The 54,641-nt window shown below is 68.9% G+C and carries 62 protein-coding genes (1 of these 62 only partly in view); 41 read left to right on the top strand and 21 right to left on the bottom strand.

Features of this window, described 5'->3' with window-relative positions; translation table 11 throughout:
- The 3 genes from ACW174_RS00995 to ACW174_RS00985 all read left to right on the top strand — a co-directional run.
- A protein-coding gene (locus ACW174_RS00995; protein ID WP_492015839.1) for a 2-dehydro-3-deoxygalactonokinase crosses the window boundary here: on the top strand, positions 1-725 show its 3' portion. The gene continues 157 nt to the left of window position 1, outside the view; 725 of the gene's 882 nt are visible here — the last part of the coding sequence; the start codon falls outside the window, past its left edge; the stop codon is at positions 723-725.
- The gene (locus tag ACW174_RS00990) at positions 722-1,348 is read left to right on the top strand and encodes a 2-dehydro-3-deoxy-6-phosphogalactonate aldolase (protein ID WP_492015838.1); all 627 of its coding nucleotides are present in this window, start codon (positions 722-724) and stop codon (positions 1,346-1,348) included. Before ACW174_RS00995 ends, ACW174_RS00990 begins: the two co-directional genes overlap by 4 nt.
- Before the next feature lie 97 nt (positions 1,349-1,445).
- Complete coding sequence (locus tag ACW174_RS00985) at positions 1,446-3,149, top strand: alkaline phosphatase family protein (RefSeq protein WP_492015837.1); 1,704 nt, start codon at positions 1,446-1,448, stop codon at positions 3,147-3,149.
- Between the two features lie 127 nt (positions 3,150-3,276).
- On the opposite strand, the gene ACW174_RS00980 is transcribed toward ACW174_RS00985, so the two are convergent.
- The 8 genes from ACW174_RS00980 to ACW174_RS00945 are packed head-to-tail and all read right to left on the bottom strand — an operon-like array spanning position 3,277 to position 7,694.
- Positions 3,277-4,626, bottom strand: a complete 1,350-nt coding sequence (locus ACW174_RS00980; protein WP_492015836.1) for a tyrosine-type recombinase/integrase — start codon at positions 4,624-4,626, stop codon at positions 3,277-3,279.
- Positions 4,627-4,635: 9 nt separating this feature from the next.
- On the bottom strand, positions 4,636-4,806 hold the full coding sequence (locus tag ACW174_RS00975) for a hypothetical protein (protein ID WP_492015835.1): 171 nt from the start codon (positions 4,804-4,806) through the stop codon (positions 4,636-4,638).
- A 2-nt stretch (positions 4,807-4,808) separates the two neighbouring features.
- A complete protein-coding gene (locus ACW174_RS00970) occupies positions 4,809-5,108 on the bottom strand; it encodes a hypothetical protein (protein WP_492015834.1) in 300 nt (99 codons plus the stop codon).
- 25 nt (positions 5,109-5,133) lie between these two features.
- Positions 5,134-5,436: a hypothetical protein gene (locus ACW174_RS00965; protein ID WP_492015833.1), complete on the bottom strand. Its 303-nt coding sequence runs from the start codon at positions 5,434-5,436 to the stop codon at positions 5,134-5,136.
- On the bottom strand, positions 5,436-5,702 hold the full coding sequence (locus ACW174_RS00960) for a hypothetical protein (protein ID WP_492015832.1): 267 nt from the start codon (positions 5,700-5,702) through the stop codon (positions 5,436-5,438). The genes ACW174_RS00965 and ACW174_RS00960 overlap by 1 nt, the downstream gene beginning before the upstream one ends.
- Complete coding sequence (locus ACW174_RS00955) at positions 5,702-7,189, bottom strand: hypothetical protein (protein WP_492015831.1); 1,488 nt, start codon at positions 7,187-7,189, stop codon at positions 5,702-5,704. Before ACW174_RS00955 ends, ACW174_RS00960 begins: the two co-directional genes overlap by 1 nt.
- On the bottom strand, positions 7,186-7,461 hold the full coding sequence (locus ACW174_RS00950; RefSeq protein ID WP_492015830.1) for a hypothetical protein: 276 nt from the start codon (positions 7,459-7,461) through the stop codon (positions 7,186-7,188). Before ACW174_RS00950 ends, ACW174_RS00955 begins: the two co-directional genes overlap by 4 nt.
- Positions 7,458-7,694 (bottom strand): hypothetical protein, encoded by a 237-nt coding sequence (locus ACW174_RS00945; protein WP_492015829.1) that lies wholly within the window; start codon positions 7,692-7,694, stop codon positions 7,458-7,460. The genes ACW174_RS00950 and ACW174_RS00945 overlap by 4 nt, the downstream gene beginning before the upstream one ends.
- A 102-nt stretch (positions 7,695-7,796) precedes the next feature.
- On the opposite strand from ACW174_RS00945, the gene ACW174_RS00940 reads away from it, so the two are divergent.
- Positions 7,797-7,979 (top strand): hypothetical protein, encoded by a 183-nt coding sequence (locus ACW174_RS00940; protein WP_492015828.1) that lies wholly within the window; start codon positions 7,797-7,799, stop codon positions 7,977-7,979.
- On the opposite strand, the gene ACW174_RS00935 is transcribed toward ACW174_RS00940, so the two are convergent.
- Entirely contained in the window at positions 7,976-8,596 is a 621-nt protein-coding gene (locus ACW174_RS00935) for a LexA family transcriptional regulator (RefSeq protein WP_492015827.1), read from the bottom strand. The genes ACW174_RS00940 and ACW174_RS00935 overlap by 4 nt on opposite strands.
- 99 nt (positions 8,597-8,695) lie before the next feature.
- Between ACW174_RS00935 and ACW174_RS00930 the strand changes: the two genes are divergently transcribed.
- The 32 genes from ACW174_RS00930 (at position 8,696) to ACW174_RS00775 (ending at position 39,424) form a co-directional block, all read left to right on the top strand.
- Positions 8,696-8,944 (top strand): hypothetical protein, encoded by a 249-nt coding sequence (locus ACW174_RS00930; protein ID WP_492015826.1) that lies wholly within the window; start codon positions 8,696-8,698, stop codon positions 8,942-8,944.
- Complete coding sequence (locus ACW174_RS00925) at positions 8,941-9,315, top strand: hypothetical protein (protein WP_492015825.1); 375 nt, start codon at positions 8,941-8,943, stop codon at positions 9,313-9,315. The genes ACW174_RS00930 and ACW174_RS00925 overlap by 4 nt, the downstream gene beginning before the upstream one ends.
- Positions 9,316-9,319: 4 nt before the next feature.
- Positions 9,320-10,036, top strand: a complete 717-nt coding sequence (locus ACW174_RS00920) for a hypothetical protein (RefSeq protein ID WP_492015824.1) — start codon at positions 9,320-9,322, stop codon at positions 10,034-10,036.
- The gene (locus ACW174_RS00915) at positions 10,026-10,178 is read left to right on the top strand and encodes a hypothetical protein (protein WP_492015823.1); all 153 of its coding nucleotides are present in this window, start codon (positions 10,026-10,028) and stop codon (positions 10,176-10,178) included. Before ACW174_RS00920 ends, ACW174_RS00915 begins: the two co-directional genes overlap by 11 nt.
- Positions 10,175-10,426, top strand: a complete 252-nt coding sequence (locus ACW174_RS00910; RefSeq protein ID WP_492015822.1) for a hypothetical protein — start codon at positions 10,175-10,177, stop codon at positions 10,424-10,426. The genes ACW174_RS00915 and ACW174_RS00910 overlap by 4 nt, the downstream gene beginning before the upstream one ends.
- The gene (locus ACW174_RS00905; protein WP_492015821.1) at positions 10,423-11,568 is read left to right on the top strand and encodes a DUF7146 domain-containing protein; all 1,146 of its coding nucleotides are present in this window, start codon (positions 10,423-10,425) and stop codon (positions 11,566-11,568) included. Before ACW174_RS00910 ends, ACW174_RS00905 begins: the two co-directional genes overlap by 4 nt.
- A 29-nt stretch (positions 11,569-11,597) precedes the next feature.
- Positions 11,598-12,017, top strand: a complete 420-nt coding sequence (locus tag ACW174_RS00900) for an ASCH domain-containing protein (protein ID WP_492015820.1) — start codon at positions 11,598-11,600, stop codon at positions 12,015-12,017.
- Complete coding sequence (locus tag ACW174_RS00895) at positions 12,014-12,304, top strand: hypothetical protein (protein ID WP_492015819.1); 291 nt, start codon at positions 12,014-12,016, stop codon at positions 12,302-12,304. The genes ACW174_RS00900 and ACW174_RS00895 overlap by 4 nt, the downstream gene beginning before the upstream one ends.
- Positions 12,294-14,405, top strand: coding sequence for a hypothetical protein (locus ACW174_RS00890; RefSeq protein ID WP_492015818.1), 2,112 nt, complete (start codon positions 12,294-12,296; stop codon positions 14,403-14,405). Before ACW174_RS00895 ends, ACW174_RS00890 begins: the two co-directional genes overlap by 11 nt.
- Positions 14,406-15,163: 758 nt before the next feature.
- Complete coding sequence (locus ACW174_RS00885; RefSeq protein ID WP_492015817.1) at positions 15,164-15,820, top strand: hypothetical protein; 657 nt, start codon at positions 15,164-15,166, stop codon at positions 15,818-15,820.
- Between the two features lie 227 nt (positions 15,821-16,047).
- Entirely contained in the window at positions 16,048-17,601 is a 1,554-nt protein-coding gene (locus tag ACW174_RS00880; RefSeq protein WP_492015816.1) for a hypothetical protein, read from the top strand.
- Positions 17,592-18,053: a hypothetical protein gene (locus ACW174_RS00875; RefSeq protein WP_492015815.1), complete on the top strand. Its 462-nt coding sequence runs from the start codon at positions 17,592-17,594 to the stop codon at positions 18,051-18,053. The genes ACW174_RS00880 and ACW174_RS00875 overlap by 10 nt, the downstream gene beginning before the upstream one ends.
- Positions 18,037-18,264: a hypothetical protein gene (locus ACW174_RS00870; RefSeq protein WP_492015814.1), complete on the top strand. Its 228-nt coding sequence runs from the start codon at positions 18,037-18,039 to the stop codon at positions 18,262-18,264. Before ACW174_RS00875 ends, ACW174_RS00870 begins: the two co-directional genes overlap by 17 nt.
- Positions 18,265-18,266: 2 nt before the next feature.
- Positions 18,267-19,832, top strand: coding sequence for a portal protein (locus ACW174_RS00865; protein ID WP_492015813.1), 1,566 nt, complete (start codon positions 18,267-18,269; stop codon positions 19,830-19,832).
- Positions 19,829-20,278 (top strand): hypothetical protein, encoded by a 450-nt coding sequence (locus ACW174_RS00860; RefSeq protein ID WP_492015812.1) that lies wholly within the window; start codon positions 19,829-19,831, stop codon positions 20,276-20,278. The genes ACW174_RS00865 and ACW174_RS00860 overlap by 4 nt, the downstream gene beginning before the upstream one ends.
- A 76-nt stretch (positions 20,279-20,354) precedes the next feature.
- A complete protein-coding gene (locus ACW174_RS00855; protein WP_492017317.1) occupies positions 20,355-20,900 on the top strand; it encodes a capsid assembly protein in 546 nt (181 codons plus the stop codon).
- An 87-nt stretch (positions 20,901-20,987) separates the two neighbouring features.
- Complete coding sequence (locus ACW174_RS00850) at positions 20,988-21,884, top strand: phage capsid protein (protein ID WP_492015811.1); 897 nt, start codon at positions 20,988-20,990, stop codon at positions 21,882-21,884.
- Between the two features lie 74 nt (positions 21,885-21,958).
- Positions 21,959-22,642, top strand: a complete 684-nt coding sequence (locus ACW174_RS00845) for a phage connector family protein (protein WP_492015810.1) — start codon at positions 21,959-21,961, stop codon at positions 22,640-22,642.
- Position 22,643: 1 nt separating this feature from the next.
- Positions 22,644-23,102, top strand: coding sequence for a hypothetical protein (locus ACW174_RS00840; RefSeq protein ID WP_492015809.1), 459 nt, complete (start codon positions 22,644-22,646; stop codon positions 23,100-23,102).
- The gene (locus ACW174_RS00835; RefSeq protein WP_492015808.1) at positions 23,099-25,225 is read left to right on the top strand and encodes a phage tail protein; all 2,127 of its coding nucleotides are present in this window, start codon (positions 23,099-23,101) and stop codon (positions 25,223-25,225) included. The genes ACW174_RS00840 and ACW174_RS00835 overlap by 4 nt, the downstream gene beginning before the upstream one ends.
- Positions 25,226-25,241: 16 nt before the next feature.
- A complete protein-coding gene (locus ACW174_RS00830) occupies positions 25,242-25,769 on the top strand; it encodes a hypothetical protein (protein WP_492015807.1) in 528 nt (175 codons plus the stop codon).
- Positions 25,770-25,772: 3 nt separating this feature from the next.
- The gene (locus ACW174_RS00825; RefSeq protein WP_492015806.1) at positions 25,773-28,370 is read left to right on the top strand and encodes a hypothetical protein; all 2,598 of its coding nucleotides are present in this window, start codon (positions 25,773-25,775) and stop codon (positions 28,368-28,370) included.
- Between the two features lie 2 nt (positions 28,371-28,372).
- The gene (locus ACW174_RS00820) at positions 28,373-31,117 is read left to right on the top strand and encodes a hypothetical protein (protein WP_492015805.1); all 2,745 of its coding nucleotides are present in this window, start codon (positions 28,373-28,375) and stop codon (positions 31,115-31,117) included.
- Entirely contained in the window at positions 31,117-33,801 is a 2,685-nt protein-coding gene (locus ACW174_RS00815; protein ID WP_492015804.1) for a hypothetical protein, read from the top strand. The genes ACW174_RS00820 and ACW174_RS00815 overlap by 1 nt, the downstream gene beginning before the upstream one ends.
- Positions 33,802-33,840: 39 nt before the next feature.
- The gene (locus ACW174_RS00810; RefSeq protein ID WP_492015803.1) at positions 33,841-36,489 is read left to right on the top strand and encodes a hypothetical protein; all 2,649 of its coding nucleotides are present in this window, start codon (positions 33,841-33,843) and stop codon (positions 36,487-36,489) included.
- On the top strand, positions 36,486-36,704 hold the full coding sequence (locus ACW174_RS00805) for a hypothetical protein (RefSeq protein WP_492015802.1): 219 nt from the start codon (positions 36,486-36,488) through the stop codon (positions 36,702-36,704). The genes ACW174_RS00810 and ACW174_RS00805 overlap by 4 nt, the downstream gene beginning before the upstream one ends.
- Positions 36,701-37,120: a hypothetical protein gene (locus ACW174_RS00800; RefSeq protein WP_492015801.1), complete on the top strand. Its 420-nt coding sequence runs from the start codon at positions 36,701-36,703 to the stop codon at positions 37,118-37,120. The genes ACW174_RS00805 and ACW174_RS00800 overlap by 4 nt, the downstream gene beginning before the upstream one ends.
- The gene (locus ACW174_RS00795) at positions 37,117-37,848 is read left to right on the top strand and encodes a hypothetical protein (RefSeq protein WP_492015800.1); all 732 of its coding nucleotides are present in this window, start codon (positions 37,117-37,119) and stop codon (positions 37,846-37,848) included. The genes ACW174_RS00800 and ACW174_RS00795 overlap by 4 nt, the downstream gene beginning before the upstream one ends.
- Positions 37,845-38,264, top strand: coding sequence for a hypothetical protein (locus ACW174_RS00790; protein WP_492015799.1), 420 nt, complete (start codon positions 37,845-37,847; stop codon positions 38,262-38,264). Before ACW174_RS00795 ends, ACW174_RS00790 begins: the two co-directional genes overlap by 4 nt.
- Positions 38,261-38,659: a DUF1353 domain-containing protein gene (locus tag ACW174_RS00785; protein ID WP_492015798.1), complete on the top strand. Its 399-nt coding sequence runs from the start codon at positions 38,261-38,263 to the stop codon at positions 38,657-38,659. The genes ACW174_RS00790 and ACW174_RS00785 overlap by 4 nt, the downstream gene beginning before the upstream one ends.
- A 30-nt stretch (positions 38,660-38,689) precedes the next feature.
- Positions 38,690-39,121, top strand: coding sequence for a Gp49 family protein (locus tag ACW174_RS00780; RefSeq protein ID WP_492015797.1), 432 nt, complete (start codon positions 38,690-38,692; stop codon positions 39,119-39,121).
- A gap of 66 nt (positions 39,122-39,187) precedes the next feature.
- Entirely contained in the window at positions 39,188-39,424 is a 237-nt protein-coding gene (locus tag ACW174_RS00775; protein ID WP_492015796.1) for a hypothetical protein, read from the top strand.
- A gap of 64 nt (positions 39,425-39,488) precedes the next feature.
- On the opposite strand, the gene ACW174_RS00770 is transcribed toward ACW174_RS00775, so the two are convergent.
- Positions 39,489-39,971: a hypothetical protein gene (locus ACW174_RS00770; protein WP_492015795.1), complete on the bottom strand. Its 483-nt coding sequence runs from the start codon at positions 39,969-39,971 to the stop codon at positions 39,489-39,491.
- A 15-nt stretch (positions 39,972-39,986) separates the two neighbouring features.
- Between ACW174_RS00770 and ACW174_RS00765 the strand changes: the two genes are divergently transcribed.
- The 4 genes from ACW174_RS00765 to ACW174_RS00750 all read left to right on the top strand — a co-directional run bounded on the left by ACW174_RS00765 (position 39,987) and on the right by ACW174_RS00750 (position 43,384).
- Positions 39,987-40,262 carry a hypothetical protein gene (locus tag ACW174_RS00765; protein WP_492015794.1) on the top strand — a complete coding sequence of 92 codons (276 nt, stop codon included), beginning with the start codon at positions 39,987-39,989 and terminating at the stop codon, positions 40,260-40,262.
- A 320-nt stretch (positions 40,263-40,582) separates the two neighbouring features.
- A complete protein-coding gene (gene pyk / locus ACW174_RS00760) occupies positions 40,583-42,025 on the top strand; it encodes a pyruvate kinase (protein ID WP_492015793.1) in 1,443 nt (480 codons plus the stop codon).
- Between the two features lie 19 nt (positions 42,026-42,044).
- A complete protein-coding gene (locus ACW174_RS00755; RefSeq protein ID WP_492015792.1) occupies positions 42,045-43,085 on the top strand; it encodes a DNA adenine methylase in 1,041 nt (346 codons plus the stop codon).
- Positions 43,086-43,120: 35 nt separating this feature from the next.
- On the top strand, positions 43,121-43,384 hold the full coding sequence (locus ACW174_RS00750) for a hypothetical protein (RefSeq protein ID WP_492015791.1): 264 nt from the start codon (positions 43,121-43,123) through the stop codon (positions 43,382-43,384).
- Between the two features lie 23 nt (positions 43,385-43,407).
- Here ACW174_RS00750 and ACW174_RS00745 read toward each other — a convergent pair whose 3' ends face one another.
- The 4 genes from ACW174_RS00745 to ACW174_RS00730 all read right to left on the bottom strand — a co-directional run bounded on the left by ACW174_RS00745 (position 43,408) and on the right by ACW174_RS00730 (position 45,967).
- Positions 43,408-43,989, bottom strand: a complete 582-nt coding sequence (locus ACW174_RS00745) for a hypothetical protein (RefSeq protein ID WP_492015790.1) — start codon at positions 43,987-43,989, stop codon at positions 43,408-43,410.
- An 86-nt stretch (positions 43,990-44,075) separates the two neighbouring features.
- A complete protein-coding gene (gene rnhB, locus ACW174_RS00740) occupies positions 44,076-44,699 on the bottom strand; it encodes a ribonuclease HII (RefSeq protein ID WP_492015789.1) in 624 nt (207 codons plus the stop codon).
- Entirely contained in the window at positions 44,699-45,295 is a 597-nt protein-coding gene (locus ACW174_RS00735) for a DNA-3-methyladenine glycosylase I (protein WP_492015788.1), read from the bottom strand. Before ACW174_RS00735 ends, rnhB begins: the two co-directional genes overlap by 1 nt.
- Before the next feature lie 177 nt (positions 45,296-45,472).
- Positions 45,473-45,967 (bottom strand): winged helix-turn-helix transcriptional regulator, encoded by a 495-nt coding sequence (locus tag ACW174_RS00730; RefSeq protein WP_492015787.1) that lies wholly within the window; start codon positions 45,965-45,967, stop codon positions 45,473-45,475.
- 179 nt (positions 45,968-46,146) lie between these two features.
- Here ACW174_RS00730 and ACW174_RS00725 point away from each other — a divergent pair, with 179 nt between their 5' ends.
- On the top strand, positions 46,147-46,983 hold the full coding sequence (locus ACW174_RS00725) for an acyl-CoA thioesterase (protein WP_492015786.1): 837 nt from the start codon (positions 46,147-46,149) through the stop codon (positions 46,981-46,983).
- A gap of 12 nt (positions 46,984-46,995) precedes the next feature.
- On the opposite strand, the gene ACW174_RS00720 is transcribed toward ACW174_RS00725, so the two are convergent.
- The 7 genes from ACW174_RS00720 to ACW174_RS00690 form a co-directional block, all read right to left on the bottom strand.
- The gene (locus tag ACW174_RS00720) at positions 46,996-47,625 is read right to left on the bottom strand and encodes a hypothetical protein (RefSeq protein ID WP_492015785.1); all 630 of its coding nucleotides are present in this window, start codon (positions 47,623-47,625) and stop codon (positions 46,996-46,998) included.
- 92 nt (positions 47,626-47,717) lie between these two features.
- On the bottom strand, positions 47,718-48,305 hold the full coding sequence (locus tag ACW174_RS00715; RefSeq protein WP_492015784.1) for a hemerythrin domain-containing protein: 588 nt from the start codon (positions 48,303-48,305) through the stop codon (positions 47,718-47,720).
- Positions 48,298-49,512, bottom strand: coding sequence for a tRNA 2-thiouridine(34) synthase MnmA (mnmA, locus tag ACW174_RS00710; protein ID WP_492015783.1), 1,215 nt, complete (start codon positions 49,510-49,512; stop codon positions 48,298-48,300). Before mnmA ends, ACW174_RS00715 begins: the two co-directional genes overlap by 8 nt.
- A gap of 118 nt (positions 49,513-49,630) precedes the next feature.
- Positions 49,631-49,915, bottom strand: a complete 285-nt coding sequence (sciP, locus tag ACW174_RS00705; RefSeq protein WP_492017316.1) for a CtrA inhibitor SciP — start codon at positions 49,913-49,915, stop codon at positions 49,631-49,633.
- A gap of 163 nt (positions 49,916-50,078) precedes the next feature.
- Positions 50,079-51,857 (bottom strand): flagellar hook protein FlgE, encoded by a 1,779-nt coding sequence (flgE, locus tag ACW174_RS00700; protein ID WP_492015782.1) that lies wholly within the window; start codon positions 51,855-51,857, stop codon positions 50,079-50,081.
- Between the two features lie 47 nt (positions 51,858-51,904).
- Entirely contained in the window at positions 51,905-52,633 is a 729-nt protein-coding gene (locus ACW174_RS00695; protein ID WP_492015781.1) for a flagellar hook assembly protein FlgD, read from the bottom strand.
- Positions 52,634-52,636: 3 nt separating this feature from the next.
- Positions 52,637-54,583, bottom strand: coding sequence for a flagellar hook-length control protein FliK (locus tag ACW174_RS00690; protein WP_492015780.1), 1,947 nt, complete (start codon positions 54,581-54,583; stop codon positions 52,637-52,639).
- Positions 54,584-54,641: the final 58 nt, after the last annotated feature.

The following is a 54,641-nucleotide window of genomic DNA, read 5'->3' as shown; positions in this document are numbered from 1 at the left end:
TCGCCGCGGACTGGTTGGCGGAGGACCTGCCGGTGGTGGTGTGCGGGATGGCCGGGGCGCGCGGTCGGTGGCTGGAAGCCCCTTATGCGCCCTGCCCGGCGAGCGTCGCCGATATCGCCGCCTGTGCCGTTCATCCCGTCGATGCGCCGGAAGTGCGCATCCTGCCGGGCGTGGCCGTCTGGCGTGACGGCTGTCTGGACGACGTCATGCGCGGAGAAGAGACCCAACTTCTGGGTCTCGCTGACGGCTTCGACCACGTCGTCGCCCCGGGCACCCATAGCAAGTGGGCCCGACTGGACGGCGGGCGGATCGTGGACTTTCGCACCCATATGACCGGCGAGGTCTTCGCCGCCCTGAGCCTCAGCCCGTCGTTCCTGGGAGGAGCCGCCGGGACCGACGCCGAGGCGTTCGAGGCGGGCGTTCGCATCGGTCTGGAAGACGGCCCCCTCGGCCAAAGCCTGTTCTCCGGTCGGGTGGGAATGCTGGCGGGTCGAGTATCGGCGAGCGGGATGCGCGACTATCTGTCGGGCGTTCTGATCGGCGCCGAGATCGCGGGCGAGGCCAGGGACGGACTGACCGGACGGATCGCCGTGCTCGGCGCGCCGGCGCTGGCGGAGCGCTATCGCGTGGCTTTGGCGATCTCCGGGGTTGAGGATGTTGTGGTGGCCGACGCAGAGGCGGCGACCGCCGTCGGGCTGTGGCGGGCCTGGGAGGCGATGCGATGACGACGGTTCTTCTGGATCAGCTGGACGCCCTGCCGCTGGTGGCGATTCTGCGCGGTCTGGAGCCCGAAGAGGCGGTCGAGGTCGGCGAGGCCTTGCTGGCTGCCGGCTTCACCTGTCTGGAAGTGCCCCTGAACTCGCCGCGGCCGCTGGAGAGCATCCGTCTGTTGCGCCATGCGCTGGGGGACCGGGCTATGGTCGGGGCGGGCACGGTCCTGACCCCGGAGGCCGTACGCGAGGTCGTGGCGGCGGGTGGCCAGATCATCATTTCGCCCAACGCCGACGCCGATGTCATCCGCCAGACGGTGACCGTCGGCGCCCTGTCCATGCCCGGCGTCTTCACCGCCACCGAGGCCTTCGCCGCCCTGAAGGCCGGGGCCCAGGTCCTGAAACTGTTCCCGTCCGAGATCGCCGGTCCGGCGGGGCTGAAGGCGCTGCGCGCAGTGCTGCCGGCCAGCCAGCGGCTGTACGCCGTCGGCGGTGTCACGCCGGAGACGCTGACGACCTGGCATGCGGCGGGAGCATCGGGGTTCGGGATCGGCGGTGCGCTTTTCAAGCCGGGCATGACGGCGGCCGAGGTCGGTGATCGGGCTCGTGCTTTCGTTGCGGCGTGGCGGGCGATCTGAGGGTGGTTTTCTCCGGCGTCGGGGCGTAGCAGTCCGCGCCTGTCGCAGAGCTGTCGCGCTGGAGCGTTAGGCGACTGCGACTGCAGGAGATGCTTTCGTGATCCGAGTCCGTACGACCTTCGCCGCCGCCGCCGCCCTGCTGGCGCTCGGGGGGTGCAGCACCGTTCAGAACTGGCTGCCGAAGGGTGGGGCGCAGGCCGCGCCGGTCGCGGCCCCGGTCACGGAATTGACCACCCGCCCGACGCTGGTGGTGACCATCGTCATCGACCAGTTCAGCGCCAATCTGTTCAACCAGCACCGGGACGACTTCACGGGCGGTCTGGCGACCCTGGCCCGGGAGGGCCGGGTCCACGCCAATGGCTTCCAGCAGCACGGCGTCACGGAAACCTGCCCCGGACACTCGACCGTGCTGTCGGGCGTAAACCCCGCGCGCACGGGCATTCCGGCCAATGACTGGATCGATCCGGCGACCGGCAAGGAGGTCTATTGCCTGTTCGCCCCGCAAAACCACCTGGCCCACGGCGACGACACCACCGACAACGGCGTGGTCGGTCCGGAACAGCTTCAGGCCACGACCCTGGCTGACTGGCTGAAGACCGCCAGTCCGCAGAGCCGGGTCTACGCCGTTTCGGGCAAGGATCGCGGGGCGATCAACCTGAACGGCCATCGCGGCGACGGGGCCTTCTGGTACACCGACGGCTTCGGGTTCACGACCTATGTCGAGCCCGGCCAGACGCCGCAAGGCCGACTGGCCCCGGTGGCGGCGCTGAACGCCCGGATCGCGGCGCGACTGCGCGCGACGCCGCCGTCGTGGACCTACACCCACGAGGGTTGCCGCCGCCTGACCGGCGACTGGACGATCAACGGCCGGACCTTGCACTCCGATCTGCCGCCGGAGGGCTTCAAGCTCGATACCTCGCCGCTGCTGGACGAGCTGACGCTGGAGGCTGCGGCCGATCTTCTGGAGACGCAGCAGCTCGGGCGCCGGGGCGTGGTCGACATGCTGGGCGTCAGCCTGTCGGGCACGGACCGCATCGGCCACGCCTTCGGCACCCAGGGGCCGGAGATGTGCGAGCAGATGTACCGGCTGGACGCGGCCCTGGGCCAGTTCCTGCAGCGCCTGCCCCGTGACAGCATCGTGGTCCTGACCGCTGACCACGGCGGCTCGGACTTCGTCGAACGGCTGGCCGTGCGGGGCTATCCGCAAGCGCGTCGCTTTGATGCGCGCCGTCTGGCCGCGATCAATGAGACGTTGAAGGGCCAGTTCGGTCTGGCCGATGGCCCGCTGTCGTCCGGCGGCAGTGGGCTGGTGGTCGGCGACAAGGACCAGAAGGGGCTGCCCGAGGCCGTGCGCGCCCGCGTCGTCGCCGCCGCCGTGCCGTTGCTGCGGGCCAACCCGGATGTGGCGTTCGCCGAGGACCGGGATGTCCTGCTGGCCGAGCCGCTGCCGCCCGCCGATCTGACACCGGACCTGATGACCGTGCGCCAGCGCATGCGGCTGTCGACGGTGGCGGGCCGTTCGCCCGACATCATCATGGCCCTGGCCGAGAATGTCGTCGCGGGCGGGCGGGTCGGCGGAACCATCGCCAACCACGGGACGCCCTGGGACTTTGATCGCCGGGTGCCGATCATCTTCTGGTGGCCCGGCGCACAGGGGCAGGAGCGCTTCCTGCCCATCCGCACCATCGACATCGCCCCGACGCTGGCGCCCATTGCGGGGGTCCAGACGCCGGCCGGACTGGATGGCCGTTGCATCGATCTGCAGGCCCCGGGCGGTTCGACCTGCCCGGCGCGGCCATAACTTCGTGTTGCCACTGTTTGTTACTGAGCTGGGCTAGAACCCAATGACGGCGGAGGTGGCGTCCGACTTCAGACGCTGTTTCCGACTTCGGGAAAGTCGGACGTCCGACTTCGGTGCGGGTTTGTTCTCAGGCGGAAAGGGCCAGGCCCTGTGTCTTCGCCCAGGTTTCCAGCTTCTCGGCTGTGTCGGCCGCGCCGTCGTCCAGCAGGGACAGGTAGTGTTTGCGGATGATCTCGCCGACGCTCTCGAATGACCAGCCGCCCCACGTGGCGATGCGCTCCAGATCGACGCCAGCGGCCCACAGACGGGTGACGCAGGTCTTGCGGGTGTCCTTGAGCATCTTGCTGCTGATGCCGGCTCCAGCGAGCCCTGAAGCGGCAAAATCGGTGCGGGCGTCCCGGAAGCGGGCCCCGATGGTCTTGGAGGTGTGCCGCTGGCCGGTGACCGGGTCCACAAGGAAGGCTTCGGCGTTCAGATGGCGGACCGGCGAGGCGTCCAGCTCAGCCCGGCGGCGCGCGATCCGCGCCTGAACCACGGGCAGTAGGCCGGGCAGGGCGATCTGGTCCTTCCGCTTGGTCTTCTCGGGCGTGAAGCGCCAGCTCTTGCGGCCTTCCACGTCCGGCATGTCGATGCCGCACACGTCCACCTGACGCGAGCCGGTCCAGACGCCGAAGGTGAAGACGTCGCCCACATCGGCGAACCCGTTGGCGTCGCACCATGGCACGAAGGCCAGCTCCTCCTCCGGCGTGTAGAAGACGAGGCGGCCCGGCGTGCCCTCGCGCCCGATTTTGGAGCAAGGGTTGGCCGTGAGCCAAGCCGGTTCCTGCCAGGTCGCCCAGGTGAAGATGGCGCCGGCGACGGCGAGCGCGAGGTTGGCCGTGCTGACCGAGGTTTCGCCCTTCAGGTCGAGATACCACTGGCGCATCTGGGCGCGGGTCAGCTCGTCGGCGCGGCGCTCGCCGAACCGTGCGACCAGCTTTTTCGACTGGCGGCGATAGGTGTCCTGGCTGTTGATCGACAGGCCGGTCAGCTGGGCGCGATCGTTGAAGTAGGCCTCGACCATGGCCGCCACGCTGCGGGGACCGCGCGCGAGTGCAGCGGTGACGCCGGGCTCGCGATCTTCAAGCACGGCGCGCCCGCGTTCGATCAGGTCCGACACCAGCTCGCGCCGCCGGCGTGCCTCGGGATCAGTCGGCATCGGCGGGAGAAGGTCGAGCGCCTGGCGCAGCTGGGACCGGGCCTTGCCGCCTGCGTCTGTGTCGCGCATGCCCTCGCGCACGAAGGTGGCCCAGAGCGTCCGGGCGTCGGCCGCCGTCGTCGCCGCCCCCCGGTCCATCCAGCGGCCCTCGGCGTCGCGCAGGTCGAGGCCGGAGAAGCCGCAGGCGCGGTTCGCCGGCGACGGCTCCCAACGCGGGCGGCCGTCACGCCATTTCAGGCCGTTGCGCAGGTTGTTCGGGGCGGCGGGTTTGCGGGTCATGGCGAAGTGTTAACGGCCCGATCGGGCGGCGTCACCTGCCGCCGTGGCGTGGTCCCAGCTGAACCGCTTCAGAGCCAGCCGCTCCGGAGCGGTCTCGCGAGTGAGCGCCTGGGACTTGTTGCCCGGGTCGATCGTGGTTTCAGCAGTGTCCTTCCACCGCTTGTCCTTGCGCGGCGCCATGGTCAGTTCACCGGCGCGAGCTTGGCGCCCATGGCGGTGAGCCCGAGGCGGGCCTTGGCCGTCCAGGCATCGCAGCCCGGGCAGGCGCAGGGATCTTGTTTCTCCAGTTCGATCGCGGCGCAAAGGAGGTCGCTGCCGGCGACGGTCAGGCCGGTGCGGTTGGCGTGGGTGTAGCGATAGGGCTGGCCGTCCTCGTCCATGACGATCAGGGCGAAGGATGGCTGGCCAGGCTTCAGCATCTTCTCGAACTTGCGCAGGAAGGCGGCGACAGAGTGCGGGGCATCGTCAGGGACGAGGGACATGGTGGCTCCTTGGGGTTGAAGAGGATCAGCCGCCCGCGGCGGCCAGCAGGGCCGCTACGGGGTCGGAAACGGGGGCGCGGACGGCGTCGTTCGCGACCGGGAACTGGTGAGAGGGGGCGACCGGGGCGGCGTCTGACGCGCTCCAGCGGCGTCCCGCCTTGAAGTCGATGATGGCTTGCAGCGCCCATCGCGGGCGCTGACCCTTCCCGGCCCCGATGAAGGGGGGCGGGAAGCCGGGAAGGGTGCGCCAGCTGCTTTGCAGCATGGCGTAGCTGACGCCCAGCCGGGCGGCGACGCCGCGCAGGTCGAGGACGTCAGGGGGGAGCATCAGGCGGCCAGAGCGTCGATGGCCGCGAAGCCGCGCGAACGGGAGAGGTTGCGGCGGCGCTGGGAGATATTCCGCAGGACGTGGCGCAGCTTCTTGATGTCGTACTCGTCCACGCCGCCCTCCCGCAGACTGTCGAACGTCGTCAGGCCAGCCGCGTGGAGGATTTCGGACGCGCGCACATCGTCCCATTCGGCGACTAGAGCGGCGGCCATGGCCATGCCGACGCCGATCCCCCGACTGTGCGCCTGATCCACCCTGCTGATCATCACGCCGCCTCCGCCAGCTGGTTGCGCAGGCGCGTGGCGAGCGAGCGGGCCTCGGCCGTGACCCGCACGGCGCCGCAGTTGCCGCCGGTCGGAATGTCCTCGGCCAAGCCCGCCTTGATCCAGCTTTCGACGGTGGCCGTCTCGATAAAGGGCGGCGCGTAGATGGCGCTGTAGCCCTCGGGGCTCTTGTAGAGGCGGCGGCTGCTGATCAGGACGTTCAGCTCGCGCAGGCGAACGGCGATCGGGGCGGTGTCCGTCTGGACCGTGGTCAGCGGATCGGTGTTGTCGATGACGGTCGCGGTGTCGGCGGCCGTGCCCGTGACCTCGCCTTCCTGTTCCACGACTTCGGTCTGGCCAGCGGCGATCTCTTCGGCGGTGAAGGTCGGGTCGGCATCGGGCCATGGCTCAGCGCCGGGGTGAAGTCGGGCCACGGCGCAGGGATCGCTGAAGACGACGTCGTATTCAGCCGTACCCCAGTAATCGATCGCCAGTTCCTGAGCCGCCTCGATCAGGGTTGAGGGGGCCACGTCCTCGTCACCCGCCGAGACGATCAAGGGGTCGGTGGACGGCGGGGCGTCGCCATCGGGCGTCTTGGCCCGTGCGATCACCAGATCGCCAAGGCGTGTCTCGACCCGGTAACCCGAGGGTCCCCAGATTGAGGTGGCGCGCCGCTCGACCTCAGCCATCAGTTCATCGGGGGAACCCTCCTGAGCATAGAGGCGAGCGGCGATCGCGAAGGTTCGGCCCGTCGTCGGCAGGCCCGCAGCGATCTCCTCGGCCGAGGACGTTGGCGCAGCGGTGTCGGCGGGCGGTTGGATCGTCGCGAACAGGTAGGGGTCGAGGTGATCCGGCGTTTCGATCAGCGAGCCGTCGGCGCGCAGCCATTCGCCGCTTTCGTCCGTGGTCCCGTCGGACGCATTCATGGCGTCAGCCCAAGCCTCGGCCGCGCGGGCCTGTTCATCCGTCCAGGTGGCGACGACGGCTTCGGTCAGCGCCTCGGGATGGCTCGGGTCGATGTCGATCCACTTTTCGCCGAGCTTGAGGAAAATGGCGGCGTCGTCGCGAGCCCAGACGATCGGCTCGATCCGCTCCTCGTTCGCCATGATCTTCTGAAGGAGTTCGGGCACCTCGCTTTTGCCGCTGCCGGTGTCGGTGGCCAGCTCCGCGCGAGCAAACTTGGCGAGGAAGTCGGGGGCGTCGGGTTCGTTGTCGCCCGCCGCCCGGGCCTCGACCACGGCGAAAGCCCAAGCCTTTGCCTGCTCCAGCTGCTCGGGCGTCATGGCGGCGACGTCGCCGGGCAGAATGGCATCCGGCTTGTCGCTGTCCGTCTCGATCCCGGCGTCGCGTAGAGCGAAGAAGATGGCCGACAGGCCCGGCTCCAGCATCGGCGCAGTCTCGTTGCCTGGCAGGGAGCCGCCGGGCTTATTGTCACCGTCGCGGTCGGAGGGGTCGATGCGGCGCGGAGCCGCCTTGTTGGCTTTGGTCAATGTAGTTTCTCCTTGGGTTGAGGGCGGTCGACAGAGCCGCGCGCCCGTTCGAGTGCGCGGGTGAAGGCGTCGGGGACGTCGCGGCCTGTGGCGCCGACCATGCGACCGGTCTTGCGGACCGGGTCGAAGTCGGGGCTACAGAGGGCGATCAGGGTTCCCGTGGGGGTGCGGTGCGCGAAAGCGCGCGAGCCAGGCAGGGTGGCGTCCCGCAGGGCGTCGTCGATCTCTGACGCGGTCATGCTGGGGATGCTGCTCGCGGCAGGGCTGCTCATGCCGACGCGCCCAGCGAGGCGATGATGCGCCAGGCGAAGTAGGCCACGCCCATGCCGCTGAAGATCAGGAAAACCGGGAAGCTGGCGCGGGTCGCGGGCTCAGGCTGCCAGTCAATCAGGCTGTCGATTGCGGCCTCGTTAGCGTCGATGTCGCCGGGCGTTGCGCCGAACAGGACGTCCGACCTCCACTGGTCGAGGTCGCTGTCGCTTAGGTGAATGTGCGTATCGGCCATGGCCGCTCCTTCCGCTGTTAAGGCGGATCAAGAGAGCGTTCGGACAATATGTCAAGACGTTGTGTCTATACACGCCGTCAAGGCGTTATGAGACAGTCCGGCATGGCTGTCTGGATCGCGACATTGATGGCGGCGAACCTGGTGCTGGCGGTCGGGTTCGCGATCAAGCGCTACCGCTTCAGCTGGTGGCGAAAGCACCTGAAGGTGTTCGTGACCCTCGACTCAGCGGCCATCGTCGCGATGCTTTTTGCGCTGGTGCGTCTGACGCAGCTGCCGACCTATTAGCCGCGGCCGACGACGGCGTGCATCGCCGCAACCTGGTCGAGCTTGAACTGTAGATCCTTGTCCGGGTTCAGTTGGTGAACAGTGACCGCGCCGTCCGCCCGGCGGATGAAGCGCTTCAGGTAGCCGAAGCCTTCGCCCGTCACCAGGACACAGTCCTGCTCGCGCGCCGGCCACTGGTTCGGGGCCACGTAAACGATCTCGCCGGGCTCATAGCGCGGCACCATGCTTTCGTCGGAAACCCGGAGGGCGAAGGCTCCGCGGACGTTGGCCTGGTTGGGGTGTCGGGGCACCGCGCCGATCAGTGTCTGCTCAGCGAAGGTCAGCCGTTCGTCGCTTGACGCGCCCGCCCAGCCATAGAGCGGAACAAGGCCGGGCATGATCGCGACGTCGGCCTGCTCGATGTCCTGCAGCGAGCCGCCCAGCCAGTCTTCGATCTTGCGCCATTCATGGCGCTGGATTTGCCGGCGGCCGGTGATGATCCGTGTCACCTGCGATCCGTCAACGCCGAGAAGGCGGCCGAGATCAGCATTGGAGCGGCCCGCACCATAGATGCGATCGAAGAGGGCTTTCAGCTCGGGCGTCGCCGGCTCAGCGCGTTTGCGATTGTCCACGGTCATGCCGACACCTTTGGACGAATTGTCCAAACGGCGTCCTTGACGCGTTTCGCAAATCACTTGAGCCATGCGTCCAGACATTGTGTCTGGAGGTTATGTCAAATGTCCGACGAGGGCAAATACAGCCCCGCTCAGGCGGAAGTGCTCCGGATCGGCACGACGAAGATCGCTTACTGGACGGGGCGCAGCGAGAGCGCTGTTTACAAATGGCTGAGCCGCCGACCAGCGGCCGCGCCGGTTCCGCCTGAGCATCTGCCGGCCGTCATTCGCGGAGCCCAGGCTGACGGGATCGAGGTCGATGTGGCCGTGCTTTGGCCGGACAGCACGGCGTTCTCGCAGGTTGCGGCATGACCGTCGTGTCCCTGACCGCCGAGAAATGGCTGGGCCTGTGCGCCCATGCTGACCAGGCCGCGCGTCTGACCATGCCGCACGTCGCGGATGACCTGGCCAATGCGGCCGGGCGGCTGACGACGGTGACGCCGCCGTACAAGGGCGTCGGCCAGTATGCGCTGCTGATGTCGTTCCGCTGGGATTGCACGGCGTTCGGCCACGCCGATGCGCTGCTGCGGGCGCAGCTGGCGGACGCGCTGACCGCCAAGTCCGCCATGGTGCGGGCGCTGCTGACGCCCCGGACCCCGGAGCCGCAGGCCATGGCCATGCCTGTGCCCGAGGTCCCGTCCGAAGAGCTGGGCTGGGTCCGGCGTCGGGACATTGGGGGCTGACACCATGTCGGGGGCAATCGAGAGAGACGCCGGCCTGAGGCTGGCGATCCAGAGCGCGGGCGGGGTGCGCCCTCTGGCGCGCAAGGTCGGCGTCCGTCCCCAGAGCCTGGGCGGATGGCGCCGTGCGCCGCGGGCGCGTCTGTTCGAGGTGGCCAAGGCGGCCGGCGTCGAGCCCGAGGCCGTGCGACCGGACCTGGCCGACTGGATCAAGGCCGAACGCGATCGGCAGTGGATGGAGCGCGCCCGGGCGCGGTTCGCGATCAGCGTCGATCCGAAAGCCCGCGCGGTCGAGGTCTGGACCCAGACCGACGGCCGCCCCGGCGTCGTGACCATGGACGTGCTGGACCTGGGCGTGGTCGTCGCGGCCGCGCGGTTCGCCGCGACTGAGCGGGGGTTGACCGTGGATCAGGTGCTGCGCGCACCGGTCGGCGGCGCGGGTGGAGCCCCGACCCCTGAGCAGGCGGCCCGGTCCTATGCGGCCAGTCTGGCCGTGGTGGTGGGGAAGGTCGGCGCGCGTGTGGTGGCCGGGGTTCTGGGCCTGACCCGGCAGGCCGTCGAGAAGGCGGCCGAACGGTATTTGCGATCACGCGACGGCGACGACCAGGACGAAGGCGAGACCGTGATGGAGCGCGGCCGCCTGCGTCGCGCCAAGTCGGCCGACGACGGCCTGTGGGCGGCCGAGCGCCGGTTCCTGGGCCAGCTGGCGGGAGGTGAGGCATGACCCCGCTACCCCCCCCTGCCGGGACGCCGGGCTTCGCGCCTGGCTGGAGTACGTCGCGCAGTCGGCGATCGACTGGCTGGACGCGCTGGATGCGGCCGAGGCCGAGCGGGAAGACGACGACGGCGGGGAGGCGGTGACGTGACCCTGCACCTGACCAAACCGCAGCGCCTGCAGATCGACGTCATGCGTCAGGAGATCAGCCCGTGGGGGCTGGCGACCGCGATCGAGATGGGCGGCGTCCACATGAAGCTGAAGGTCTGGGACCGCGAGGGCGGCGCCCACGTGCTGGTGGTGTCCTGCACGCCCCGGAACCTTGGCGACACCCTGACCCTGTGCCGTCAGCGGGCGCGCCGTCTGGTGCGCCTGATCAACGGGAGGGCGGGCTATTGACCGGCACCAACTATGCGCCGCGCCCAGCCGAGATCACCGTGCGCGAGATCAGCACGATGCTGGCCGGGCGGATCGAAAGCGTCTGCCTCTCGCTGGGGCTGGACGGCGCCAAGATCAACGGCGCCCTGATCCCGCGTAATCCGACGCGCAATGACCGGAACCCGGGCAGCTTCGTCATCATGCTGCACGGCGACCGGCAGGGGCGTTGGGACGAATACGCCACCGGCGACTTCGGCGATGCGCTGGACCTGGTGGCCTATATCCATTTCGGCCGGGTGGACCGGACGGCCAAGGCCGAGGCCCTGACGTGGGCCAAGCGGTTCCTGGGCGTCGGTGATCACACCCATATGGACCCGGCGCACAGCCGCAAGCTGGACGCGGCGCGCCGCGAAATGGAGGCGACCACGGCCAAGGCCCAGCGCCTGGCCGACGATCGGCAGGAAAAGGACCGGCGCAGCGCCAAGGCCATGATGCTGGGCGCACTGGAGCTGGCGCCAGGCCTGCCCGGCTGGACCTATCTGAGGGAGTGCCGGCGCATCCCGCTGGAGCTGGCGCCGCGCATGCCGTGGGCGTGCCGGTCGCATCCGGGCCTGAAGCACGTCGAGACGGGCCTTATCGTCCCCTGCCTGGTGTCCGGCCTGCTGCTGGACGATGGGACGGTGGCGGCGGTGCACCGCGTCTTCCTGGAGCCCGACGGGTCCGACCAGCTGAAGGCGGCAAAGGCTAAGGGCCATGCGACCAAGAAAATCTGGCCGCGCGGCTGGCTGGGCGCCGCGATCCCGATCAGCCGGGGCAAGTCCGGCCTGGCGCCGCGGATGGCCTTCGACAGGGGCGTGGTGGACGAGGTTTGTTATGCCGAAGGGGTCGAGGACGCGTGGACCGGGGCGCTGCTGAACCCGGATTGGCGGACATACGCCGTCGGCTCCAGCCGGAACTTCGCCGAGATCGAGCCGCCCGAGTGCGCCGGCAAGGTCATCGTGCTGCGTGACCGGGATCCCGACCGGAAGGTGCGGGACGGGGTGACGAAGAAGGTCGATCGCCTGCGCCAGCGCTGCGATGAACGCGGCATCCCGTTCTTCGAGACTTGGCCGGATCGCGGCTTCAAGGACTTCAACGACATGATCCGGGGGGTGAGGCAGTGAGGGAGCTTCCAACGAAGGCACTGTCGATCATGCAGCCTTGGGCGGCTCTGATCGTCCACGGCCTCAAGGACATTGAGAACCGGGGTTGGTCCACGCGATATCGCGGGCCGGTTTTGATCCATGCTGGCAAGAGCTATGACGACGAGGCGCAGGACGCCGTCGACGGCGGCCTCCACCCCGTGACCTATGACCAGCTCGAGCTTCCGGACGACGTGACGTTCGCCACCGGCGGCATCGTCGGTGTGGCTGAGATCGTGGACTGTGTCGCCGCCAGCCGGTCGCCGTGGTTCGTCGGCGAGTTCGGCTTCGTCATCCGAAACGCCAAGCCGATACCCTTCCGGCCTTGCGTAGGGGCGTTAGGGTTTTTCGTCCCCGACTTCAGCAAGACCTACGCTGTGCCGAAACCTCGCAAGGTCAAGCCCAGCGCTCAGTCCGATCTGTTCAAATGACCCGGACCCAAGGCGCCCAACGCTATCGCGGCGACAACAGCGGGCTAGGGCGCAATCCCTGGAGCTTCCGCGAGTTCGACGCCCTGCCGCGCCAGGTGCGCGACGCGATCAACTACGCCCTGTCGGACCTCGGGAGCCGTCGGGCGACCATGAACCTGAAGACCGGCAAGACCATCGCCGAGGTGTGCGCGATCGAGCGGGCCGTGGCCCGCGGCGTCGTCCGCCGACGCATCCTTGAGGACTACGGTCCTGACCATCCTTTCCTGAGTAACCACCATGTCGCTTGACGCCCGCAAGGCCGCACGGAAGGCCGCCGCCGAGGAGGCAAAGAAGAAACGCGAGCGTGCGCTGGCGCGGCTGGACGGCGTCGAGCCGGAGAAGCCGCAGCTGGACCCCGACCCCGACGGTGAGGAGGACGACGCGGCGGCCGCCGCCGGCGACGCGGCCGAGAGCGAGGCGTTCAACCACGGCTCCCTGCCGCCGATGGGGACGGAAGAGGCGTTCGCGGCCGCCAAGCGGGCGCTGCTGGACGTCACCGTGCCGAAGGACCGGTCCGAGAAGGCGCGCAAGGCCGAGGAGATGGCGCGGCTGGTGCAGGGGTTCACCTGGGCGCCGGACGCGCTGGGCCTGCCTCCCCACATGCCGGTGCGGCCGTTGGGCAAGAAGAAGTCGCACCTGTATTTCCTCGACTGCAACGACGAGTTCATTGAGCTGACGGCGACGAAGCTGGGCCAGCAAACCGAGATCAACAACCTGTTCGGTCCGGCGATCGGCTATCTCTGGAGCTTCTACGGTAAGCAGTCGTCCAACGGCGAGCTGCGCATCAAATACGAGGACGTCAGCCGTCACCTGATCGGTGCGTGCGGGCGGATCGTCGGTCGGACAGGCCTGTTCGATCCCATGCGCAAGGTTCGCGGCCGGGGCGCGTGGCGGACCGACAGCGGGGTGCTGGTGCTGCACTTGGGCTCCAAGCTGTGGATCGGCGGGGTGGAGCATGACCTGGGCGAGTTTGAGGGGCACGTCTATGCGCGGGACGTGGACCTGTCGCCGCCGGCCGAGGACGACTTCTCCGTCGAGCTGGCCAGCCTGTTCTTCGAAGACGGCGAACTGGCGGGCGAAGACCCCACGAAGGTGTCCGGCCGGTGGCTGCTGAAGGCCATGAAGACGTGGCATTGGAAGCGGCCCGACCTCGATCCCTATCTGGTGCTGGGCTACGTCGTGTGCGTGTTCCTGGGCGCGGCGTTGAAGTGGCGGCCGGCCATCTATCCGATCGGGGACAAAGCGTCCGGCAAGTCGTCGCTGCTGGCGCTGATCAAGGCGGTGCTGGGCGATCGGCTTATGGACCTGGCCGACCCGTCCGGCCCCGGGATCTATCAATCGCTGGGCCTCGCCGCGATCGGCGTCTGGGCGGATGAGTTCGAGCAGGAGGGCGAAAGCGCGTCTGACGCCCGGGCGGCCTCGGTCATGCGGCTGGCGCGCTATGCCTCGGACGGCAAGAACGTGGTGCGCGGCGGCCAGGACGGCGTGCCGACCAACTATACGGCGCGGGGCACCTTCGGCTTCACCGGGATCAACCCGCCGCCCATGAAGCCGGCCGAGCTGAGCCGGATCGCCATGCCGATGCTGGGCAAGCTGACCGACGCGAAGGCCAAGGCGCCCGAGCTGAGCGAGGCGCTGGGCGACGAGCTGGGCCAGCACCTCTTGCGGCGGATCATCGACCAGTGGGCGCAGTGGCCGGACGTGTACGCGGCCTGGCGCGGCGTGCTGCTGAGCCATGGGCATGACAGCCGGGCGGCCGATACCTTCGGGACCCTGCTGGCGGCCGCGCACCTGGTGCTGAAGGACGGCGTGCCTCTGGCGGCCGACATCGACCCGCTGGCCAAGCACCTGCCCCGCGCCACCATGGCCGAGACGCAGGATGACCGGGCGAACTGGGAAAAGTGCATCGACAGGCTGCTGCAGAGCCAGCCGGACGCGTGGCGCCAGTATAAATACCGGTCGGTCGGGGAGTTCCTGACCGCGATCATGGACGATCGGCCGAAAGACGACGCGGAGGAGACGACGCCGGTTCAGGCTCGCGATCGTCTGTCGACGGCCGGGATGGGCCTGTGCATGCCCCGGGCAGGGCCGCTGATGGGCAAACTGTGTCTGGCCGTGCCCTCGAACCATATCGAGGTCGCCAAGCTGTTCGAGAAGTCGCTGTTCAGCATGGGGGTGGGCGCCGTCCAGGGCGGCTGGGCCACGGCCCTGAAGTTCGCGCCGGACGACATCGCCAGCCACGGGCCGCAACGGATCGACGGCCGCCTGGTGACGTGCACCATCCTCGCGCTCGACAAGATCGTGGACGGGCCGGGTGAAGGCGAGGCGGACATGCGCCGGGCCGCCTAGCGCCAATAAACATGAGCGAGGGCCACAGCACCGCTGCTGGACCCGGACCCGATCATGAAAAAGGGAGCGCCGTCCGCCGATCAGGCGGGCGGCGTGACTGCGTCGCCGACCAGGCGACGCCCCCTATGACCTTCCTTCCTCATGATGACGCGTGCAGCGCGCCGCAGGCGCGCGATGCGCACGCGTCGCCAGACCTCTGCCCTCGGCCCGACCCCGGACCCCGGCGGGGGTGAGTGCAGGCGGCCGCCGCCTCGGCCGCGTCACCACCACCACCACCACCCGGACCCTTCCATGATGAGAAGATTAGGGCACGCCGGTGTGTTGCGAAGCATTCGCATAAGTAAGATCGGGAGCGGGCTCTTGACGGCCCGCGGGTCCGGGGGGAAGGCTCTGTGTCTGGCCTCCGACTGCGTCGTTGTTAGGTCTGTTAGGGGTGTTAAGGCGTCTGGGCTAACAGAAAAAGCCTAGCCATTTCAGCCTCTTGTTCCGTTGTTATCGGTGTTAGCCGTGTTAGGCCGCCTGCGCTCTACGGGTGCGCGCTCGCTCGCGTGTAATCGTGACGCCCTCGCACGTGCGCGCGCGCGATGCTGAAACCTTCCTAACTTGCCTAACATGGATAACAACTCAGTCAGGGCAGGCTGGGCTTGGATTTGCGCTGTTAGCCGGGCCGGTCGGAGGCCGCCAACAGCGCTAACAGAGGCGGCGTTGCCGGGCCGCCGGCTGGCCGATCCTGCGACCGAATAAACAACGGGTGCGATATGACCGGCGGCGTGGCGACGGCTTTAGGTGAGGCGATCGAGGGCGAGGCGACCATGGGCGAGATCGTCCAGGCGGGCCTGTTTGAGGAGCTGGAGCCTCATGAGACGGGAGCGCTGGACGCACCGTCGCCTCTGTCGGCCGCCTTGCCCTCGACGGGCCGTAAGCCAGGGCGTCCGAAGGGATCGAAGAACCGCCGAACCGAGGCGGTCACGGCTTGGCTTCTACAGCAGCATCGCCACCCGCTGTCGGTGATCATGGAGGCCTACTCCATGTCGACAGTTGAGCTGGCCGAGCGCCTCGGCCTCCAGAAGGCAACAAAGACGGTGAAGGAAAAGCGCGAGGTCGCTGGCGGCATCGTGGAGGTCGAGGTGGAGGTGCGCCTGGACTACTTTTCGAACGATGTGCTGCTGGACCTGTTCAAGCTGCAAATGCGCATGGCGGAGGCCGCGACGCCGTTCGTGGCGCAGAAGCTGCCTCAGGCCGTGCAGCTCGACGCGGCCGCTAACTTGTCGATCAGCTTCGCTGGCGTGGACCTCTCTGGAGGGGTCTCAAGTCCCGCGCGCGCGGGGTCGGCCGAGATTTCCGTGGGCGGCGGGATGCACGTTCAGCTGGGCCAAGTCGGACGTGAGAAGTCGGACGACGACCTAGAGGACTGAACCGAAACAACAAATCCTATAACGAGGTGTTATCCTGAGGCCGCCTGGCCAGAGGCGGCCCCCCGGAAGCGACCGCGCCAACCCCTTAGGTGAGTGCGGTCCCGCACTTTACGGCGTTGCCGATTTCGAAGGCCGCCGAACCTGCGATCAACCGGAAGGGTCCGGGGTGTGGGGTCCGCGTGGCTACAGTCTTCGATCCGAGGGATTATCGACCGTCGAGCGACACGATGCGGCGGTTCCATGAATCGACCGCCTTCACGCGTTACGTCGCAGGTCCGTACGGCTCTGGCAAGACGACGGCGATGGCGGTGGCCGAGCCGTTCTTCACGGCCATGGTTCAGAAGCCCGACAGTCAGGGCGTCCGCTACGCCAAGGTCGGCGTGCTGCGCGACACCTATCGCAACATGTACCGGACCACCCTGAAAGACTGGCACAGCTGGGTCCCGCGGGACTTCGGCCATTTCGTCGGATCCGATGATCGGCCCGCCTATCATAACCTGAGCTTTGACGCGCCGTTCGTGGACGGCACGCCCGGGGGCGGGAAGTGCGTGCTGGACATGGAGTTCCTGGCGCTCGGCGGGAATACGGTCGAGGCGGTGTGCGACGGCTGGGCGATCATGGGGGCGTTCATCGACGCCGCGACCTCGGTGCCGATCGTGGACGCCGTCGCCTACGTGGGCGGGCGGACGAAGCGGGGCGGGGTCAAGGGGCGGCGGGTGTCGCGGGGGGTCTGGGTCGCCTTCAATAAGCCGGACACCGATCATCCGCTGTACGAGATGTGCGTCGAGAACGCCGACACCCATAAGGCGGATCGGGTGGAGTTCTTCGATCAGCCGTCCGGCATCCTGCCCGGCGGCCCGCCGTACATGGTCAACCCGAACGCCGACAACGCCGAGTTTCTGGACGACGACTACTACCAGGTCATTTCGATGAATCGGCCCAGCTGGTGGGTGCGGCGGTTCTGTCGCAACGAATGGGGCTACAGCGTCGCGGGTGATCCGGTGTTTGGCGAGCCCGACATGGACGCCCTGTTCGCCAAGAGCGAGATGGAGCCCCGCGCGGGTGACGAGATCGTGCTGGGCTTGGACGGTGGCGGCACGCCCGCGGCCGTGATCGGCGGGCGGACGATGACGGGCCGGCGGATCATCTACGGCGAGGTGGTGCTTACCGACCCGCAGGACCCGAAGGGCCGTCGCCTGCTGCACGGTGTCGGGCCCAAGCGGTTCGCCAAGGCGCTGAAGGATCATATCCATCCCCGGTTCAGCGGTTGCCGGGTGTCGATCGGCTGGGGGGACCCGGCGGCCTTCTACGGCGCCGACCGCGAGAACGGCGAGTTCTCGTTCATGGAGCAGGTGGCGCAGGAGCTGGGCGTGCCGATCCAGCCCGCGCCGTCCAATGAGATCGGGCTGCGTCTCGACGCTGTCCGGACGTTGATGAATGAGATCAACGCCTACGACCAGGTCCGCAACCTGACGATCAACCCCAGCTGTCGCTTCCTGCGTCGGGGTTTCGCGGGCGATTACAAGTACGATGAGAGCAATCCGAAGGCCCCGGGCAAGACCCTGAAGCCGCAGAAGACGGCGACCTCGCACGTCATGGACGCGCTGCAGTATTTCTGCCTGGGCGACGTCGGGCGAGCGGGCGTGATCGTCGGCGGCGGCTTCGACCTGCATCGGCCCCAGACCAGCCTGTCGGGGCACCACGTCTCGCCCGGCGGGGTCCTGATGCCCAATAGCGCCAAACAAGGCAGCTACAGCTCAGACTGGTCGCCATGGGACTGAGGGTCGAGGAGGCATCGGCGTTCGACATGCTGGACGCGCTGAGTGATCGGGGCGCCCGCGCGCGGGTCACCGGGCGACGGTTCGGAGAAATGGCCCGCCAAGTCAGCGAGGGCGCGTCCCTGACCTTGCGCGAGGACAGCGGCGAGCTGGTGGCGGTCATCGGTCTGTGGCCGGAGGCGGATCATCTGGAGGCCTGGCTGGCCGTTGGGCCGGCCTTTCGGCGGAACCTGCGCGGCGCACTGGCGGCGATCGAGGATGCGCTGGTGTTCATCGCCTGCCGGAACGCCCCGGTCGAGGTTCGCGCCTACGTCCAGGGCGGTCCCCGCGTTGCCGGGGCGCGGCTGGCGTCATGGTTGGGCTTTGAAGGGGGCGAGGCCGAGGCGACGCCGATCGGCCCCGTCCCCGTATTCCGCCGTCGCTTCGGAGGCTCGCCAGATGGGCAGCAGGGTTAAGTCGTTTTTCGGCGGTCGGACGCGGGGCCAGAAATGGGCCCAGATCGAAGCCGAACGGGCGCAGGCCTTACAGGCGCGCACGGCCGAGGAAGAGCGCCAGCAGGTGCTGGCCGAGCGCGCATCGTCCGGTCGTCGCCTTCGCGGCGCCGGGCGTCGCCAGTTGACGTGGCAAGGGCAGGAGGGCGGGCTGGCCCCGACCCTGGGCGGCTGACCATGGCCGGTTGGTCTGAACAGGACATCGCGGAGCGGACGCGCGAGGCTGAAGAAAAGCGTCGCGTCCACATGCCGTATATCGAGCAGACGCTGCGTTACACGATGCCGTGGCGGCACCCGCGCGCCAAGAGCGGCGCCGTGTTCGAAGGGCTGTTCGACAGCACCGGCCTGCACGGGGCGAACAAGTTTCCGGGTCGCGTCCAGCAGGACGTGACCCCGCCCGGTCAGCGCTTCTATGAACTGAGCGCCGGGCCGCTTGTCGATCCGAAGTACAAGGAAGCGGTGAACCGCAAACTGGAGCTGGCCACCTCGGTGTCGCATGGCATCCTGGACGGCTCGGGCTATCACAAGGCGTCGAAGGAAAGTTACGCTGACCTCGGTGTCGGAACGGGCGCCCTGCTGGGCGTCGAGAGCGACGACAACACCGTGATCCGCTGGAATGCGGTCCCGCCCTGGCAGCTGGGGATCGAGGAAGGTCCGACGGGCCGGATCGACAACGTCTACTGGCCGCGACCGTACCCAGCCTGGATGCTGCCGCGCCTGTGGCCCAACGCCAAATGGCCGGAGAAGGTGCGCGAGAAGATCGCCGCCCAGTCGCGCGAACCGGTGATGATCCGGCAGGCTAGCTATTTCGACGCGGCGATTGGCCGGTGGCGCTACGACATCGTCTGCTGCGAGGTCGGCGGGCATGGAATCAAGGTCTGGGAGAACCTGAACCGGACGAACCCGTGGAACGTCTTCCGCTGGTGGACGACGCCGGACAGCCCGTGGGGCATCGGCCCGCTGATGCTGGCGACCCCGGACATCATGACCGCGAACAAGGCGGTCGAGATGATCATGAAGGCCGCGGCCTATGCGCTGGCACCGCCGTTGATGGTGGCCCACGACGGCGTCGTGAACCCCGACACCCTGAGGGTGGCGCCGCACAGCCTGATCCGGGTGGCGCGGACGGGCGGGCCCATGGGCGCGTCGATCCTGCCGCTGGAGATGAACGGTCGCGTGGACCTCGCCCAGCTGGCGCTGCAGGACGTGCGCCAGTCGATCCAACAGCACACCCTGAGCCGCAGTCTGCCGCCCTCGACCGCAGCCGTCCGATCGCCCACCGAGATCGTCGAGCGGATGAAGGATTTCGCCTTCGACACCGGCTCGGCCTTCGGCGCGCTGAACTACGAATACGTGCCCGGCGTGGCGGCGCGGGTGATCGACATCGCCGACAAGAAGAAAATTCCGGGCATGGAGTTTGACGCGCTGAAGATCGACCAGCTGGTGCTGGCCGTAAAGCTGACCGGCCCGCTGGCGCGCAGCCAAGCCCTGTCGGACGTCGAGAGCGTCACCCGCTATCTCGAGCTGCTGAACGCCATCCTGGGCCGCGAAGGCATGATGGCGATCGCCAACGTCGAGGAGCTGCATCGCCTGGCGGGTCTGCTGGGCGCGCCGGGCTGGATCAACCGCGACGGCGTTGATCGGGATCGCATGCTTCAGGCCATGGGCGAGGCGGCCGCGAACCTCCGCGCGCAAAGCCCCGTCCCCGCAGGGATGGAGCCTCCGATGGCGATGGCCGCATGACCGACCTGTTGGACGAAGTCTGTGCCTGGGTACGCGGGGGCTCCTATGTTTCGGAGCAATCCGGAGCCTTGGACAAGGTGCTGGGCGAGGACGCCCGGCTGCTGGGTGAGGCCTTCACCGGCGACGAAGGCCGCAAGCGGTTGATGGTCTTCGCGCGCCTGACGGTGCTTCGGCCTCCGGTGCAGCACGATCTGCCACCGGGCGCCCGCGAGGCTTACGCCCAACTCCGACAGGGGCAGGACACCATCTTCGCGGCCCTCGTCCGCTACCTCGACCTTCACGAAACCAACACCCGGAGACCGCCCGATGACCGATCAACCGACCCCCGCCCCGTCTTCCCCTACGCCAGCCCCGGCGGCCCCGGCGACCCCTACGCCGCCCCCGACGAACGCTTCTCAAGCGCCGGAACCGAATGGGACGCAGCCGGCGCCGTCGCCGGCAGGTGATCCGCCCGCCGGCGATCCCTCCGCGCCGCCCGTCGAAGCTACCGTCGAGGAGCTTGCAGCGGCCGCGCGCGACGCCATTCCGGCCGACGCTGCCTCCTATGCCGTCAATCTGGACGATGCCTCGCGCGAGGCGCTGGGCCTGACTGACGACGATCCGCTGGTCGCCGGTCTGCGCAAATACGCCCACGAGAAGGGCAAGCCCCAAGGCTACTTGGACGACGTGCTGGACGCGGCGGCCGAGATGGCACGGGCCGGCCTTTTCGACGCCGGGCTAGATCCCGCCGCCGAGCGGGCCAAGCTGGGCGAGAACGCCGAAGGCCGCCAGCGCGAGGTCGAGGTCTTCGGCGAGGCGCTGAAGGCCCGCGGCGACATCACGGACGGCGAATATGCCGCCCTCCTGAGCCTGGCCCCCGAGGCCGATGGCGTAACCCTGATCGAGAAGCTGAGGAAGCTCATGACTGACAACGGACAAATCACCCCTCCGGGCGCCGCGCCGAACGGCGAAGACGCGGCGAAACAGGAGGCTCGGGACATGGCCAATGACCCGAAATACCAGAACGACCGGGCCTTCCGAGCGGCGGCCGATCGCAAATGGGCGGAGGCGTTCGGCGGAAGGTCCTGACCCGCGTTGCCGCCGCTGGCGGGGCCGTAGCGTCTTGAGTGTCAAAGCCAGCCGGCGGCCCTCGCCGGACATTCATCGGAGAGAGCAATGACCGAGAACGTAACGGCCTGGTTCACCGAGCGGTTCGAAACCGAGGTGCACCGGCAGTATCAACAACTGACCTCCCGCTTGGGCGACACCGTTTCCGGCGGTGGCACCTTCGTCGGCGACAAGGTTCACTTCCCGCGCATCGACGCGGTGAAGTCCTACAAGAGCCCGGCCTTCGCCCGCCTGGCGCTGGCCAACGCCAATCAGGACATGATCGAAGTGTCCGCCGAGCCGGAGTTCGTCGCCTTCGGCCTGTGGGACCCGCACAAGCACAAGTATTCGATCGCCACGGCCGTCGAATACGGTGTGCAGGCGGCTTCGGCCATCGCCCGCGCTGAAGACGACTGCATCGTGGACCAGCTTCGCGACGCCGCGACCAACGGCGTGAAGAAGATCGGCCTTAACGAGATGGAGGCGATCCCGACGATCGGCGACTACAACACGATCGCCAATCTGGACGACGTCGCGGAAGCGGTCGCCATCTTGGGGACCAACGAGGTCCCGCAGACGGACATGGTCACGATCGCCATGCCTTTCCGGAACGATGTTCAGTTTTCGCTCGACCCGATGATGAGCGACAAGAACAAGAACTCGCGGGCTCTGGATCGGCTGACCTGGCGGCAAACCGAGCGTCTGCCGCTGTCCGGGGACGGCGAAGGCGTCGATCTGTTCGTCTACGCCAAATCGTCGATCGTCTCGGGCTACAACGACCAGCTGACCAAGATCGCCGAGCGCGACGGCCCGGCGCTGACCGACATCATCGGTTACTGGCTGCAGGTCGGCGCAAAGGCGCGGAACGCCAAGGGCATCGTCCGGATCAAGTCGAAGAAGAACTTCTCGCTGTCGCGTGAGCCGGTTCGCACCTTCGAGGTCAACCCGGACGTCTTCCCGGCTTAATCGCCGAACCCTGATCCCCAACCTTGGGCCCGCGCTCCTCACCGGGCGCGGGCCGTTTCTTTTCGGGCCGCCGCATGAACATCAGCGATCTGACCGTCTGCAACCTCGCCATCGACCGGGTGTCGGGGGACCGCATCGACCAGCTGGGCGAAGACAGCCCGCTGGGCGCGTTCTGCGCCGACAACTATCCGCACAAGCGCGACGTGCTGCTGGGCAAGTACCGGTGGAGTTTCGCGACGTCCGTCGTGATGCTGGCGGCGGTCGAGATCGTCGCTGGCGAGACGGCGCCGTGCGCCCACAAGTTCGCCCGGCCCGCAGACCTGGTCGGGGCAGTTCACGCATGGCGAGACGCGGCAGACCCGCAGCGGGCCAGCCGCATCCCGTTCGTCATGGAGGCCGGCGGCTTCCTGTGGAGCGATGATAGCCCGGTGTTCGCCGAATACACGGCCGACCGGCCGGAGCAGACTTGGCCGAGCTGGTTCCGTCAGCTGGTCGTGACCGCCTTCGCGGCTGACCTGGCCGATCATTGCCAGCGGACGTCGCTTGCACGCGACCTGCGGGTAGAGGCGTTCGGCACGCCCGGCCAGGACGGCGAGGGCGGCCTTTACGCCCAGGCGCGCAACGAGGACAGCCGGATGGCGCCGCAGCGCCAGCTGGTGTCGGGCATCGACCCGGGGCCGCTAGTGGCCAGTCGCTACGGCGGCGTGGGTTGGCCGGGCGGTCCGTGGTCCGGGTATCGGCTCGCGAGCGAAGGCTGACATGCCGCAGGAAATCCTTCGACAGGTGAACTTCAACGGCGGCGAGCTGTCGCCGCAGGCGATCGGCCGCCGGGACCTGAAGGTCTATGCCAGCTCCCTGGCCATCGCATGGAACCTGATGACCACGGCTGAGGGGCCAATCCGGCGTCGGCCGGGCCTGCGCCACGTCGCCATGATCCGAAACCAGCTGGCGCCCGTCTCACTGGACGACGCCACGCTGACCGCGCCGAACGGGGGAACGGTCGGGAACCTTGGCGGCGACGGCCTGCGGACGACGGCGGCGATCGGCGCGACCGATCCTTACGTCGTGCTGGAAGTGGACTTCGGCGTGCCGACGGCGATCAGCCTGGTGGATTTGGTCGACTTCGCCCTGGTCGCCGCCGGTGGCGATCCGGAAGACGACGGCGGACCCGCCCCGCCGCAATATCCGTGGGACCGCCCGTTGGAGGTGATGCCTTGACCCTGCCCGTCACGATCAGCGCGGGGATGGCCCTGCAGTGCGAGAGCGCGCCAGGTGTTTGGACGACGATCGCCACCTGCGACGTTGGGTCGATCTTGCGTACGCGCCGTCTCGGCAGCCTGCCCGGCCAGGCCGTCATGGCCCGGCGCTGGCGCATTGTGAAGCTGGGCGCGACGCCGGTTCCCGGCGGCGCTGTCAGCCTGAAAGCCGTGGCCTTCCACCGGGAGACCGCCGAGCTGTCGCCGCACAAACGCTGGAGCTTCGACTTCGACACGGGCGAGCAGCGTTACGGCCTGTTGGCGACTGACGGGAATATCGAGGTCTATCGCAAGGTCGGGACCGCCTGGGCTGAACGGGTGGCGTCGATCGCCTCTCCCTACACCGCCGCGCAGGTTCCCGCGGTCCGGCGGGCCCAAACGCTGGACACCCTGCTGGCATTCCACGAGGACGTGGCCCCGCACCGCTTTGCGCGTCAGGGCGCCCACAGCGAGTGGGACAGCCGATCGCAGTCGCTGGAGAACGTGCCGATCTTTGACTACTTGGGCACCCGCCTGGGCGGGACCAACGAAGTCCAGCAACTGAGCTTCACCGATTTCGAGAACGCCGAAACCTTCAATCTGACGCTGGAGGAAGAGACGACGGGCTCGATCTCCTACAGCACCAACATGGCGACGCTCGCCGCGTCGGTGCAGGCCGCGCTGCTGAGCCTGGCCAACGTCGGGGCCGGCGGCGTGGACGTGACCAGCCCCTCGGACAAGGTCCTGCGGATCGGATATCTGGGCTCGAACGCCAACGACAACATCGGCGAGCTGGTGGCCCAGGTGCTGATCAGCGCCAAGGGCATCGTCCGGACCGCGACCGTGACGCAGGGCAAGCCGGGTGGGGAACCGGTGATCAGCGCCACGCGCGGATGGCCGGCGGCCGGGTTGTTCTATGAGGGCCGCCTGTGGTTGGCCGCCCCGCGCTCACGGCCACAGACCTTGCTGGCCTCGCGCCAAGGGTTCTTCTTCGACTTCAAGACGGGCGGCGGTCAGAGCGACAAGGGGATCGACGTCGATCTGGCGACGGACCAATCGACCCGCATCCTGGGCCTCTTCGCCGGGCGGCATCTACAGGTGTTCAGCCAGTCGGCCGAGTTCTTCTGCGCCAGCCAGCCGATCACCCCGCCGCCCGCACTGCCGCGCACGTCGAGCGTGGGCATCCAGCCGGACACGCCCTTGCTGGAGCTGGAGGGCGGCACCCTGTTCGTGCAGGCTGGCGGCGACACCGTCTCGCACTACGTGTTCGAGGAGAGTGCGCAGAGCTACGTCGTCGTGCCGCTTTCGACCTATGCGCCGCACCTGACGCAGGGGATCGTCGCCGGCGGCTTCCGGCGCCACCGCTCGACCAGCGAGCCGAACCTTGCCCTCTACGTCCGCGCCAACGGCGAGGCGGCGGCGATGACGGCGCTTCTGGCGCAGGAGGTGCTGGGCTTCACCCGCTGGACGACGGACGGCGCGTTCACCGAAGCGGGCGGAGAGCTGGCAGGCGACCTTTACGTCTGCACCCGCCGGACCGACGCCTCGGGCGACAGTCACCGGCTGGAGGTGTTGTCGGAGGCCTGCATGCTGGACGCATCGGTGCGGGTCGAGGGGCCGTGCGCGATGGTCGAGGGCCTCGTCCACCTGGAGGGCCGGACCGTCGTCGCCTATGTGGATGGCGCCGACGCCGGCGATGTCGTCGTGGCGGGCGGCGTCGTGACCCTTCCGTATCCCGCCCAGCGTTCGGCGGAGGTCGGCCTGCTGTTCACGCCGCGAGGACGGAGCCTGCCGATGGTGTTGCAGCAAGATCCCCGCGCGGGGGCCTCGTTGCATGCCCGGGTCGGCGAAATCGCTATGCGGCTCGGGCCGACGGCAAACCTCAAGGCGGGCATGGCGGGGAAACGGCTGTGGACTATGCCCCTGAAGCGCCGCGGAGGCCCAGACGGGGCGTTGCTGGACGCGGGACCCGGCGAGGATGCGTTTGAAGGCTGGACGCGACTGTACCCCGTCCCCGGCTTCCAGGACGACGCCCAGGTCGAATGGGTGCAGGAACGTCCGGGACCGCTGGAGATCAGGGAGCTGGTTGTCACCGTCCAGTCGTAACGCGTGGAGCGACGACATGAAGGCGGTCATGGCCTTTGCGGGCAAGGCGTTTGCGTCAAAGGGCGGCCAGCAGGCGGCAGCCGCGGGCGGCTCGGGCGGGCCCAGCGGCTCGACCATGGGCAACATGAGCAAGGGTATGTCCCTGCTTGGGTCGCTGATGGAGTATGCGGGTCAGCGTCAGCAGGCGGCCGCCATGGACCAGGAGGCCCGCGACGAGGCCATGGCCGGGCGTCAGGAGTTCATCACCGCCAGCGAGCGCGTGACCCAGATCGACGCCGAGTATAACCGCCTGGTCGGCGACCAGCTGGTGGCGGCCGGTGCCATGGGCATCGACACGGGCTCGGGCAGCGTCGTCGCGGCCCGCGAGGCGGCGGAGGGCGACGCCGATCGCCAGCGCCGCATTATCCGGAACAGCTCCGAAGCAAATGCCCGCGTTCGGTTCGCCCGCTCTCTGGCGCAGCGGGAGGCGGCCAAGAACGTGCGGTTTGGCGCCACGATGAAGATGGGGCTCGACATGGGCGCCGCCTTCTTCGGGGGCGGCTAAGCCATGGCGCGAGGTCCTTTTCCAACCGGCAACGGCTTTGGCAACAACACCAGCGATCCGCTGGGCGGCATCAACATCGGGGCGCCCGCCGCCGGGGCCGCCTTCGCCTTGGCGGACGCCACGAAACGGGTCGGTCGCCAGATCGGCGAGATGGCCGAGCGGGCGTGGAAGCGGGAAGGCGAGGCCGACGCGGCGCGCGTAATCGCGGCAGAGGACCTGACCGGCAACGAGGCCGCGTTCCGGACCGGGCGTGGGACGGACGACGAGGCCTATAACGCGGTGCTGCGTGAAGACCGGTTCGCCAAGCGGCAGGCCGCCTACATGGAGGGCGCCGCCGAGATCGACATCGCGCACCCCAGCAACCTTGCGACCTGGTCTGAGGCCAACGCGGCCAACGCCGCCGCTTTTGCGCCGACCGGCGACGCCGAGACCGACACCAGCTTCGCCCGATGGCGGACGGTTTTCGACGCCCAGCGCCAGGGCCGTGTCCGCCAGGGGCAGGAAGCGGCTCGGGTCGCGACCGGGCGCGCGACCTTCGTCGAAGCGGCTTCGGTCGGCCGCACGGCCCTGGGACAGTCTGTGGCGACGGCCGGGTTTGACCAGGCCGGGACGACCTTGGTCGGTGTGTCGCTGAGCCAGTATGCGACCCATCTTTCGCGCTTCGGCCCGCGCGAGGCCTTCTCGATCGGCGGCGTGGAGTTCGCGGCCGATCCGACCCGGGCGGACGTCGTCAGCCCCGAGGCGCTGGCCGAGACGTTCGACACGGCGCGGCGCGAAACCCAGATGCTCTGGATCAGCGAAGCGGCGGAACGGTCCCCGGACGCGGCCGCCAAGCGGGCCTTTGTCGGGCAGGTGCAGGAACGATGGGCCGCTGGCGACCCCGCCTTCATCGGCCTGGACGCCGGGGATTTCTCCCGTCTGAACGCGTCGCTGGAGGCCGGTGTGGCGCGGTCAGAGGCCGACGCTGCGGCGGCGATCCGGGCGTCGGCCGACCGTGCGCGAGACCTGCTGAAGGCCGGCGAATATGGCGACGACGTCGATATGCAGGAGTTGCGCTCCGCCGCCCAGCAGTCGGGCGATCCGGGCCTGATCGCGCAGGTGGAGTTTGCGGCGGTGCATGGGTTCGAGGCCACGCCCGCCAGCCTTCGCACCGCGGAAGCGGGAGCCGGGGCTGTCGGTGGCGGCTTCGCGGGCGCGTCGGACTTCCTCTTGGACACGCTGGAAGGGTCGGGCTTCGTGGCGAACGACGGCGGTCGGGGGCGGTCGCAATGGGGCGTCACCGAGCGCAGTCATCCGGAGGCCTGGCGCGACGGCCGCGTGGACCGGGCGGAGGCGGTGCAGGTGGCCCGCGGCTATTGGGACGCCATCGGCGGCGACGGTCTGGACCCCGACCTCGCGGTAGCCGCGCTGGCTTCCGCCTACGTGGGCGGGATCGAAACGGCCAAGGGCTTCCTCAGGGAGGCCGACGGCGATCTGGATCAGTTCATGGCGCTGGAGGAGGCGCGGTTTCGGCAGCTGGCCGGCGGCAACCAGCAGAAGCTGGACGGCTGGCTGGCTCGACAGGGTCGGGTCCGCGCAATGGTCGGGCGCCAGCGCGCGCAGCGGCGATCGCAGGAAGGCTATTCGTCTGACCCGATCGGGTTCGCGCGGGGCAACCGAACCCGTCAGCCCATGGCGACGGTGACGGAGTTCGATCCGGCCGCGGGGTTTCTGTCCGGCACGGCCGGGCAGGGCTTCGGCCAGGCGTTGCGTCAGCGGCGGGCGCTCGGGCAGGCCCTGTCCCAACGGGACGGCGTCCCCGCGCGAATGCTGGATGATGAGGAGGCGCGCTTCTATCGCGACCGGATCGCCGCTGAGCCGGGGGCGATCATTCCTCTGGCTGCCAATGTTGCGACATCCCTGGGGGGCGACGGGTCCCGGCAGTTCTTCGCCGAGCTGGGGCGGCAGGGCATGGCCGGCGCGGACCTGCACCTCGCCTATCTGGCGACGGACCGTGACCATCACCTGTTCGTCTCGAACGTGATCGAGGGTCGCCGCCTGCGTGCGGAGGGCGCCAAGCCGCCCGTCTGGACCGGAGACGATCCCACACTCGACCAGGCGCTGCGGACGATGGCGCCCGCGTTCCAAAACCAGCCCGACCTGACGGCCGCGATCCGCAGCCTAGCCGAGGACCGAGCGATCGCGGATGTCGCGCGTGGCGAGCAGCGCGACGCCAGCTACTATCTGAACCTGGCGTCGGGCGCTCTCAACGTCGGCGGACATATGCACGGCGGCGTGACCGAACTGAACGGCCGCCAGACCCTTCTGCCGTCCTGGATGCGCGCTGACATGGCGGACGAGGCGCTGGAGTGGGCCTCGGTCATGTTCACCCGCAACGCCATCGGGCCGGTGTACGACAACGGCAGCCCGATCCCCGCGAACATGCTGCGGCGCTATCAGCTGCGAGCCCAGGCCGACGGGTCCTACCAGCTGCTGGACCCGCGCTCCGGGCGGCCCGCGATGGGCCGCAACGGCCGCGCGTTCCGCTTCGATGTCGAGCAGGAGGCTTTCCGCACCGGCTTGCGCAGGGCCCTGCCTGACGCCTTCGCTCCCGGAACCTGATCATGCCGCCTCAGTCTTTCGCGAACCGCTCCGTCCATACCCGGCCACGCTGGCAGGATGAGCCTGTCGCGCCGCCCGCCCCCGTCCCGTTCTGGTCGGCCGCCGCCCGGGGCGGGCGCGACCAGATGTTCAACTCGAACGAAGGCGGCCGTGAAGCCTATCTGACCTCGCAGCTGCTGGCCCGGCATCGGGAGATCGAACGGCTGACCGGGCAGTCGCTGGAGTATTCCGACGAAATGCCCGCCACCCAGGCCTTTGGGCGAGACCAGGCGGCGGATGTCGATCCGTACAGCGCGGACGCTCAGGTGCGGCGCGAGGCCAGCCGTCGTCGCCTGACCCCGGCGGAGTACGAAGCCCGCATTGACGAGATGCGGCGCGCCTTCCCGCAGCTGGCCAGCCTGCCGACGCGGCTTCAGATCAACGAGACGGTCCAGCGCGATCTGACGCGGATGCGCGCGGACGCCAGCGCGGGGGCCGCGAGCGGCTGGCAGGGGGCCGCGGGGAACTTCGTCGGCGGGGCGGGCGCCGGGATCATCGACCCCGCCAACCTGGCGTCAGCGGCCGCTACAGGCGGCGCGGGGGCCGGGCGGGGCATTCTGGTCAGGATGGGTGCTCAGGCCGTGGCCGGGGCGGGGACGGAGGTCCTGACGGCGCCGGAGCGCGCCCGCGCCGCCGTCGAGTTCGGCGGACCGGCCTATACCGGGCAGGAGGCCGCGCAGGACATCCTGTTCGGCGCGGTGGGCGGGGCCGGCTTCGAGTTTGTGGGCGAGGGATTTTCGCAGGTGTTTCGGGCCGCCGGCCGACGCTGGCAGGCCTCGCCGGAACCAGCGGAGCGGGGACTGGCCGACCAGGTCGAGCGGTTGCTGGACGATGAAGCCGTTATCGGCTCGTCCGCCCCTGATTTCGATGATGCCCGATCCCGACTGGCGCGGGGTGATTTGCCGCCGCAAATCCAGCCAGAGCGGGACCTGAGCGAAATGTTCCCGGAGACGCTGTCAGGCGGTGACAGGCAAATGCAACCCGCGTCGGCTCGCGCCTCGGCCGCGCCGGGCGCGATGGCCGAAACTGACTATCAGGGCCGCCGCATCTTCGCCGGGCGCTTCGACCCGTTGACCGTCGACGTTGACCCGGTGCGCTTTCAGTACAAGGCCGATGGTGACGCGGAGGGCGTGACCGGCCGACTGCGAGGCGTCGAGCGCTGGGACGCGACGGCCAGCGGCAAGGCGATCATCTTCGAGGACCTGGACGGTCGCTTGATCGTCGCGGACGGCCACCAGCGCCGTGGTCTCGCGCGGAGGCTGGCCGAGCAGGGCTGGGAAGACGCCCAGTTGGACGGCTATCTGTTCCGGGCCCGCGACGGCTGGGCGGCGGGCGACGTGCGCGTGGTGGCGGCGTTGAAGAACATCCGCGAAGGCTCCGGCGCAGTGCTGGACGCGGCCAAGGTCTTTCGCGATGCGCCCGGGGCGCTGAGTGATCGCAGCCTGCCGGTGACGGGCGACTTCATCCACCAGGCGCGCCAGCTGGCCGGACTGTCGGACGACGCCTTCAGGGCCGTGATCAACGGCGTCATCCCCGAACGATACGGCGCCGTGATCGGCGAGCAGGCGGGCGGCAAGACAGAGCTGCACGCGGACCTCGTTGAGTTGCTGCGTCGAGGCGACCCGCGTTCCATCGAGGGCGCGCGTGCGCTGGTCCAGGAGGGGCTGCTGGATGACTTCCTGAAGGCGGAGGGCCGCCAGATGGATTTGTTCGGCGGCCTGCCCCGCGAAAGCACCGTCATCGCCCGTGGGCGTATCCGCGAGGCGGTGATGGGGGCTCTGCGCAAGGATGAGCGGCTGAACGCCGCCCTGGTGCGGAACGCCGAAGCGATCGAGGCGGGCGGCAATGTTCTGGCGCGTTCGGAAAACGAGGCCCGTCTGGCCGTTGATCGTGCAGCCTCCGAGTTGGTGTCGCGTCTCGCCTTGCGATCCGGCGAGATGGGCGAGGCGTTCAGCAGCGCGGCCGCCGCCGTGACCAAGGGGGAGACGACGCCGGGCGCCGCCGCGAAGGGATTGGTGCAAAGGATCCGCGCGGCCGTGGCGGCGGGCGAGCGCCTGGACGCCGTCCGGGCCGAGGTGATCAATCCGGCCGCGCCGTCACCGGCGGCGTTGCGTGAGGTTGAGGCCTTCGACGCGCCCGGCGGAAAAGCGCAGCGAGACCAGATCGCATCGAAGCCGGAAGACGTGGCGCTTGAGGGTGGCCGACATGAGCTGGTTTTCATGACCGCACCGGATGGCGCTGGCGATCTAACCTGGGCTCTTGAGCCGCGAGGGGTCGGCGAAGCCGATCCGGAGATGGGCGGCATCAATGGTTTGTCCGGTGCCGTCGCTCCGGACGGCCGTTGGATCGTGAGGGTCGCGAGCTTGCCCGAAGCCGAGAGGGGCCGCGGTTTGGGTGTCGAACTCTACGAGGAGGCGGCGCGCCGCGCCGATGAGGCCGGCGGGCGGCTGGCGTCCGATCCCCGTCAGACGACAGTCGCCGCAGCCCGAGTGTGGGAGGCGCTGGAGCGCCGCGGCTACGAGGTCGTCAAAAACCCGGCGGCCCGGCTTCTTGAAGACGGCGTTTGGCGAGTGGACGGCCAACAGTCTGTATTCGAGGTCCGCGGAATGGCTGACCGCGCGCCGGGTCTGTTTGACGACATGCCGACCCTTGTCCCCGAAGAGCGGGCCTTGGCGGTGCTGAAGGCGTGCGCGCCGGGAGGGGCATAATGGCCACGTTTGGAAGCTGCATCGTTGAGGCGCTTGAAAAGGGCGAGATCGACGCTGACGCCGCGCGCAGCGCACAGGAAGCCTATGACGACGCCTATGCGGCGGCGTCCGAAACCTTGGGGCCGATCGACGCCGACCGGACGGCGGCCGAGAAGGCGATGATCAAGCTGGAGGCGGAGGCGATCGAGGCGCGCCGACGGCGTCAGCTGGCGGTCCGCACCCGGCGCGCGGCGCTGGAAACGATCGCGGGGTTGAAGACCCGTCGGGGCTATGACGGCGTCAAGGCGCTGGGCGGCGGCGATGGTTCTGGTCGGCCGCCGGCCGGCGGGTGGGTCCAGGGCGGAGCGCCGCCGGAGAAGGGCAAGCCCTATTCGGGCGGGGCCGTCGCGGCGATGGGGCTGAAGCGGCTGATTGAGAACCGGCCCGGCCTGTCTGGCGCACCCGGCCCGTCGGTGGCGGGGCGGTATCGCGTCGTCAGGGGCAAGTTCGACGCGATGATGGCCGACCTGATCGAGAAGTTCGAAACCCGGACGGGCTTTGACGCGCCGGGCCGCGCGCACATGGACAATATCGTGCGCGAGCTGTTCGGCGAGGATACCGGAGACAAGGCCGCCAAGGCGCTGGGCGAGGCCTGGTCAAAGACGGCCGAGGCCGCGCGCCTGATGTTCAACTCGGGCGGCGGGTCGATCGGCAAGCTGGAACGCTGGGGCCTGCCGCAGCAATGGGACGCCGCCCGGGTGCGCGAAATCGGGAAGGATGGGTGGGTCGCGACGGTCATGCCGCGTCTCGACCGGGCGGCCATGGTCGATCGGATGACGGGCTCGCCGTTCACGGACGCCCGCCTGAAGGCGGTCCTGGGCGACACCTGGTCCTCGATCGTCACCGGCGGGGCCAGCCGGGTGAAGCCCGGCGAACGGCTGGGGCAGGGCGTGCTGGCGAAACAGCGGGGCGACGAGCGCTTCCTGGTCTTCAAGTCGGCCGATGACTGGATGGCGGCGCAAAAGGCGTTCGGCGAGGGCGATCCCTTCCAAGCGATGATGGGCCACCTGGACGGCATGGCCAGCGACATCGCCCAGCTGCAAATCCTCGGGCCGAACCCGCGTCACCAGTTTCAGTGGCTGGCCGAGATGGCGCGCCGGGAGGCGACGCTGGAGGAGGCCGCCGGGGTCAAGGGCGCGCGCGATCGGGCGGAGGGCATGGTGCTGGAGGCCGAGCGGATGCTGGGCCACTACAACGGCGACCTGAATATGCCGGTGAACAGCCAGTTGTCGCAGGGCGCGGCCACGGTGCGCGGGGGCCTGACCGGCATCATGCTGGGGTCGGCTGTTCTGGGCGAGATCGGCTCAGGTTACGCCTTTGGCCGGATGGCGCGGAAGTTCAGCGGCCTGAACCGCAACGGTGACATGGGGGAGTTGATGCGGCTGCTGGCCTCGCCGGAAGAGCGGGCCATGGCGCGGCGGACCGGCTTCATCATCGAACAGGCCACCGACGGCTTCGTGCGGGGGAGCCATGACAACCTGCGTCTGATGACCGTGGGAGCCAAGGCGGAAGAGGGCATGAACGCCTTCGCCCGCCGCCTGCCGGCGGCCGTGATCCGGCTGCAAGGCCTGACCGGGCTGGTGGCGGCGCGCAAGCGATCGTTCCGGTTCGAGCTGATGGGAGCGCTTCATGACGTGCGCGATCGGACGTTGGCGGACCTCAAGGGCGGATCGAAACAGGATCAGGCCCTGGGCCGCTGGCTGGACGCCCGCGGCTTCACCGAGGCGGACTGGACCATTATCCGGGCGGCCGAGCCGTTCGAGCCCAGGGCGGGGGCCAGCTTCCTGTTGCCCGGCAAGGTCGCGCATCCCGAGTTGTCGGCGCGGCTGGGCGAGGCAATCGAGCTGGAGACCCGTTTCGCCAGTCCGGAGACGACGCTGGAGGCGCGCGGCATCTATACGACCCAGCGGCCCGGCACCTTCTGGGGTGAACTGCAGCGATCGTTCGGCATGTTCAAGGGGTTCACCGCGACCCTGACCAACCTGTACGCGCAGGAGATGGTCCTTCAGGCGCGGGCCCGTGGCGGGAACGCGATGTTCAACCTGGCGGCTGACGCCGCAGAGGGGATTTTCTTCCTGACCTTGGGCGGCGCCGTGACGATGCAGCTGCGTGAGCTGGTCAAGGGCAACGATCCCAAGCCGATCGACGACGCCAAGTTCTGGGGCGCGGCCCTGACGCAAGGCGGCGGCATGGGGCTGGCGGGCGATTTCTTCTACGCGGCTGAGGCACGCAACGGAAAGACTGCACCGGTGGCGGCTTTCGGTCCCGTGGGCCAGTTGGCGTCTGACACCTGGGGGCTGACAGGCGGGAACGCGCTGGAGGTCGGCGGGGCGATGCTGGACCGCGATGATCCCGCATCCCTGGGGGAGGCGGTCGAAAAGGCTCGTCCCGGCCGGGAGGCCGCGCGTTACGCCACCAACTACAATCCGCTGGCCAGCCTGTGGTGGAGCCGCGCGGCGTTCACGCGGATGGTCGGCGACAATCTCCAGAGGGTTCTGGACCCGGAGGCGGAGGAGGCGTTTGAGCGCCGCCGTCGCCGGATGGAGCGCGAAACCGGCCAGGAACAATGGTGGCCGCAAGGGCAGAATGCGCCCGAGCGGGCGCCGGACCTGCCGTCGATGCTGGGGGGCGACCCGCCAGACTGAGCCGCGTTGCCGTGATCGGCGGGGCGGCACAGTGGGTTCATGGCCGAACTGCCCGAAAATGACCGCATCGCCGGCCCGTTCATAGCAGCGAACGGGCAGACGGTATTCCCGGCGGACTTTCCGCTGATCGACGCCCCCGGCGATGCGCCGGGGAGCTGCGTCGTGTTCGTGCGCGAGCGCGGCGCGGATCGGGTCGAGCTGACGTTGGGCGGCTTCACCGTTTCAGCCATGAGCGACGCCGGGTTCACCCTGACGCTGGCGGCTGGGGCGGTCGCGGGAGACCGCTGTTTCATCGTCGGCCGGCAGGCCCAGAAGCGGCTCCGGGCCCACACACTGAACGGCGCGGTCCGCACGCCGACCCTTGAAGGCGACGCCCGCGAGGCCACCGCCCGGGCGCAGGAGGCCGCGCGCGATCTGCGCCGAGCCCTGCTGTTGCCCCATGGCATGAGCCTGAAGGCTCCGGCGCCCGGCACCTCGCTGGCGAGCCGGGTTTTCGGCGTCAGCGCCGACGGCACGCAAATCGTGCTGGTCCCGAATAGCGCCATCGCCCTGGCCGAAGACCTGGCCGCGTCGGCTGCGTCGCGCGTGGGGGCGGAGGCGGCGGCGCTGCTGGCCGGTCAGAAGGCCACGCTGGCGGGCGACAAGGCCGACCTGGCTACCGCCGAGGCTGCCGGCGCACTGGCCGCCCGGAACGCCGCCGACGCAGCCGCCGCGCAGGCAGCGGTCCAGCGTGGCCTGTCCGAGGCCGCCGCGGGCCTGTCTCACCAGTACCGCGACGAAGCCCAGCAAATCCTGGCCGCCACCCCGGCCAGTCCCAGCTACGCGACCGACGCGGCAGGCATCGCGGCCGTCGCGATCGGCGCGCAATACTGGCTGCGCACCGTCGACGGGCTGAGGCTGAAAACCAAGACGGGCGCCAGCACCTTCGCCGACTATGTGACCAGCGACGGTCGGGCCCTGATCCTGACGTCCACGAACGGCGTCTATGCCCTTCGCCCCATCATCCGCATGTACGTGTCCGCCCTGGGCGCGAACAACGACTTCACCATCCGGCCGGTCAACCCGCAGGAGCGGTTGAACGGTGCGGGCACTGATCCGCTGCTGATGTGGCCCTGGCCGAAAACCAACAGCATCGGTTCCGGCGCGACGAACGTCACTGTCCAGAACGGCGACGGTTCGACCTTCTTCGGCCCCGCCGCATTTGTGCGGTCGGGTCCCACCAACCTGTCGCCTAATGACGTCGAGCTGGGCTTCAACGTCGTGGGCCGCCGCATGACGGCCGGCGAAGACGTCGGCCAGCGCATCCTGTGGGTCGAGTGGCCGGACACCGCGGTGAAGCGTCTCTCGCCCGCCATCTCGCGCGGCCGCGTGTTCGGCGAGGCCCCGACGCCCGACCGGCCGATCGGCTGGGAGAAGGCGGAAAGCGACCTGCACCGCCTGCGCATCCGGTCGCACCGGGGAAACTATGCGGCTGGGCGGCCCTATCGACACGGGAACCATATCGAAGTCGCCATCAAGGACATGGGCACCTTCATGTCCGACCCGCCGGGCGTCCCGGCGCTGAACAGCTATTTCAGCATCTGGGGCGGCCGGATTTGCCAAGACCTCAACCTGCTCTTCGACAAACTGGACAGTGGCGTCTCGGTCAATAATGGCGGCGGCGGCCCCACGACGCTGGAGCCGCCGGGGATCCTTTGCAACTTCGCGACCCAGACCCCGGCGCAGGCCGTGGTCGCGGGCGTGTCGCACGGCAACTGGGACGCCCTCGGGGGCTTCCTGCGTCGCTTCTGGAACGACGCTTCGACCGGCACGATCATGGCCGTCACCTCGCTGAACCCGCTGAAGCTCCGGCTGAACATCAACGTCCACAAGGCGGCGGACGTGATCAAGCCGCTGGGCGTGGCGGGCATGGTCGAGATCAACGGCCAGGAACTGACCGTCACTGCCGTTGAGACCACCACCACGCCGAGCGACACCGTCGTGATCGGTGGCGTCAACGCGACGGGCTATGGAGCCTTTGCCGGCCACACGGGCGGGATCGAGGCGCGCAGCGGCAATCTGATCGCCAGCCCGACCTTGACCAGCCTGTACGGCGACCGGTTCAACCTGATCAACCAGGGCTTCATGCTGACGTCGGCTGGCGCCAAGGCCTGCCACGCGACCTATTCGCTGGACATCGTCAGCGAGGCCAACCGCCACCTGCAGATGGTCAGCACGCTGGACTTCACCCATGCGGACCTGACGGTGACGGCGGGGTTCGTGCGCACCAGCGTGACGCTGGCCGCCTTCACCGACATGGACCTGTGTCGCGGCATCTACGCCGGGGTGCCTGGGCCGTGGAAGCGGATCGGCAAGAGCGACGACAGCTCGACCCTGCTGGGACAGCCCGACGCGGTGGAGTTCACGCACAGCGACCTCACCACCAAGCGGGTGATCGTCAGCAACAACAGCGGCACCGGCAAGTCCCACAAGGAGAGCGTCGGCGGCGGCGCGTTCGTGGCCGTCAACAAGACGCTGGCCGAGACCTACGTCTCGAACTTCGCCGGTTTCTCCAAGCTGTACGGCGACCCGATCTACGACGCCACCGGCGCGACCAAGACGGACATGACCGGCCGCAAGCTGGTTTTCGACACCAGCTGGTGCTGGCGCGACGCCGATCCCATCCCGAACCCGGAGCTGATCACGTGAAACACCACGGCGCCTATGCCTACGTCTGCCCGCTCCATGACCTGGTCGGGCGCAATGCCGAGCTGGACACGTTGAAGGATCAGCTGGCGACCAACTATGGCCCGGACGGGCATTTCACCGCGCGGCGCATCAATGCGGCGGGTGAGTTCGACGAGTTCGGCGACACGATCGCCTGGACGTATGACGTCGAAGGCGAGGCGGAGCCGGAGGGGTGAGCGTCAAGACCTCCCTCACCGACGCGGTCGCCATTCTGGGCGCCGGCGGCCTCGGTGCTGCGGCGCTGAAGCTGACGCAGTCGTGGCTGGAGAAGCGCGGCCAGAAGCCGTCGCCGTCGAAGGACGCGGCAGACCTGGTCAACGCGGCCGCCGTCTTCCAGCAGCATCTGAACGTGGCGGCCGAGGGCATCGTCGGCCAGCTGCGCGGCACGATCGCGCGGCTGGAAGCCGAGGTCGAGCGGCTGGACCGCGCGCACGCGACCTGTGAGGCCGACGCCCGCCGCATGGAAGGCGAGCTGAACCAGCAGCGCCAGATCACCGAAAGCCTCGCCCGCGAACTGCGCAAGGCGGGGATCGACGTCACCGACCTGACCGGCCAGCGGCCGCTTATCGTCCTCGAGGCCAACAGATCATGACCGCCACCCTTCAGGCCGCGCACGCCGCGGCGAAGCTGACCTATGACCAGCTGACCGAACTTCTGGCGGTCGAGACCCAGACGGACGCCCGGCTGGACCTGGTCGATCCGGGCGCCTTCTTCGGCCACGTGCGGGGTCGCCTGTGGCCGCGCCTGTCGGTCGAGCAAGTGCAGGGCTGCGAACGGGTCATCGCCATGTGCGGGCGCGCGCGCCTGCCGCTGGCGGACGCCGCCTATGTGCTGGCGACCGACTATCACGAGACCGCCTATGCCATGCAGCCGGTCCGCGAGAAGGGCGGCGAGGCTTACCTGCGCAAGTACGACACCGGGCGGCTGGCTCAGCAGCTGGGGAATACGCCCGAGGCGGACGGCGACGGCATCTTGTACGCCGGTCGCGGCGACGTTCAGCTGACCGGCTACGCCAACTATCTGAAGGCGACGAACCGCCTGCGTGAGCTGGGCGTGATCGGCGCGGCCGAGGACCTGACGGTGACGCCGGACCTCGCCCTGCGGCCCGACGTGTCTGCGGCGGTGCTGGTGTACGGCATGGCCGAGGGCTGGTTCACCGGGCGCAAGCTGAGCGCCTACCTGCCCCGCACGGGCGAGGCCGCGCCCAAGGCGTTCGAGAAGGCCCGCCCGATCGTCAACGGCACGGACAAGGCGGCAGTGATCGCCGGCTATGCGGTCCACTTCCAGCGCGCGCTTCAGCTGGGGGGATACGGTCGATGAAGGCCTCAATCATCACCTTCCTGCCGTGGCTGTTATCGGCAGTCACGGTCTGGATGACGTTGTTGGCGGGGAGCAAAAGCCGCCATGCGTGGGCGGTCGGTCTCGGCAATCAGGCGCTCTGGCTGGTCTGGATCGTCGCGGCTCAGGCCTGGGGACTGATCCCGCTGAACCTCGCGCTTTGGGTCGTCTATGCCCGCAATCACCTGAAGTGGTCGAAGCATGAGCGGGCGCCGCTCACTCGGCCACTGTCCGGCCCGCCTTCGATTGTGGAGGAGGTTCCGCTCTTCGCGCAGGTCGATGCTCTGTTCGACAAACACGGCGTCGAGCGCCCACCGTGGCAGCTACGCGACGAGCTGGTGTCGGCTTTCATGTGGGCGCGGTTCGCCCTTCGCCGTGAAGCGGAAGAACGCAAATGACCGCCGCCCGGATCACCGGCGCCTTCCGCGTCGAGGAGGTTCCCGGCCAGGTCAAGGACGGCCGCCAGGTCGTGCGCCTGCTGGAGACGCTGGAATACCGCGTCGGCTCCGAAGACAGCCCCGTGGTTATCTGCGTGCCAGCCGGGTTCGAGACCGACTTCGCCAGCATCCCGTTCGGGGTGCGCAACCTGTTTCCGGCGCTGGGCCCCTGGGGCCGCCCGGCCATCATTCACGACTACCTCTACGCCACCCGTGGCGAGGACGGCCGCTTCACGCGGTTGCAGGCCGACAGGATCTTCCTGGAAGCCATGGAGGTGGTCGGCGTCCCCGCATGGCGGCGGACGATCATGTTTCGCGCGGTCCGGATCGGCGGCGCGGGAGGATGGGGCAGCTAGCCCCGAACCGGCTTCACTAGGAGAAAGCCAATGACCCGTCACACCATGCTCGCCATCTGCGCCGGCGCTGCGCTCGCCAGCCTCGCCAGCGACGCCGCCTTTGCCGCTGGCGCCACGGCCAACTCGTCCTCGCTTGAGGCCAGCGAGGTCCTTAGCGCTACCGGTGCCACCGCGCCGCGCGTCTCGCTGGATGACCTCAACGCCGCCATTGCGTCGGAGAACTATTTCACGGCCGGCGAGGCGGCCGAAGCGCTGGGTCAGCCGACCAGCGGCCCCCTGGACCTCCTGACGCTCTGTCTGCTGACGACGAAGAGCGGCTTCACCATCGTCGGGAAAAGCGCCCCGGCCTCGCCCGAGAACTTCGACCCGCTGAAGGGCCGAAGCTTCGCTCGCGAAGACGCCATTCGCCAGCTCTGGCCGCTGATGGGCTTCGCCCTGCGCGAGCGCCTCGCGGCCGCCTGACCCGTCAAGGCCCTCGCCGGTGGCGGCGGGGGCCTCCCCGCCGCCCACATTCAGAAAGAAAATCCCATGAGACGTTCGCTCCTCCTGACTGCCTCCGTCCTCGCGCTGACCCTGGCGTCGGGTCTGCTCTCCGCCTGCGGCACGGTGGGTGGCCAAGTGCTGACCAATCTGCAGGGCTGTCATCGCCAGTACGACGGCGTCGTGTCGGCCGGGCTGGGCGCCGGCTTCTCGGGCACGGTCAAGATCGACTGCCCGCCCGGCACGCCGGTGGACCCTGAACCGATCCCGCCTTCGCCCGACTGACGATCCGGCCCGCAGGAGAGTTCCGGTTTATGAAGGCCCTCGCCGGTGACGGCGGGGGCCTTTCTCATGAGCGAAGATGCGTCGCCTGGCTGCGCAGCTGGATGGCATCGCGGACCTCGCCGCTCATCTTCAGCGGCACGGGTGAGCCGGTCATGCTGGCTTGAGCCCAGAAGGTGACGCGGCCCTCACACCGGCGATCAGGGTTCCAGCGCACCCACACCCGGCACCGCCCGGTCTTTCCCCAGAGCACGGCGTCGTCCCCGGCCAGCCGGCGCAGGTCGGCCGTCGACACATGGAGACGCGTCTTGCAGGCGGGGCAGTCCGCCAGGATCGTCCAGCGCTCGGCGTGCATCTCAGCCACCGTCAGCGCCCGAAGCGGGCTCGGCGGCGATGCGATGGTGTCGGGGTTGCGGGCTCCCATGGCGGCGGCATACGCCCGAGGCTCTGCCGAAAGCAAGAACGAAACCGGAACAAAGGCCCGCGTTGCCGTGGACAGCGCGGCGCGATCCTGAGGCTTCTGGATCGCCAGCGCGGCGATCGTTCTCAACGGAGCAACGCCGCCATGGCCCTCAACAAGACCCAGCTCAGCAAGGCCGCCAACCTTAACTCGATCGACGGCGCCCCGCGCAGCCGCCAGCTCTGGCACTACAACGGCGGGGCGGACACCGTCGCGACCGTGGTCGCCGCCGGCTACTTCAACGACGTGCGCGCCTTTCTGAACGTCGGCGACCTGATCCTGACGGTGGCCGCGACCAACGCGGCCTTCCGCGCCCTGACCGTTACGGCGGTTCCGGCGGCGGGCGGCAACGTCACCGTGGCGGCCGCCGCCTTCAGCTGATCCGGCTTCGGCCGGTCAAGGCTGGCGCCGGGTTCCCGTCCGCCTGACCGATCGAGAAACGCCCCGGCGCATAATGACGCCGGGGCGTTTTGCTGTCCGACATTGGGCGAGACGGGCCTTGGCGGGCGCTGAAACTGTCCGACTTCCTGTTATGATTTTCGCTCAAGTCGGACGGACGAGGTAAGCAAAGTCATTGATTTCAAAGGCATGGTGTCAACGCCTTTATAACTTCGTGTTTCGGAAACCGGAGCGGCCTTACCCGTTCCGCGTTTCATAGGCACAAGGGGCCAACACTCCTGAAACAGGCCTGAAGACACCTCATGAACAGAGCCCGGCGCGCCCGCATTGTCGCCACCCTCGGTCCCGCAAGCCGCGCGCCCGGGACCGTCAAGGCTCTGGCCCAGGCCGGGGTGGACGTCTTCCGTCTGAACTTCAGCCATGGCTCGCACGAGGATCACGCCGCGGCCCTGAAGGCGGTGCGCGGCGCCGAGCTGGCGCTGAAGCGTCCGCTGGGCGTGCTGGCCGACCTGCAGGGGCCCAAGCTGCGCCTCGGTCGCTTCGCCAATGTCGAGATCGATGTCGGCCCCGGGCACAAGATGCGCTTCGACCTCGACCCCACGCCGGGCGACGAGACGCGGGTGCAGATGCCCCACCCCGAGATCTTCAAGGCCCTGCGCACCGGCATGCTGCTGCTGCTGGACGACGGCCGGGTGCGGCTGCGCGTCGGCGAACGGACCGACCAGTGGGCCGACGTCACGGTTGAGAGCGGCTCCAAACTGTCGGACCGCAAGGGCGTGGCGGTGCCCGAGGCGGTGGTGCCGGTTTCGGCCCTGACGCCCAAGGACCGTGAAGACCTGGCCTTCGCCCTGCGCATCGGCGTGGACTGGGTGGCGCTGAGCTTCGTGCAGACGGCCGAGGACATGGCGGAGCTGAAGCGTCTGGTCGGCGGCAAGGCGGCCTGCCTCGCCAAGATCGAGAAGCCGCAGGCCCTGACCCATCTCGACAGCATCCTCGACTACTGCGACGGCGTGATGGTCGCGCGCGGGGATCTGGGCGTGGAGCTGGAGCCTGAAGAGGTTCCGGTGGCGCAGAAGCAGATCATCCGCGCCGCCCGCCAGCGCGGCGTGCCGGTGATCGTGGCGACCCAGATGCTGGAATCGATGACGGCCTCGCCGTCGCCGACCCGCGCCGAGGCCTCCGATGTGGCCAACGCCGTCTACGAAGGCGCCGACGCCATGATGCTGTCGGCCGAGACCGCCTCGGGCCAGTATCCGCTGGAAGCCGTGGGCATCATGAACCGCATCATCGAGCGGGTGGAGCAGGATCCCCTGTGGCCCAGCCTGATGGACGCCGAGCATGCGGGCATGGAGGAGCACGATGTCGACGCCCTCGTCGCCGCGGCGCGCAAGGCGGCGGATTCGCAGGCCACGGCCTGTATCGTGGTCTTCACCACCACCGGCGGCACCGCCCGCCGGATGGCGCGGGAGCGGCCGCTGCAACCGATTCTGACCCTGACCCCCAATCCGGACACGGCCCGGCGTCTGTCGCTGGTCTGGGGGCTGGAGACCCGGCTGGGCAAGGAGCCCGCCTCGCTCGAGGACGTGACCGAAGACGCGGTCAACAGCGCCATGACCTTCGGCCTTGCCGAGCCCGGTCAGCGCATCCTGATCCTGGCGGGAACGCCCTTCGGCGCGCCGGGGGCTGCGAATCTGCTGCGTCTGGCCCATGCTCCCGCGAGGAAGGGCGGCAAAGGCCGCGCCTGATCCCTCGGAAGGGGGCCTTTTGATCAAATATATCGGCTCCAAGCGCGCCCTGCTGGGTCAGGTCTCGGCGACGGTCGCCGCCCTGCTGCCGCAGGGCGGGACGGTCTGTGACCTGTTCTCCGGCTCCGCCCGCGTGGGCCATGCGCTGAAGGGGCAGGGCTTCCGGGTCTGGTCCAACGATCACAACGCCTATGCCCACACCCTCGCCACCGCCTATGTGCAGGCGGATCGCGGGCCTTGGCTGGAGCAGGCCGAGGCGGTGCTGGCCGAGCTGCGCACGGTGACGCCGGAGCGGGGCTGGTTCACCAAGGCCTTCTGCGAGGACGCGCGCTTCTTCCATCCGGACAACGGCGCGATCATCGACGCCATGCGCGAGCGGATCGCGGCGATGGCGCTGGAACCCGAGCTGGAGGCGATCGCCCTGGTCGCCCTGATGGAGGCGGCGGACCGGGTGGATTCCACGGCCGGTCTGCAGATGGCCTATATGAAGGCCTGGGCCCCGCGGGCGCTGAAGACGCTGGAGCTGCGGATGCCCGATATCCTGCCCGGCGTCGCGGCCGGACCGTGCAAGGCGACCCATGCGGATGCGGTCGCGATCGCGCCGGAGATCGAGGCCGATCTGGTCTATCTGGACCCGCCCTATAACCAGCATTCCTATCTGGGGAATTATCACTGCTGGGAGAGCCTGGTCCTTTGGGACATGCCCGAGACCTATGGGGTGGCGAACAAGCGGGTCGACGTGAAAACCCGCAAGAGCGCGTTCAACAGCCGGCCCGGCATCGGTCCGGCGCTGGAGGCGGTGGTGGCGAACCTGAAGGCGCCGAACCTTGTCGTGTCGTTCAATGACGAGGGCTATCTGAGCCGGGAGCAACTGGTCGCCATGCTGTCGACGCGGGGCGAGGTGCAGGTGATCGAGATCGCCCGACCCCGCTACGTCGGCGCCCGGATCGGCATCCACAGTCCCAAGGGGGAGAAGGTCGGAACGGTCGGTCGGCTGCGGAACGTCGAATATCTGTTCGTGGTCGGTGAGCGGCGGATCGAGATCGCCGACGCCGCCTGAGGGAACGCGGCGAGTCCGGGGCCGTTGTGTCGGGCATGGAACAGATGACCCTGACCCCTTCGCGCCGCATGGAAGGCGCCCGCGCCTATGACCGGGCCGCCGATGCGTTCGGCGTTGTGAGCCGCCCGGCGGCGGCGCCGTCGGCGCGTTTCGAGACCCGTCCTGTCGAAGAAGTCGCCCTGCCCGAGCCGACCATGCAGGACATGGTTCGCGCCATTCCCGGCTGGGCCGTGGTAATCGGCGGCGGCGTCGTCGCCGCCCTGATGGGTGTGATGCTGGGCGGCGCCCTGCACATCTGATCGCACTGGACCCGTCGTCTGAGTTAGCGTTCGCCTGTGTCCTGATATTGCGGCGCGTGTGCCTGAGGAACGGACCCGGTGGGCGTCATCCCGGCGGCCGACTGGATCAGTTGAAGCGACAGACTATTTGTCTCGGCCGCTGTAAATCGTCCGTTCGCGCTAAGCTGGCAAATGTAGAACATCCCGATGTCTAGGAAGGCCGTCCGCTCGCTGGTGGCTGAAAGAGCGGTGGCGGTCTGGGCAATCGCCGCAGACATCGCCGCCGACGCCTCCGCGTTGCCGCTCTCGGTCGCTTCCGCCGCCGCCGCCGTCATGGAGGCCAGGACGTTCGCCGGAGCCTCGGCTTGCGCGCTCGCATTCAGGCTTCCGCTTGCGGCGCGGGCGGTCATGGCGCGCTGCATGCAGATGTTGCCGCCTTCGTAAATGACGCCGGCATTGACGTCGTTGTTCCAGACGAAAAGCGTTCCGACGGTCCGGATTGGGCCGTTCGGCGGCTGGGCTTGCGTCGCTACCGACAGATAACTGCGTGTTCCGGGCTTGGGCAGGGTGTCGCAAGCGGCGGTGACAAGCGACGCCAAGGCTATGATGGCGACAGCGATTCTCATGTACAGCCTCCCCGTGGCGACCTTAGGTTGAGCACGTTCCGGGGCACTGTCAAGAACAATGTTATTCGAAGGCCCGGGCGCGGCCCTCAGCCCTCCAGCACGGCCTTTACCGGTCCCCAGGTGCGCCGATGCTCGGGGCAGGGGCCGTGGAGCCTGAGGGCAGCACTGTGGACCGGGGCGTTATAGCCCTTGTGGCCGGCGAAGCCGTAGGCGGGATAGAGGGCGTCCATCTCGACCATGACCCGGTCTCGCGCCGTCTTGGCGAGGATCGAGGCCGCCGCGATGGACAGGCTGAGGCCGTCGCCGCCGACCACGGTCTGGATCGGGCAGGGCAGCTTGAAGCGGTAGTTGCCGTCGACCAGGGCGGCCACGGGCTGGATCGGCATGGCCGCGATGGCCCGGCACATGGCCAGGCCGGTGGCGCCGATGATGTTCAGCTCCTCGATCTCGCGGGCCGAGGCGAAGCCGACGCCCCAGGCGAGGGCGCGGGCCTTGATCTCGGGCTCCAGCGCCGCGCGGCGCTTCTCGGTCAGGGCCTTGGAATCGTCGATGCCGGGGGGCAGGTCGTCGGGGTTGAGGATGACCGCGCCGGCGGAGACCGGCCCCGCCCACGGCCCGCGCCCGGCCTCGTCCACGCCGCACACCAGTCCGCCGCTGGACTGGGCCAGCAGGGTTTCGAGGGCGAGGGTCGGGAAGACGCGGTCGGACATCACCGGCGGGCCATCGCACGAACCTGGGCGTGACGGAAGCAGGTTGTCTGGTGGTCGTTGACCATGCCGACGGCCTGCATGAAGGCATAGCAGATGACCGGGCCGCAGAAGTTGAAGCCACGCTTTTTCAGGGCCTTGGCCATGGCTTCACTCTCGGCGGTTTTGGTCGGCGCCTCGCGGAAGTCGGACCAGTCGTTCTGGATCGGGGCGCCGCCGACGAAGGACCAGAGCCAGGCGGTGAAGTCCTCGCCGTTGTCCCGCATCTCCAGCCAGATCCGGGCGCCGTTGATGGCGGCGTTGATCTTGGCGCGGGAGCGGATGATGCGCGGGTCGTTGAGCAGGCGTTCGATGTCGGCCTCGCCATAGGCGGCGACCGTCTCGGGATCGAAGCCGTCGAAGGCGTCGCGGAGGCCCTCTCGTTTGCGCAGGATGGTGATCCAGGCGAGGCCGGCCTGGAAGCCGTCGAGGATCAGCTTTTCCCACAGGGCGCGGGGGTCGTACTCGGGCACGCCCCACTCGGTGTCGTGGTAGGCGATGTAGAGGGCGTCGGTGGTTCCGCACCAGCCGCAGCGGCCGTCGGCATGTGAGTCGGTCATGGGCCGCAGAATGGGGCAGGCGGCTTGCTACGACTACTACTGTGAGCGGGCCGAAATTTTCCGGAGAAAAAATCAGAAGACTCGAACATCCAACTTCCGGCGCCGTTCGGGGGGCACGATGTCAAGGATCGGCGGGCAGTCTGGCATGCGGGTGCGTCAGAAATGGACGCAGGCGACCTAGGCGGCGTCTTCCCTTGACGGCATGACCTCGCCGACGGTGAGGCGGCTGCGGTCGTGGATCACCTGGATGTCGCGGGGTTTGACGATTGCATTGCAGTGGCCGCAGGCGATGCGCGGCGACAGGTCGTGGCCGCATTCCTTGTGCACCATGGTCAGGCCCGCATTCTCCTCGCCATAGACGTGCTTGGCGCCCCAGGCGTGCAGGGTGACGAGGACGCCGTACAGGTCCTTGCCCTTGGCGGTCAGGACATATTCGTTGCGCGGCGGGCGTTCGGAATAGAGCCGGGCCTCCAGCACGCCGTGCTGGACCAGGGTCTTGAGGCGGGCGGCCAGCACATTGCGGGCGACGCCGAGCCGCTCCTGCCACTGTTCGAAGCGGCTGACGCCGTTGAAGGCGTCGCGAATGACCAGCATCGTCCACGGGTCGCCGATCACCTCGAGGGTGGCGGCGACGGTGCAGCTTTGGCGAGAGTAGTCGGCTGTGCGTCCCATGGCGCAAAGGTGACCCCACGTCAGCGCTTTTGCAAGAGGGTTGCCAATCTGAACCCACTGAGTCAGTCTTGTTTGGCTACGGACACGTTTCGGTCCCGCCGCGACGTTTCCTAGTCCCTTGACCTCGGGCGGGAGATTTCGGTCTTCCGCCCGCTCTTTCCCGCCGATAGACCGACGCCATGACGCACCAGACCCTCGACGAAGCCCTGACCCTGACCGCGGACGGCGCGGGCGGTCTGATCGCGCCGATGACCGGGTCCTTCTCGAATGCGCCCACGATGATGCCGCCGGAAAAGGGCTCTCCGTTCGGCGGGCTGATGGCGGCGCTGGCGGCCAAGGCGGCGCGCGAGACGCTGGGGATCACCACCCCGCTGCGCACCGTGGCGACCCAGTTTCTGATCGGCGCGAAATTCGAGCCGATGACGATCAACAGCGACCTGCTGCGCGGCGGTCGGTCGGCGTCCTACGTCAATGTGCGGGCGGGGCAGGGCGAGCGGCTGGCGATGAGCGGGCTGGTCACCTTCGGCGCGCCGGGCGAGGGGCCGGAACTGCGCGCCGCCTCCATCACCCCGCCGCCGCTGGCCGACCAGCCGCTGACGCCGATGGACCCGCGGTTCGGCCCCCACTTCACCCGCCATGTCGAGCATCGTTTCGTCGGCGGCATCAAGCTGTTCGGACGCAACGAGACCGACCGGATGGGGGTGTGGATGCGCACCGCGGACGGCAAGCCGCTGGACGAGGCGCGTCTGGCCTTCCTGCTGGACGCCACCTTCCCGGTCTACTGGACCATGCTGCCGGCCCCGCCCGCGGTCTCGGCGACGGCGGACCTGCGCTACGACTTCTTCGGCCCTGTGCCGGAGGACGCCGCCCCGGACGGCTGGACCTATTTCGAGTTCGTCTCGCGCGACAGCCACGGCGGCTGGACGGTGGAGGACGCGACGGCGTGGGCGCAGGACGGACGGCCGCTGGCGGTGGGGCGGCAGCTCAGGAAGGTGCTAGCGTCGCGGGCGCCGTAGAGCTGACCGCAGCTATTCGGGAGCGTCGATCGGCTCGGGCCCGGCCCAGTCGAAGTCGCGGTAGGTGGCTTCGTCGCGGGGCGAAGAGTATCCGATGAAGACGCTCGCGTCGTACTGGCGAAGCATGATCTGTCGCATGCCGTGATCGCGGGACAGCGTCAGCACGTTCCGGAGATAGTCGCGTCTGGGTACAGAGCTGGACGTCCCGTCCGGGAGGGGTATCCACGCGAACACGATCACCTCTTTCGACCGGAAGGGCCGGACGTTTAGCAATGCGCCGAGGTCTGCCCGGGTTTGACCGAGGTCCGCTGCCGAGGCCGAAAGCCAGCACTGCCGGAAGAAGGTCCGGCCGTCCCCCGGGGAGGTCCAGCGAAAGGCCGAGGTCAGAATTCGGATCGTTGTTCCGTCGGATGTCTTCTCCAGGCCTCTGAGATCCGGACCGAACGTACCCGGCAAGTAGAGATTGGGAACATCGTCGGGCGTCATCCACCTGAACCCGTCCTGTTCCGCCCTATGCCACGTCAGGCGGTGATCGCCGTCGGGCTCGATGCAGAAACGCCAGGCGAGGTCCGCAAGGCTTTCAGCGGGCGCCGGTTGCGGGGGTGAGATCAGGGCCAGGGCGGCGGCCAGCGCCGTGAGCATGGGCGGTCTCCGCGCGGCTGATCAGGTTGAGCCGATACGCAACCTTGGCATGTGAGGGCGCACGGGCGTCACCGTCAAGGACGAAGGCCTGCTCAGTGCGGCAGGCCGCGCAGCTGGATCAGGGGGATGACGATGTCTTCCTCGTCTTCCAGGTGGCGCAGCAGGAGGGGGGCGCCGGTGTCGAGGGCGTCGCCGAGGCGGGCGGCGCGGTCGGGGGCGTCGGCGGCGTTTGAGGCGATCGCCTGATGGAAGGCCATGCCGGACTGGAAGAGGGTCTCGAGCTGGCCGTGGATGACGTCGTGGTCGCGGTCCAGCAGGTCGATGCCGTGTTCGATGCGGGGCTCGAGCTTGCGCATCATGGGGAAATACTGGCCGCTCTCGATGCGGTGGTGGCCGTCGAGGTGCTGCAGGAAGGACTGCAGGGTGGGGATCAGGGCGCGGTGCAGGGCGCGGACGTCGCCGCCCGCGCGCCACTGGCTGACCAGCCCGTCCATATGACCCTGATGGCCGCGGAAGCTGCCGTGCATCTGGAGCCAGAAGGCGGCGGTCTGGTCGAGGCCGGGCTCGGCCCAGCGGTCGCGGGGGTATTCGTCGCGCAGATAGAGCCACTCGACCGGCAGGCCGTGACGCAGCGCGAGGGCGAGCGCCTCGTCGGAGGGCTCCGGCGAGGGGTCAGACAACGGCGGTGGTCGTCTTGATGAAGCCGCCGCCCAGCAGGCGATCGGGATCGGCCGGGTCGTAGAGGGCGCAGGCCTGACCGGGGGCGACGCCTTCCTCACCGGTCTCGAAGGCGAGGGAGACGACGCCGTCGATAAGAGAGAGCCGGGCCGGTGAGGGCGGGCGGGTCGAGCGGACGCGCGCCAGCACCGGGGCGCCGGCTTCGGCGGCGGCCTCGATGGAGGCGTGGTCGCCCAGCCAGTTGGTCTCGTCCAGCGTCAGGGCGGCGGTCAGCAGGGCGTCGCGCGGGCCGACGATGACGTGGCGCTTGACCGGATCCAGCTTCGTTACGAACAGGGGCTCGCCCACGGCGACGTTGAGGCCGCGGCGCTGGCCGATGGTGTAGTCGGTGATGCCGGCATGGGCGCCCAGCACGCGGCCGTCCATGTGCACGATCTCGCCGGCCTCGCGGCCTTCGGGGCGCAGCTTGTCGATCAGGGTGCGGTAGTCGCCGTTGGGGACGAAGCAGATGTCCTGGCTGTCCGGCTTGGCGGCGATGCGCAGGCCGAGCTCCAGCGCCACGCCGCGCACCTGGGGCTTTTCCAGATCGGCGAGGGGGAAGCGCAGGTAGTCGAGCTGCGCCGGGGTGGTGGCGAAGAGGAAGTAGGACTGGTCGCGCGAGTGGTCGATGGCCTTGCGCATCTGGGCGCGGCCGTCGGCGCCGACGGCGCGGCGGACATAGTGGCCGGTGGCCATGGCCTCGGCGCCGAGATCGCGGGCGACGTCCAGCAGGTCGCGGAACTTCACGGTTTGATTGCAGCGGATGCAGGGGACCGGCGTCTGGCCCGCCAGATAGCTGTCGGCGAACTGGTCGATCACGGCGTCGCGGAAGCGGCTTTCGTAGTCGAGGACATAGTGGGGGATGCCCAGGGTCTCGGCGGCGAGGCGGGCGTCGTGGATGTCCTGACCGGCGCAGCAGGCGCCCTTCTTCTTGAGGGCGGCGCCGTGGTCGTAGAGCTGGAGGGTGACGCCGACGACGTCATAGCCCGCCTTGTGCAGCAGGCCGGCGACGACGGTGGAGTCCACCCCGCCCGACATGGCCGCGACCACGCGCGCGCCGACGGGCAGGCCCACCGCCTTGCGTGCGCTCTCGATCGCCGCGTCCATGTCCTGCGGCGAGGCCATGGGGGCGATGTTCGGAACGGGGCAGATGTCCTCGACGAAACTCATGGCCGCCATTTAGTGCGCAAGCCGCGCAATTTCGAGGCCTAGCGGAAGATGGCGCGCAAACGACAACGGCCGCCCCGTTTCGAGGGCGGCCGCTGCAGGCGTTACACGGGGAGAAGGTCTAACCGCGATAGTGCTGGATACGCGTGGTCCGCAGACCCTGCATGCCCCATTTGTCGATCGCCTTTTGCCAGGCGATGAACTCTTCCGCGGTCAGGCGGTACCGGGCCAGCGCGTCTTCCAGGCTGATGAGACCACCGCGAACAGCGGCGACCACCTCGGCCTTGCGACGGATGACCCAGCGATCCGTATTGGGCGGCGGCAGGTCACGCAGCGTGAGCGGCGTGCCGGTCGGACCGACCACATATTGTTCGCCTGAGTTATTTAGGCGTCGCTCTTGCAACATGGGCTTATGCCTCATTCACCACCACCATTGAGCGTGCAAGGTAGCGCCGGGCCGCTAAGGGCCTTTTAAGCGTCGTGGTGAAGGAAAGAATAAAATCCCTTCCGTCCACGCCCCCGATATTCAACGAAGTCTTCATCGAGACTAACCGTCAGTTACTTTGATATCAGCGTTTGATGTTGATCAACTCGGCCAGCATCTCGTCCGCGGTCGTGATGATCTTGGACGAGGCCGAGTAGGCGCGCTGGGTGGTGATCAGGCCCGTGAACTCGGCCGACAGATCGACGGTCGAGGACTCCAGCTGCTGGGACGCCAGGGTGCCCGCGCCGCCCGTACCCGCGGCCTTCAGGTTGAAGGTGCCGGACTCCAGGCTGACGGAATAGGCGTTGCCGCTGACCTCCTTCAGGCTGTCGGGGCTGGGGAAGGTGGCGACCGCGACCTGGGCGATCCGGCGCATGACGCCGTTGTCGAAGATGGCGGTGACGAAGCCGCCTTCGTCGATGGTGATCTCGCTCAGATTGCCGAAGGCCGTGCCGTTGGTGACGGTCGACTGCACCACCGAGGCGGTGTTCAGCTGGCTGAGCCCCCCGGCCGAAGTGTTAAGGTCCAGGGTCACGGTCTGGGCGGCGATGCCGAGGCCGTCAGCCCATTTGACCTTGCCGTTGTCGGTGGGATCGGCCGGGTCGATGGTGTTGTTCGGGTCGGAGGCCAGGAAGTCCAGCGACGCCTGGGTCGGATCGTCGAACAGACCCTTGCCCGCCGGCCAGCCCTGCATCGTCTCGACGTCGAGACGGCCCGAGGGGGTGAAGGCGATGAGGCCGGTCTTGATCTGGCCGTTCGAATAGGGGGCGCCGGTGATGACGTCCTCGGCCGGGACCGAGACGATTTCGGCGTACCACTGGTTCGGCTGGTCGCTCTTCAGGAAGCGGATCTCCAGATTGCGCTGGCCGCCCTTGGAGTCCGAAACCGGGATGTTCATCTTGAAGTCGGGCTTCACGCCGACGGGGTTGTCGTCGTCGGCGTTGTACATGGCCATCGAGTTGACCGACGGGTCGTACTTGGTCTTGGCGATGCCGTCCGTGCCCATGCCGATGTTGGCGAAGTCGATGGCGAAGGCGGTGCCGGCGACCGGCGGGGTGCCGCTGGTCGGGGTGATGGTGACGGCGGTGGCGGTGGCCGTGGCCGAGCCGTTGGTGCCGGCGGTCGGCGCGAAGCCGGTCAGGGCGCCGGCGGCGTTGTAGGTGGCCGTGCCGGTGACGGTGGTGATGCCCGTCTTCAGCGTCACTTCATAGGTGTTGGTCCCGGTGCGCTTGTAGGCGACCGACATGTTGTGGGCGACGGGCGGCACGGCGGCGTCATTGACGTTGTTGTAGGTGTTCGGACCGGCCGGCGCGGAGACGTCCTGGGTCGAGCGCAGGTTGGCGTTGATCTGGACGCGGGTGGTCGGTTCAGCGGTGCCGCCGACCGAGCCGATGTTGATCGAACGCAGGCGCGACAGGTCCGAGGGATCGGTGGCGATCTCGCCGTTCGAGTCCACGGGCCAGCCCTGCAGGTACAGGCCGGCGCTGTTCTTCAGATAGCCCATGTTGTCGACGCGGAAGGCGCCGGCGCGGGTGAACAGGCGGGTGTCGGTGGCGCCGACGTTCTCGGCCTGGGTCGTGGTGACGAAGAAGCCCTGGCCGTTGACCGACAGGTCGGTCGACTCGGTCGTCCGCTGCAGCTGGCCTTCCTGGCTGATGAAGGAGCGGGCGTTGGCCGTGACGCCGCCGGCGGAATAGCTGCCGCCGGTGCGGGTCTGGCTGTTCACCAGGGTCTGGAACTCGGCGTTCGTCCGCTTGTAGCCGACGGTGTTGACGTTGGCGATGTTCTGGGAAATCGCGGCCAGGGCGGTCGAGTTGGCGGCGAGGCCGGACACGCCGGCCAGCATAGCGCTGTTCAGGCTCATGGATTACGCTCCTTGAAAGGGGATGTTCGGGAAGGCGGCGGAGCGCGTCATGCGGCCGCCTCCTCGGTTGGGACGGGCGGATTCTCCGCCTCGTCGTCGTTGTCTGCTTGCGTCGCCCGGGCCTCGTTGAGCGAGATCACGGTCGAAAGCGGGAGGACGGAGTCGCCGATCACCAGATACGGCGCGCCGTCGTACATCTCGACGCCGGTCACGCGACCGCGGATCAGGGTCTGGCTGTCGATCTTGCCGCCGTTGGCGTTGGTGGCGGTGACCTTCAGGGTATAGACGCCGCCGTTTTCGGCCGTGTCGCCCCCGGTCATCTTGCCGTCCCAGGTGAAGTCGTGCAGGCCGATGCCCTTGTCCGGCGCCTGGCCTTCCCAGACGACCTTCCCCTTGCTGTCCAGCACCTGCATCTTCACGTCCGACGCCGTGGCGCCGAGCTCGTAGGCCCAGGTCGCCTTGCCGTCTTCCAGCGAGGTGGCGGTCCAGGCGGCGGTCACTTCCTTGCCGATATAGTTGGAGGCGTTGTCCAGACCGCCGGCCGACTGGGCCGCCAGCAGGCTGGTCAGCAGGTCATTGGTCAGCAGCTGCTGTTCGACGCCGGCCATCTGGGTCAGCTGGGCGGTGAACTCATTGGAGTCGACCGGCGACAGCGGGTCCTGATTGCGCAGCTGGGTGGTCAGCAGGGTGAGGAAGGTCTCGAAATTCGAGGCCAGGGTCGCGCCGCCGGTATTGATCCGGCCTGCCGCATTGTTGGTGGAGACGGCGTCAACCATCGATCAGACCTTCATATCCACGCCCGTGGGCGTGAGGGAGAGCGCCTGCCAGCGCGGGGGCAGGGCGGCGGTGTCGGTTTCGGCGTTCAGGCGGTTGGCGGCGGCGAAGGCGCGGGACTGGCCCTGATCCTGGCCCTGACGCGCGTCCTGTCCGCGATCAAAGGCGCTGGAGCCGCTGTCGCGTTGGGTGAACTCGAAGGCGTCGTCGGCCAGCTGGAAGCCCTGCTGCTCAAGCTGACGGCGCAGTTCGTCGGCGCGGCCCTTCAGGTCGGTGGCGGCGGCGGGATTGTCGAAGGCCAGACGCGCGGCCAGCCGGCCCTCGGCGTCGATCTCGAGCCGGACGTCGACGCGTCCCAGATCATCCGGCGTCAGGGCCATCTCGAACCGGGTCGAGCGACCGTTCAGCTGCTTCAGGATCTGGGCGGCGATCTGGGCCGTGGCTTCGATGGAGGCGCGCGACAGGGTCGGCGGCAGGGCCTCACGCGTGGCGGCGGCGGTCTGGGCGGACGGCGCGGCCTCGGGCGCGACGGCGTCCACGGGACCATCGGACGGCGTATCGAGCGTGTCAGCGGCGAGGTCAGCCGGGGCGGCGAGATCGGGGCGCGGGGCCGGCGCCTGGACAGGGCCCGTCGTGACGGACGGGGCGGTCGTCGCGGCCGCGCCCGTCGGCGTCATCGGCGCCGAGGTATCGACGGCGGCATTGGTCTCGACCGGGCGGGAGGCGCGTTCGGCCAGGGCGCGCAGGGTCGGGGTCTCGACCGAGCGCGGCGCGTCGGGAGCCTTGGGCGCGGCGTCCGGGGCGACGGACTTGCCGGGATCGGGCTGCTCCGCCGCGACGGGTGCATCCGGCAGGTCCGCGCCGTCGTCGGGCCGGGCCGTCGTCTGATCCTTGACGATCGGCGCGGCGACCGGCGCGGGCTGGGCCAGAACGGGCTGAACCAGAGCGGGTTGGACCAAGGGGGCCGGGGCGGTGGGCGCCGCAGCCTTGTCGGTCGCGACCAGGGCCGGTTGAACCAGAGGCGCGGGCGTGTCGGCGGGCGTCGTTTCAGCCGTCACGGCAGGCGCGAGCGGCTGGGTCGCGGGCTGGGCCGTCGTGCCGAGCTTGGGCGTCTCCGGCGTGGCGGGCGCGGGTTCGGCGTCCGTCAGGCTGAGGGCCGTCCGGGCGTCCGCCACGACGTCCGCCGTGAGCCGGCCGGCGGAGCGGACAGTCGGGCGGGCGACGACGGGGGCGTGCGGCTGGGTCAGGGGAGCCGGATCGGCCTTGCCGGCCGCCGGGGCCGGGGCGAGGGGCTGGACCTCGGGGGTGTCCGTCGCGACGGCCTTGTCGGCGGTCAGGGCCGGGCGAACCTGCGGGTCGGTGTCGACGGGCTTGTCGGTCGGCAGACGCGGCGAGGTCGGCGGCAGCGGGGAAGTCGGCGGCGTCGGCGTCGAGGGCGCGGCGGCGGTCGCGGGCGCCGCCGGGACGACAGGCGAGGCCTCGGCGGCCGGGGCGGCGACGACAGGCGCAGCGGTAACCGGGGCGGCGGGCGCGGGGGCGCTGACGACGGCGGCTTCAGGGATCGAGGCTTCGACGGCGGCGCCCGGCGTCGGGGGCGCCGGGACCGGCGCGGCGCTGACGACCGTATCGGCGGTCGGCGCCTCCGCGGGGGCGGCGGCGATCGGGGGCCGGCCCGTCGATGCCGACAGATCCATGTCGGGGATCAGCAGGATCGGCTGCGGCGCGGGCGGCAGGGTCTGGGCCGGGACGACGGCGGCGGCCAGCGCCGCGTCGGAGGCGTCCGTCTTTTCAGGGGAGGCCTTGGCCTCACCCTCGCCTTCGCCCGGCAGGCCGGTCCCCATGGCGGACGCCAGCAGACCCTCGAACGCCGACGCATCGACCGCCGCCGACCCTTGCGAGGTCGTCGGAGCGGAAGGCGCGATCATGTTCAGCAGAACTGAGGCGGTGGACATGGGATCCTGGCGATAATCGCCGAGCGGAGGGGGCGGGGCGCCTGCTGCGCCAAACATT

Source organism: Brevundimonas sp. AVps31 (assembly GCF_058681355.1).
Note: the sequence above shows the minus strand (reverse complement) of the source record. Positions and strands in the feature narration are given on the sequence as shown.

Coding starts and splice junctions, on each gene's coding strand:
- ACW174_RS00990 (WP_492015838.1), top strand. CDS start 722: ATGACGACGGTTCTTCTGGATCAGCTGGACGCCCTGCCGCTGGTGGCG.
- ACW174_RS00980 (WP_492015836.1), bottom strand. CDS start 4,626: ATGACCCGCAAACCCGCCGCCCCGAACAACCTGCGCAACGGCCTGAAA.
- ACW174_RS00975 (WP_492015835.1), bottom strand. CDS start 4,806: ATGGCGCCGCGCAAGGACAAGCGGTGGAAGGACACTGCTGAAACCACG.
- ACW174_RS00970 (WP_492015834.1), bottom strand. CDS start 5,108: ATGTCCCTCGTCCCTGACGATGCCCCGCACTCTGTCGCCGCCTTCCTG.
- ACW174_RS00965 (WP_492015833.1), bottom strand. CDS start 5,436: ATGCTCCCCCCTGACGTCCTCGACCTGCGCGGCGTCGCCGCCCGGCTG.
- ACW174_RS00960 (WP_492015832.1), bottom strand. CDS start 5,702: ATGATCAGCAGGGTGGATCAGGCGCACAGTCGGGGGATCGGCGTCGGC.
- ACW174_RS00950 (WP_492015830.1), bottom strand. CDS start 7,461: ATGAGCAGCCCTGCCGCGAGCAGCATCCCCAGCATGACCGCGTCAGAG.
- ACW174_RS00945 (WP_492015829.1), bottom strand. CDS start 7,694: ATGGCCGATACGCACATTCACCTAAGCGACAGCGACCTCGACCAGTGG.
- ACW174_RS00940 (WP_492015828.1), top strand. CDS start 7,797: ATGGCTGTCTGGATCGCGACATTGATGGCGGCGAACCTGGTGCTGGCG.
- ACW174_RS00935 (WP_492015827.1), bottom strand. CDS start 8,596: ATGACCGTGGACAATCGCAAACGCGCTGAGCCGGCGACGCCCGAGCTG.
- ACW174_RS00930 (WP_492015826.1), top strand. CDS start 8,696: ATGTCCGACGAGGGCAAATACAGCCCCGCTCAGGCGGAAGTGCTCCGG.
- ACW174_RS00925 (WP_492015825.1), top strand. CDS start 8,941: ATGACCGTCGTGTCCCTGACCGCCGAGAAATGGCTGGGCCTGTGCGCC.
- ACW174_RS00920 (WP_492015824.1), top strand. CDS start 9,320: ATGTCGGGGGCAATCGAGAGAGACGCCGGCCTGAGGCTGGCGATCCAG.
- ACW174_RS00900 (WP_492015820.1), top strand. CDS start 11,598: ATGCAGCCTTGGGCGGCTCTGATCGTCCACGGCCTCAAGGACATTGAG.
- ACW174_RS00895 (WP_492015819.1), top strand. CDS start 12,014: ATGACCCGGACCCAAGGCGCCCAACGCTATCGCGGCGACAACAGCGGG.
- ACW174_RS00890 (WP_492015818.1), top strand. CDS start 12,294: ATGTCGCTTGACGCCCGCAAGGCCGCACGGAAGGCCGCCGCCGAGGAG.
- ACW174_RS00885 (WP_492015817.1), top strand. CDS start 15,164: ATGACCGGCGGCGTGGCGACGGCTTTAGGTGAGGCGATCGAGGGCGAG.
- ACW174_RS00880 (WP_492015816.1), top strand. CDS start 16,048: ATGCGGCGGTTCCATGAATCGACCGCCTTCACGCGTTACGTCGCAGGT.
- ACW174_RS00875 (WP_492015815.1), top strand. CDS start 17,592: ATGGGACTGAGGGTCGAGGAGGCATCGGCGTTCGACATGCTGGACGCG.
- ACW174_RS00870 (WP_492015814.1), top strand. CDS start 18,037: ATGGGCAGCAGGGTTAAGTCGTTTTTCGGCGGTCGGACGCGGGGCCAG.
- ACW174_RS00865 (WP_492015813.1), top strand. CDS start 18,267: ATGGCCGGTTGGTCTGAACAGGACATCGCGGAGCGGACGCGCGAGGCT.
- ACW174_RS00860 (WP_492015812.1), top strand. CDS start 19,829: ATGACCGACCTGTTGGACGAAGTCTGTGCCTGGGTACGCGGGGGCTCC.
- ACW174_RS00850 (WP_492015811.1), top strand. CDS start 20,988: ATGACCGAGAACGTAACGGCCTGGTTCACCGAGCGGTTCGAAACCGAG.
- ACW174_RS00845 (WP_492015810.1), top strand. CDS start 21,959: ATGAACATCAGCGATCTGACCGTCTGCAACCTCGCCATCGACCGGGTG.
- ACW174_RS00840 (WP_492015809.1), top strand. CDS start 22,644: ATGCCGCAGGAAATCCTTCGACAGGTGAACTTCAACGGCGGCGAGCTG.
- ACW174_RS00830 (WP_492015807.1), top strand. CDS start 25,242: ATGAAGGCGGTCATGGCCTTTGCGGGCAAGGCGTTTGCGTCAAAGGGC.
- ACW174_RS00825 (WP_492015806.1), top strand. CDS start 25,773: ATGGCGCGAGGTCCTTTTCCAACCGGCAACGGCTTTGGCAACAACACC.
- ACW174_RS00820 (WP_492015805.1), top strand. CDS start 28,373: ATGCCGCCTCAGTCTTTCGCGAACCGCTCCGTCCATACCCGGCCACGC.
- ACW174_RS00815 (WP_492015804.1), top strand. CDS start 31,117: ATGGCCACGTTTGGAAGCTGCATCGTTGAGGCGCTTGAAAAGGGCGAG.
- ACW174_RS00810 (WP_492015803.1), top strand. CDS start 33,841: ATGGCCGAACTGCCCGAAAATGACCGCATCGCCGGCCCGTTCATAGCA.
- ACW174_RS00795 (WP_492015800.1), top strand. CDS start 37,117: ATGACCGCCACCCTTCAGGCCGCGCACGCCGCGGCGAAGCTGACCTAT.
- ACW174_RS00790 (WP_492015799.1), top strand. CDS start 37,845: ATGAAGGCCTCAATCATCACCTTCCTGCCGTGGCTGTTATCGGCAGTC.
- ACW174_RS00785 (WP_492015798.1), top strand. CDS start 38,261: ATGACCGCCGCCCGGATCACCGGCGCCTTCCGCGTCGAGGAGGTTCCC.
- ACW174_RS00780 (WP_492015797.1), top strand. CDS start 38,690: ATGACCCGTCACACCATGCTCGCCATCTGCGCCGGCGCTGCGCTCGCC.
- ACW174_RS00775 (WP_492015796.1), top strand. CDS start 39,188: ATGAGACGTTCGCTCCTCCTGACTGCCTCCGTCCTCGCGCTGACCCTG.
- ACW174_RS00765 (WP_492015794.1), top strand. CDS start 39,987: ATGGCCCTCAACAAGACCCAGCTCAGCAAGGCCGCCAACCTTAACTCG.
- pyk (WP_492015793.1), top strand. CDS start 40,583: ATGAACAGAGCCCGGCGCGCCCGCATTGTCGCCACCCTCGGTCCCGCA.
- ACW174_RS00750 (WP_492015791.1), top strand. CDS start 43,121: ATGGAACAGATGACCCTGACCCCTTCGCGCCGCATGGAAGGCGCCCGC.
- ACW174_RS00745 (WP_492015790.1), bottom strand. CDS start 43,989: ATGAGAATCGCTGTCGCCATCATAGCCTTGGCGTCGCTTGTCACCGCC.
- rnhB (WP_492015789.1), bottom strand. CDS start 44,699: ATGTCCGACCGCGTCTTCCCGACCCTCGCCCTCGAAACCCTGCTGGCC.
- ACW174_RS00735 (WP_492015788.1), bottom strand. CDS start 45,295: ATGACCGACTCACATGCCGACGGCCGCTGCGGCTGGTGCGGAACCACC.
- ACW174_RS00730 (WP_492015787.1), bottom strand. CDS start 45,967: ATGGGACGCACAGCCGACTACTCTCGCCAAAGCTGCACCGTCGCCGCC.
- ACW174_RS00725 (WP_492015786.1), top strand. CDS start 46,147: ATGACGCACCAGACCCTCGACGAAGCCCTGACCCTGACCGCGGACGGC.
- ACW174_RS00720 (WP_492015785.1), bottom strand. CDS start 47,625: ATGCTCACGGCGCTGGCCGCCGCCCTGGCCCTGATCTCACCCCCGCAA.
- mnmA (WP_492015783.1), bottom strand. CDS start 49,512: ATGAGTTTCGTCGAGGACATCTGCCCCGTTCCGAACATCGCCCCCATG.
- sciP (WP_492017316.1), bottom strand. CDS start 49,915: ATGTTGCAAGAGCGACGCCTAAATAACTCAGGCGAACAATATGTGGTC.
- flgE (WP_492015782.1), bottom strand. CDS start 51,857: ATGAGCCTGAACAGCGCTATGCTGGCCGGCGTGTCCGGCCTCGCCGCC.
- ACW174_RS00695 (WP_492015781.1), bottom strand. CDS start 52,633: ATGGTTGACGCCGTCTCCACCAACAATGCGGCAGGCCGGATCAATACC.
- ACW174_RS00690 (WP_492015780.1), bottom strand. CDS start 54,583: ATGTCCACCGCCTCAGTTCTGCTGAACATGATCGCGCCTTCCGCTCCG.